Source organism: Lewinella sp., assembly GCF_050633125.1.
Lineage (GTDB): Bacteria > Bacteroidota > Bacteroidia > Chitinophagales > Saprospiraceae > Lewinella.
The window spans coordinates 1-50591 of sequence record NZ_JBOEFX010000107.1 but is presented as its reverse complement, the minus strand read 5'-3'; the positions used below and the strand labels follow the sequence as shown (position 1 = coordinate 50591).

At 43.6% G+C, this 50591-nt stretch carries 34 protein-coding genes; 11 read left to right on the top strand and 23 right to left on the bottom strand.

Features of this window, described 5'->3' with window-relative positions; genetic code table 11:
• The 3 genes from ACRBG0_RS21695 to ACRBG0_RS21685 all read left to right on the top strand — a co-directional run.
• A partial coding sequence (locus tag ACRBG0_RS21695; protein ID WP_431488943.1) for a COR domain-containing protein occupies nt 1-2238 on the top strand: 2238 nt, incomplete at its 5' end.
• A 3-nt stretch (nt 2239-2241) separates the two neighbouring features.
• Nucleotides 2242-2844 (top strand): hypothetical protein, encoded by a 603-nt coding sequence (locus ACRBG0_RS21690; protein ID WP_431488942.1) that lies wholly within the window; start codon nt 2242-2244, stop codon nt 2842-2844.
• A 45-nt stretch (nt 2845-2889) separates the two neighbouring features.
• Nucleotides 2890-3780 (top strand): putative phage abortive infection protein, encoded by an 891-nt coding sequence (locus ACRBG0_RS21685; RefSeq protein WP_431488941.1) that lies wholly within the window; start codon nt 2890-2892, stop codon nt 3778-3780.
• A gap of 35 nt (nt 3781-3815) precedes the next feature.
• On the opposite strand, the gene ACRBG0_RS21680 is transcribed toward ACRBG0_RS21685, so the two are convergent.
• The 12 genes from ACRBG0_RS21680 to ACRBG0_RS21625 all read right to left on the bottom strand — a co-directional run bounded on the left by ACRBG0_RS21680 (nt 3816) and on the right by ACRBG0_RS21625 (nt 20398).
• The gene (locus ACRBG0_RS21680) at nt 3816-5450 is read right to left on the bottom strand and encodes a response regulator receiver domain (protein ID WP_431488940.1); all 1635 of its coding nucleotides are present in this window, start codon (nt 5448-5450) and stop codon (nt 3816-3818) included.
• Nucleotides 5451-5458: 8 nt separating this feature from the next.
• Nucleotides 5459-8383 carry an ATP-binding protein gene (locus ACRBG0_RS21675; protein ID WP_431488939.1) on the bottom strand — a complete coding sequence of 975 codons (2925 nt, stop codon included), beginning with the start codon at nt 8381-8383 and terminating at the stop codon, nt 5459-5461.
• A gap of 17 nt (nt 8384-8400) precedes the next feature.
• Nucleotides 8401-9438 carry a DNA cytosine methyltransferase gene (locus tag ACRBG0_RS21670; protein ID WP_431488938.1) on the bottom strand — a complete coding sequence of 346 codons (1038 nt, stop codon included), beginning with the start codon at nt 9436-9438 and terminating at the stop codon, nt 8401-8403.
• Between the two features lie 165 nt (nt 9439-9603).
• Nucleotides 9604-10443 (bottom strand): DUF3883 domain-containing protein, encoded by an 840-nt coding sequence (locus tag ACRBG0_RS21665; protein ID WP_431488937.1) that lies wholly within the window; start codon nt 10441-10443, stop codon nt 9604-9606.
• Between the two features lie 314 nt (nt 10444-10757).
• Nucleotides 10758-12014, bottom strand: coding sequence for a hypothetical protein (locus ACRBG0_RS21660; protein WP_431488936.1), 1257 nt, complete (start codon nt 12012-12014; stop codon nt 10758-10760).
• 10 nt (nt 12015-12024) lie between these two features.
• A complete protein-coding gene (locus ACRBG0_RS21655) occupies nt 12025-13725 on the bottom strand; it encodes a hypothetical protein (RefSeq protein ID WP_431488935.1) in 1701 nt (566 codons plus the stop codon).
• Between the two features lie 115 nt (nt 13726-13840).
• Nucleotides 13841-14467, bottom strand: coding sequence for a hypothetical protein (locus ACRBG0_RS21650; protein ID WP_431488934.1), 627 nt, complete (start codon nt 14465-14467; stop codon nt 13841-13843).
• A 125-nt stretch (nt 14468-14592) separates the two neighbouring features.
• Nucleotides 14593-15282, bottom strand: coding sequence for a hypothetical protein (locus ACRBG0_RS21645; RefSeq protein WP_431488933.1), 690 nt, complete (start codon nt 15280-15282; stop codon nt 14593-14595).
• A gap of 11 nt (nt 15283-15293) precedes the next feature.
• Complete coding sequence (locus tag ACRBG0_RS21640) at nt 15294-16031, bottom strand: hypothetical protein (protein ID WP_431488932.1); 738 nt, start codon at nt 16029-16031, stop codon at nt 15294-15296.
• An 11-nt stretch (nt 16032-16042) separates the two neighbouring features.
• Complete coding sequence (locus ACRBG0_RS21635; RefSeq protein WP_431488931.1) at nt 16043-16546, bottom strand: beta/gamma crystallin-related protein; 504 nt, start codon at nt 16544-16546, stop codon at nt 16043-16045.
• A gap of 451 nt (nt 16547-16997) precedes the next feature.
• Nucleotides 16998-19589, bottom strand: a complete 2592-nt coding sequence (locus ACRBG0_RS21630; protein ID WP_431488930.1) for a hypothetical protein — start codon at nt 19587-19589, stop codon at nt 16998-17000.
• A gap of 8 nt (nt 19590-19597) precedes the next feature.
• Entirely contained in the window at nt 19598-20398 is an 801-nt protein-coding gene (locus tag ACRBG0_RS21625) for a GLPGLI family protein (protein WP_431488929.1), read from the bottom strand.
• A gap of 390 nt (nt 20399-20788) precedes the next feature.
• On the opposite strand from ACRBG0_RS21625, the gene ACRBG0_RS21620 reads away from it, so the two are divergent.
• Nucleotides 20789-24721 carry a T9SS type A sorting domain-containing protein gene (locus ACRBG0_RS21620; protein ID WP_431488928.1) on the top strand — a complete coding sequence of 1311 codons (3933 nt, stop codon included), beginning with the start codon at nt 20789-20791 and terminating at the stop codon, nt 24719-24721.
• 5 nt (nt 24722-24726) lie between these two features.
• On the opposite strand, the gene dinB is transcribed toward ACRBG0_RS21620, so the two are convergent.
• From dinB to ACRBG0_RS21605, 3 genes are all read right to left on the bottom strand, one after another.
• Nucleotides 24727-25821 (bottom strand): DNA polymerase IV, encoded by a 1095-nt coding sequence (gene dinB / locus ACRBG0_RS21615; protein ID WP_431488927.1) that lies wholly within the window; start codon nt 25819-25821, stop codon nt 24727-24729.
• A 218-nt stretch (nt 25822-26039) separates the two neighbouring features.
• Entirely contained in the window at nt 26040-26978 is a 939-nt protein-coding gene (locus ACRBG0_RS21610; RefSeq protein ID WP_431488926.1) for a ribonuclease Z, read from the bottom strand.
• An 8-nt stretch (nt 26979-26986) separates the two neighbouring features.
• Nucleotides 26987-27385, bottom strand: coding sequence for an STAS domain-containing protein (locus ACRBG0_RS21605; RefSeq protein ID WP_020534175.1), 399 nt, complete (start codon nt 27383-27385; stop codon nt 26987-26989).
• 345 nt (nt 27386-27730) lie between these two features.
• On the opposite strand from ACRBG0_RS21605, the gene ACRBG0_RS21600 reads away from it, so the two are divergent.
• The 4 genes from ACRBG0_RS21600 to rplT all read left to right on the top strand — a co-directional run bounded on the left by ACRBG0_RS21600 (nt 27731) and on the right by rplT (nt 31676).
• Nucleotides 27731-30301, top strand: coding sequence for an ATP-dependent Clp protease ATP-binding subunit (locus tag ACRBG0_RS21600; protein ID WP_431488925.1), 2571 nt, complete (start codon nt 27731-27733; stop codon nt 30299-30301).
• Between the two features lie 86 nt (nt 30302-30387).
• Nucleotides 30388-30984, top strand: coding sequence for a translation initiation factor IF-3 (gene infC / locus ACRBG0_RS21595; protein ID WP_020534177.1), 597 nt, complete (start codon nt 30388-30390; stop codon nt 30982-30984).
• A 68-nt stretch (nt 30985-31052) separates the two neighbouring features.
• The gene (gene rpmI / locus ACRBG0_RS21590; protein WP_020534178.1) at nt 31053-31247 is read left to right on the top strand and encodes a 50S ribosomal protein L35; all 195 of its coding nucleotides are present in this window, start codon (nt 31053-31055) and stop codon (nt 31245-31247) included.
• Between the two features lie 81 nt (nt 31248-31328).
• Nucleotides 31329-31676 (top strand): 50S ribosomal protein L20, encoded by a 348-nt coding sequence (gene rplT / locus ACRBG0_RS21585; protein ID WP_020534179.1) that lies wholly within the window; start codon nt 31329-31331, stop codon nt 31674-31676.
• 212 nt (nt 31677-31888) lie between these two features.
• Here rplT and ACRBG0_RS21580 read toward each other — a convergent pair whose 3' ends face one another.
• From ACRBG0_RS21580 to ACRBG0_RS21565, 4 genes are all read right to left on the bottom strand, one after another.
• The gene (locus ACRBG0_RS21580; protein WP_431488924.1) at nt 31889-32644 is read right to left on the bottom strand and encodes a M23 family metallopeptidase; all 756 of its coding nucleotides are present in this window, start codon (nt 32642-32644) and stop codon (nt 31889-31891) included.
• 2 nt (nt 32645-32646) lie between these two features.
• Nucleotides 32647-32979 carry a PadR family transcriptional regulator gene (locus ACRBG0_RS21575; protein WP_044085300.1) on the bottom strand — a complete coding sequence of 111 codons (333 nt, stop codon included), beginning with the start codon at nt 32977-32979 and terminating at the stop codon, nt 32647-32649.
• Between the two features lie 917 nt (nt 32980-33896).
• The gene (locus tag ACRBG0_RS21570) at nt 33897-34655 is read right to left on the bottom strand and encodes a hypothetical protein (RefSeq protein ID WP_431488923.1); all 759 of its coding nucleotides are present in this window, start codon (nt 34653-34655) and stop codon (nt 33897-33899) included.
• Nucleotides 34652-35941, bottom strand: coding sequence for an LVIVD repeat-containing protein (locus tag ACRBG0_RS21565; RefSeq protein ID WP_431488922.1), 1290 nt, complete (start codon nt 35939-35941; stop codon nt 34652-34654). The genes ACRBG0_RS21570 and ACRBG0_RS21565 overlap by 4 nt, the downstream gene beginning before the upstream one ends.
• Before the next feature lie 400 nt (nt 35942-36341).
• Between ACRBG0_RS21565 and ACRBG0_RS21560 the strand changes: the two genes are divergently transcribed.
• The gene (locus ACRBG0_RS21560) at nt 36342-38174 is read left to right on the top strand and encodes a UbiD family decarboxylase (RefSeq protein WP_431488921.1); all 1833 of its coding nucleotides are present in this window, start codon (nt 36342-36344) and stop codon (nt 38172-38174) included.
• A 69-nt stretch (nt 38175-38243) separates the two neighbouring features.
• Here ACRBG0_RS21560 and ACRBG0_RS21555 read toward each other — a convergent pair whose 3' ends face one another.
• Complete coding sequence (locus ACRBG0_RS21555; RefSeq protein WP_431488920.1) at nt 38244-40511, bottom strand: right-handed parallel beta-helix repeat-containing protein; 2268 nt, start codon at nt 40509-40511, stop codon at nt 38244-38246.
• 130 nt (nt 40512-40641) lie between these two features.
• Here ACRBG0_RS21555 and ACRBG0_RS21550 point away from each other — a divergent pair, with 130 nt between their 5' ends.
• Complete coding sequence (locus ACRBG0_RS21550) at nt 40642-42987, top strand: TonB-dependent receptor (RefSeq protein WP_431488919.1); 2346 nt, start codon at nt 40642-40644, stop codon at nt 42985-42987.
• 240 nt (nt 42988-43227) lie between these two features.
• Here the strand turns inward: ACRBG0_RS21550 and ACRBG0_RS21545 are convergent, their stop codons facing one another.
• From ACRBG0_RS21545 to ACRBG0_RS21535, 3 genes are all read right to left on the bottom strand, one after another.
• Nucleotides 43228-45147, bottom strand: a complete 1920-nt coding sequence (locus tag ACRBG0_RS21545; protein ID WP_431488918.1) for a serine hydrolase domain-containing protein — start codon at nt 45145-45147, stop codon at nt 43228-43230.
• A 258-nt stretch (nt 45148-45405) separates the two neighbouring features.
• Nucleotides 45406-48990, bottom strand: a complete 3585-nt coding sequence (locus tag ACRBG0_RS21540; protein ID WP_431488917.1) for a hypothetical protein — start codon at nt 48988-48990, stop codon at nt 45406-45408.
• Between the two features lie 374 nt (nt 48991-49364).
• Entirely contained in the window at nt 49365-49976 is a 612-nt protein-coding gene (locus ACRBG0_RS21535) for a toxin-antitoxin system YwqK family antitoxin (RefSeq protein WP_431488916.1), read from the bottom strand.
• Nucleotides 49977-50143: 167 nt separating this feature from the next.
• Between ACRBG0_RS21535 and ACRBG0_RS21530 the strand changes: the two genes are divergently transcribed.
• A partial coding sequence (locus ACRBG0_RS21530) for a hypothetical protein (protein ID WP_431488915.1) occupies nt 50144-50591 on the top strand: 448 nt, incomplete at its 3' end.

The following is a 50591-nucleotide window of genomic DNA, read 5'->3' as shown; positions in this document are numbered from 1 at the left end:
TTGGTTGCCTTGGAGCATTTGGACCTAAGCTCGAATCAAATCAGGGAGATAGTCGGTTTGGAGCATTTGGTTGCCTTGGAGCATTTGGACCTGAGTCGGAATCAAATCAGGGAGATAGTCGGTTTGGATCAGTTGGTTGCCTTGGAGCATTTGGACCTAAGCTCGAATCAAATCAGCGAGATCAGTGGTTTGGATAGTCTGAAAGGGCTAAAGATTTTGAAATTGGGTTCAGAATTATGGTCTTCCCAAAAGAATCAAATCATCGAGATAGTCGGTTTGGATCAGTTGGTTGCCTTGGAGCATTTAGACCTGAGCGAGAATCAAATCAGCGAGATCAGTGGCTTGGATCAGTTGGTAGGCTTGAGACAGTTGAATCTCTGCTCTAACAAAATAAAGACCCCAAGTATTTCAGTGCTAGACCGAGCAAGCCTACAAGTGCTAGTCTTTAATAACTACGTCTCTGATCTACCTCCGGAATTATTGTCGAAGAGAGCCAATTATCTAGCAGAACACAATAATTGCCTTCCGGCCGTTCGAGCCTGGTACGCTGCCTTGGAGGCTGAACCTCCCGCCAAAAATCGCCTGTTTAAGGTGGTTGTCTGTGGTAATGGTACGGTAGGTAAGACCCAAATTATCAATCGTTTGCTGGGGCGGCCTTTTCAGGAAAAAACGGATAGCACGCACGGCATCCAAATTGAGCAGAGCCTGCCTTTACAGCTGGTAGAGGAGGCCAAAGATGCCGTACAACTACACCTGTGGGATTTTGGGGGGCAAGAGATTTATCACCAAACGCACCGCTTGTTCCTGGCCTATCGTGCGGTATACCTGGTCGTTTTTGATGCCGATACCTACGATGTGGCTACCCAGCAAGACCCGAAAACAGCGCATAGTGAAGCTAGCCGAAGCCTGGCTTTCTGGCTGAGTGAAATTAAAGCTCGTGATAATGGTAGTCCCGCGATCGTCGCACAAAACAAGGTCGATAACCATAGCGTTGCTCCAATTAACTTTCAATTAGATTTACCAAAGGACTTGCTACCCGATGAAAACCTGGCCATCAGTGCCAAAACGGAGCGCAACTTTGATGATTTACGAGAAGCACTCTACCGACGCCTCTATGATAGTAGAGAGTATAATATGCCACTGCCCGCCAGCTGGCACCGAGCACGTGAGGCTACCCTGGATTTGGTGGATAAGGCCAAAAAGGGAGGAGCGCCTAAGCTGTCCTTAGACAAGTACCTCCAAGAAGTATGTACTCCGGCCGGAGTAGTGGAGCAAAGCCACCAGGAAGCGCTCCTTCAGTACTTCCACGCTACGGGGGTATTATTCCACGATGCCAACTACCTCCCTGATGACATTATTTTGAACCAGCAATGGGCACTGGATGCTATCTACGCCGTCTTGGAGCGGACTCCGGCTCCGGGCTCGGCGGTAGCCCAGTTTCGTGAGCGATGTGAATTGACTAAAGGCCGCTTTAGGGTTTATGACCTTCCACTGTCTGCAAAAGAATACGCTGAGGCAGATCGTCAGTTGTTTCTGGGATTTATGGAGAGTGCCCGTATCTGCTTCAAATTACCTTCTCCAAAGCAGGATGAAGAACCGGTATATCAGTTGGTCCGTGAACTAAGTCTGGCCCCCACCCAGGAAATAACGGCTATTTGGCAATCCCAGCAAGCAGGTGCGGTACATTTCCGATATCATCATCGTTACCATTTACATGCCGGTATTATAGAAGCTTTCATTGTCAGGATGGCTACCCATTGTCAGCTTCACCAATTGTGGCGCAACGGAGCATTTGTCAACTGGCGGGAAAGCTGGGCCTGGATCAACGTCAACTACTATGATAAAGAAATCGTCATTTCCGTAACTGGCCCGCAGCGAGATTATCTCTTACACGCAATACGAAACATGTTTGATCAAATCCAGGGCGAAAACAGCACCATTGATGAGCAGGTGAGCCTGGACGCTGGGCAGTGGGTGCAGCTTACCACGCTACAAGATGCCATTGATAATCAAGCCGTCACGGTTTACACTACTGATAAGCAAGCTAAAATTGAATCCAAGTCGCTACGCTGGGCTTTACAGCGGGATAAGGAGGCGAAGTTCAATATAAAAGGAGAAGTACCCCCCACAGTGGTACAACGAGAACTAAAGGAGGAGCCTTTAGGGGCTAAACAGCGGCCGGCTAAAGAAATTGGGGGGCTTATTGCAGAGGGTCGGATTAAACAGGCGCTGGAATAGTTAGTGATTTATTTCCCCCTGGCTAAGGCCATCCAAGGAGAATTCAACCGAGTGAATCGCCAATACGATATGGGTGTACTAACTGCCCAAGACTGGCAGGCGAAGCACAACGAGATCAGTCACCGTATTCTTCGCCTGGCCCAAGATCTGGACAAGACCGGTGACCAGCAGCAACGCGAACAGATCGTATCCCAGGCCCAAACCGATATCAAAGATCAACTGGACCGCATCGAAGCCCAGGTTGCCGACAATAACCAACGGCTACAATCACTACAAGCTGATATACCGGTCATTCTAGCTCACCTGGATGATTTCACGTTCACCAAAGACAGTCTGGAAGCACTCATTGCTCATACCATGCCACTGCTCCAAAAGCTCAGTGTTTTGGAGGCTGCTCCCACAACTACTAAGCAAAAGGCCTACGAGGCGCTTAACCCTAGTATACCCGTAAGTCAAAAGGTAAAACTGGTCATTCCGCTCATCCCCGGCATCCTCCAATACGAGACGGAGCTAGCTGGTAAGCCACTGGATATTCTCCGCGCTGCCTGGGCAGATTTGAAGGCGGGGAAAGAGGAAGGGGTGAGGAGGTTGTTTTTGGAGGGGTAGGGGGACTAAGGTTTTGGTTGATTGGTTTCCTGATTTTATAATGCGATGAATAAAGATAATATGAAGGCTGAAAAGAAAGAACAAGAAGATGAAAAAGGAAGTAAGATAACCTCTATCGCGCGTTGGACTTTCTTAGGCATTTGCGTGCTTTGGCTATTAAATCTCATTGTACCTTACCTCTCCGGTACATCACCAGAAAACGCTCCTGGTTTTGGTGATATGTTTGGAGCTGTGAATTCCCTTTTTTCGGGTTTTGCCTTAGCTGGTATTATCATCACAATCCTCATGCAACGGGAAGAGCTCCAGCTTCAAAGAAAGGAGTTGGCGCTAACCAGGAAGGAATTCGCGCAGCAGAACGAAACGATGAGGTTGCAGCGGTTTGAGAATACTTTCTTTAATCTATTGCAGTTGCACCATCAAATTGTGCAGGGGATAGATTATCGTTACGAGAAAGTTCCCAGAAAAAAGGCTATGTCGTCGGTGTTAATACCAAAAGAGCCTAAAGAAGTGCTAATACTTACAGGAAGGGATGTGTTTCAATTTCTCTACCGCAATTTAGCAGCTAGATTAAGTAAAAGCCCAGCGTCTTCCTGGGAAGAATTGTACTTTAAAGAATACTTATTGGCACAAACAGATTTCGGTCATTATTTTAGAAATCTCTACCGCATTGTTAAGCTGGTAGACGAGGCTACGTTTTCTGATGTAGAAAGAGAGGACTATCTAATAAAATATAGGTATACCAGTATTTTACGTGCTCAGCTATCGGACTTTGAAACTCTATGGTTGTTCTATAATGGGGTCTCACGTAATGGAGCTCATAAATTTAAAGGATTAATTGAGAAATATTCCTTACTCAAGACTATTCCTATTAATCTATTAGCGCATAGCGAACACTTTCACTTATATGAAAGTAGCGCAATGAAACCGAAAAATTAATCCTTGGAGGTTTATTGTGTTGATGGATATAAATACTAACTAGGGAGTTTCTTATCTGCAAAGTAAATTCCCACTCGCATAGGAAATGAGAAAGCTCTATTTGCTATTCGTTGTGTATAATTTTCTTTAATTGAACAAAGATATTTTAACTCTCTTGCTTCTCCGGCAATACAAGCAAGGAAATTATCTTTCAATACACAATTGTCAGCCATATGAATTGTAAAAGGCTTATCTGACCATCTAACACAACAGTGATTATCCTCGATTTTAACAAATGAATTAAAGCCTGTATCACCTTCTCTAATCCCTGATTTTAATTTCATACCCTCTCCAGATACAAAATAGAACAAATGATTTAATTTCTCAGGATATAGGCAATCGCAATGGGCAGTAATACACAAATAGAATTTTGCAGGGCTAATTTCTCCTTCAATTACTTCAAAAAAAACGTCACCAAACCTTAGAAAGTCATTTTCATCTCTTTCACTTAATTTATTATAGTAATAGTTAAGTTTAGAAAGTTCTAAGTCAGAGTTCTGATCTTGAGCATATTCATCTATCCTTTGTTGAAGTTCATTATTTGCAATATAGTCCTGAAGCACTTCTGGTGCAAACAGTTTAAGTATAGGTTTTTGGTGATAAATTACATCGGTAACTTCGCTTTTCCACAAACCTATCAAGAATTCAAAAAACGATGCCTCTGGTTTCAATTGATTCTTGTGATAGAAAAAAGCTCGTTCATCAATACCATCAATATTCTTATTCATCAAAGCTGAAGACCTCTTGAATCGATTGTTAATTTCAAGGCTCATTAATGAAAGGAAATTCCCCGAAGCGTGTGTAAACGCATTGGTAAAATAAGTATAAAGATCAGGTGGAGATTGTTCAACCTTATTTGTTAATAAAACTATTGTGTGATTAAGATATAAAAATTTTTGTTCGGAAAATATTCTTACATCACTATCATCAATTGGTTCCCCTAAGAAAATGCCATTAACATGATATGCTAAAAGCTCTAGGTATCCATCAGTATTAGGTAAATTAAAGGTTTCTGAAATAGTGTCTTTTATTACTTTGTTACTCTCTTCAAAATACTCATTTAGTATTGCAAGAAGTGTCTTCTTAATAGTTCGACGCTTATCAGGATACATTATAAATTCTTTGAATATTCCTGAGTGGTTGTCAATGAATTCTTTGGTAAAAACATCACCGATTTGTTCTTCTAAAATATTGTTTATATCATCAGTATGAGCAGTTGAATATTGACTGAAAAATCCTGCAATATCAATAAGTACATCTATTTGCTCACGTCCCTCTAGGGCTGAATAAATACATACAAAATGAAGACTATCAGTATTAACAGCTTGTTTTAAAATACTAAGGGTGGATAATTCTTTACCATCATTTTCTAATTGCCAATCTAAAATCACCAAATCTCTACTCTCAAATAGGAATGACTGCGAATTTTCCCAGTTATTGCCTACCTGGAACTTATAGAAATCGATAGAAATATTCTTGCTTACAAAGGCTCTATATAAGTCTTTAGACAAGTCTTGTATTTTTTCATCAGGATTAGGGTCCTCAAAAGGAGGTGTTAATTCATCATCAATATAAACAACTGATTGAATTGCATCTTTCACGATTTCGGTAGCGACTTCATTATATGTCATTAGGGGTGTTAGTTTTCGATTTGGTCAATCATAGGTGCAATAACAAAACAAGCACCTCCAAGTATATTCAATTTTTCCGAATTTGTTGCATAAATGTCAATTCCAATTCCATTTAAACTCTTTTTAGCAAGATAAAGACCAATTCCACGCCCATTTGGACGAGCAGAGTAGAACATTTTAAAGATATCCTCAATTAAATGATTTTCAATTTCCTTACCAGAGTTCAACACAAACAAATTCACGCCATCAGTATCTATCCTAATAATACGCTTCTCTACAAATCCAAGCCAGTATATCGCATTATTAATAACATTAATTATTACTGGCTTGAGTATAGATTCGAAAGAAAAAACAGACCACTTCTTGGCTTCGGGGGTGATTTCAAAAGTGATATTACTATCCTTTAATCTTTTTTCAAAGAAGTCATTTGCATATTCGTACAATTCGAATCCAGTAACATCTTTTCTTATTCTACCGGTTGTCCGGTACAAAGGTTGCAGAAGTTTGTAGTTATCTTCCAAATGATCAAAAGCTGTGACCAATGTTTTATACCTGCGCGTAGATTTGCTATCTTGGATAATATAAGACTCTAAGGTTTTAATACTTTCTTTCAATTGTGCATAAAGGGTATTAAACTGGTGGTCAATGATTTCTACAGCAATACCTAATTGAGCCAATTCATGGGTCTTTTTCCATTCCTCCATCATTTCCTCATATTGGATCTTGTAATATCCAATAAGGTGGTCTTCATTAATATCAAAAGTCAATCTCTCTATATGTTCTATAAATGGGTTTATTCTTTCTTCTGCTCGGGAATTTATTTCTTCAAAAATAGAAGTAAGCATGCCTATGCTATTTTCAATCGCATTTTCGTTTGCTTCTTCAGGTATAATAGCATTATATTTTTCTTCGTACTCCTCTAAAAACGAAGACCGTTCTACTGTGAAATTGTTTTGAATAGATACACTGGCAAGTTTTATCCTATTTTGATATTGATTGAATGATGCCATTATTTTATTCCTATAATACTTTCCTCTCGCCTCAAACTCCTTATACCTCTCGTGAATATCAAGTTTCAATCTGGCTTCTTTTAAAGCTGGCTCTGCCAAACTTATTCTCTTCTCTGCTTCCTGGTACTTTTTTAAATACTTATCGTATCTCCCCCTTTGATTATCTGAGGGTTTAAAACGTACAGGCTTTACTATCTTAAGTTTAGCCAATTTATCCTTGCATTCTGAAATTGCGCGAATAGTTTCATCGATATCTTCGTAGGCCACATTGACCTGGCTGACCTTATGTTTTAAAACATCAACTAATTTCAAGTAATTTTCCTCTAGTTCTTCTATTTCTTTAGGGTATTCTTTTAATTTTCTCGCGAATTTTCTTTTAGCTTCCTTCTCTCTTCGTTTTTCGTCTTTTTCTGATGCTGCTAGTTTTCTTAATTGCTGAACTTGTTTATCCTTGTAATCGTATTCAGCATCAGTAGCGAAATATTTTTTGGCAAGGTCTATAAAAAATTCTATTAATAGGGTACGGAATTCCCGATAAGCAGCATTATTGATGAACCCTTCCCTACTAGATTTCTCTCTTAATTTCTTATTATTTTCTCTTGTTATTTCAATGTAACCAAACATTCTTCTTTTCGCAAAAAAGTAATGACCTGCCCTTTTACCTCTTCTTTCTTCAAATTGGAGAAAGTCATAGTCTGATCGTCCGTAAGGTAATATCCTGAAATCATCCCTGTATACGTATAATCCGCCAAACAAATCAAGTTTTGATTTAAAATAACGAAACCTCTCATCCGTTAAGCTGGTATCTTGCGGGCCAGGAATAACACCAAGCTTAAGCTTAAAAGCTCCATATCCACTATCACGATCAGTTCGGAGAGAAGAAAACTCATGGTGCACAGTCTCTCTGTATATTCTTACATCACCTTTAAAGTTACCCTCACCATCAAATTCGCCATCAATCAAGTGATCGCATTCCTCAAAATCTGTAGGTTCAAAAAAAGCATTGTAAGTGAGAAGATCATAAATCCCAGTGACTTCATTTATATTAAAAGATATATCACAAATAGAATCTTCATTGGCATACTTAAATAAATTAAACAAACCCGCAAGTGAAGAAATAGTATACTCAGCAGCATTGGTCGTCTCATTTGTTTTATCACTATCAGACTTAACGTAATTTTTTAAATCTAAAATTTGATCAACGGGCTCAAAAACAACAAACTTTGTTCCTGACGACTTCAGAGGATCCGCTAATAAATCCTGAATATAATCTTCAGTGATATAAGATGGAAGCTTTAATTTTTTAGTTTCTTCTATAATTATTTTAGCCTCATTCATTTGATCTTTCCATGGATTTGGCACAAGGTTTTTTACTCTTCTGAAGTTATCTAAAAATTCATTTCGTAGTACTTCAAAGACTTCATTCACATCTTCTGTATGATCTATTTGTTTTATAGGAATAATAATGTCTTCAAGGAATAAATTGTAGTTTTCTAAAATTCGCCAGTCAAAATAAATTGCATAAAGAACATCTTCTTGCTTTTTCGTAAGCATAAGCATCTGTGGCCCTAGATAGGCTACAGCAAGACGGCCTATTCCCTTTTCTCCCATTTTTATTCGGGGTTCTTTAAACAAGGTTTTAGGACCTTTTACATCTTTTTCTCCACGCGTTTTAGAGTCTGTGCCTAAAACAAACCACTTAGAATTGATTTCATCATAATTCATTCCTACACCATCGTCTGACATCACAAAAACTGGCGATCCGTAATTTTCATAATCTGGCATATACAGGTCCGCCCTCAAGTCACTGGCATAAGCATCATAACCATTTTTCCAAAGCTCGGAGATAGCCGTTGGTAAATCGGCAATCTGGCCCTTCCCTAATAAATCTACTGCTCTTGCTTTTGCCCTGAATTGTGCCATTGTTATATCTTGTTATACTAAAGAAATTGTAGCGCTAAACGTTTAGCAAATTCTGGAGGTACGGCATTGCCAATCATTTTGGCAATGACACCCATATTACTTGAATAAAATTTATAATCAATCGGGAAGCTTTGCAAGACTGCTCCTTCCCTAATTGAAATGGCACGATCTTGATTTGGATGACCATAGCGCCCATTGGAATAACCATTAAAACGGGTTGTTATAGTAGGTGCAGGTTTATTCCAACTCATCCTTCCATAAACGTCAAAATGGCCTATGTGGTTCTTGTAACAATCTGGCTGAAGTTCTTCGGGCCAAGAACGGCGATCGCCTCCATTATGAGGAGTAGCTTGTATTCTTTTAATATTAATTTCTTCTAAACCTGAGGCGGTATGCATAAAATCCGTTTCATCTCTATGTCCAGCAGGTATTGGAGGGAATAGAATAGAATTTCCAATTACGTCCTCAACATTAATAATCTCATTTTCAATTGGAACCGGAAGTCGAATTTTCTTATTTATTCTACTAGCTAATAGGACATAACGTTTTCGACTTTGAGCTACTCCATAGTTTTTAGCATTTAGCACCTTATCATCATAAGCATAACCATACCTATCAAGAAATTCTTTAAATCTATTAATAGGGCTTCCCTCTTTTTTTTCAAAACCTGGTACATTTTCAATAAAAACATGACCAGGTCTATAATAGGCTACAAAATCCTGAAAATCTTCTAGTAATAATCTAGTCTTTTTCGACTTAGTCTTATTTGTATTGATTGTAGAGTAATACTGACATGGACTACAACCTATAAATATTAAGTTTCGCTGATTTAGTCGAATGTTAAACTTTTTTTTAAGAGATGCAATTTCTAAGTTGGAAACATCTGCTGTGAGAAATTTAGCGTCATTATTCTTTTCGTATGTCTCCTTACACTTCTCATCAATATCAATTCCACCTAAAACATCGATGCCTGCCTGTTTAAAACCACAAGTAACGCCTCCTGCTGAACAGAAAAAATCAACAGCTTGCAAGACGTTTTTTGATTTATTCTTCACCTAAATGTTTGTTTTTTTTGATTCGATATTTTAATTCTCCAAATTATATTTTGGAGTCTAAAAATTATCATATCACAAGATACACTATGTAGCACAACTGACCAAGTAAACAAAATGTTTCACAAAGAAAGGTTGAACGTTGATATTTGTTGGTTTATGCAATGCCTACTTGAAATGTCCCATGAAGCTTATAGCCTCGGTGTTGCACATCTTATCTAAACTTCCCTGCAAATCAAAAAATTTAACGCGAGAACCGTATTCAAAAACACGATACAAATGATAATTATTCTTGTTCGCCTGAGAATACTGTAATTCATTCTTAGTGAAATAAATGGGTGTCAGTTTACCCAGCTTAGTAGTTTTGACTTCAATGTACCGATCAGAGCCATCACGGTTTTTTGACAGGATATCGTATCCAGCACCATCTCCCATATCTTTTGCTACCCAGGCAATATCTTTTGCTAATCCAGGAGAACCTTCTTTTGCTAATCGCCATTTTTCATAGTTTATGATCAATTCTTCTCCTAAGTCACCTAAGCACTTATTTGCCTGTTCTCTGGCCAAATAGTCTACTTTAACAAATTTTCGATTATATATGATTTCTGGCTCTTCAAAGGTCAAAGGCATTGTAAAATCTGTTTTCCATTTATTGAAATCAATAGCCTCCAAGGATATTTTTTTTGTTTCTTGGGAGAAAAATTCAAAATCATCAATTATAGATAAGTTGTCTTCTATATGTTGTAACACGACATCCTCCAGGATTAATTGATAATTCATCCTTGGCTTATATCCCGATATATATGGTTTTCTGTATTTGATTAAAACAGCACTAATGTTTTGATGCTTGAACTCAATTGCACCTTCACTCCTCTGATTAAGTTTTGCCTGTAGCAATCTCCTATGGTCAGATTTTCGGTACGGAATACCTTTGATCTGCATTGAAAGCATGGCAAAATAATCCTTTACAGTTTCTATTACCTCTAGATTTGACCAGCTACTACTCATTGTTTGATATTTGCAAGAGAGGGGCAATTATACTTAATAAGTAAATATAAATAATATTCCATGGTCTTCCTTTACTCGGAGTTGTTAATGTTTAAAATAAAAACAACAAAACACAAAATGTTTTATATATTACCGCCCGATAACATACTATTTGAAGTTAGTCATGAAAAAACACGTTTCCAAGCTCCGCGAAACGGTAGGTACCCCTGTGCTACCCCCGAAGAAGCGGCTGAATATATTACTACGCTTGCTCCAGTTTCTCGGGAAGGAAAAGGAGCAGGCTAAGCAGAAAAAGGACGATAAGTAAGGGAAAGCTAAAGAGGGATTGTCTTGCCTGTTCGTATTACGTCAATAATATTCCCATATTGCCCCGTAAATACTCTCTCTTCTCCGTCAGAAATACCTAAAATAATCTGCGTACCCTGGCCAGTGTTGGCATACACCTTCTTGAGGTGTGCTAAATTAACAATACAGTATTGATGACACGAAAGCCCTGATGCGGAATAAAATGTCCGCATTGCTTCTATTTTATCAGTTAGATCGCTTATTGTCAAATTGGCTACTGGTAATTCCTTTATTAACTTCCCATCTTTTAGGTAGAGTTGTAAATAGTACCAGGGGGTAACTCTTACCCGCCAGAAGAGGACTTCCTGTTTAATCGTATCAATAATAATGGCTGTCTGATTAATAGTGCCTAGCATATCAGCAATAACAGGATCACTGTAGCTTCCATCTTCATTTTCTAGAGGACAATAATCCTTCGCCTCATTAGAATAATCAGCACTAATAAATAATTGGTGTTCAATTAATTGCTCAATATCTTTACGAGTGAATTGATCACGAGAACAAAGTTTTCCAAGCTCTGTAATAAAATTTGATATATCCTGCTTAGTAGTATCTCCATCTAAATTCATCTGATACAATTCGCAAAGTTCTTCACCATCTTGGAGCAAGATAATACTACCTCCATGCGCCCATTGGCGGGTGTCTTGGATTTTCTTCCAGGACTGCTCCTTTCCCACATCAACTACGGGTTGGCCTGGTTTAGGAATAAAATATACCCCAAACTGCTTGGCAACTCGTTCCACGAAGAGGATATCGCGGATATGAAAAAAGAAAGTGGTCCCATCTCTTTCATAAGAGAAAAGTCCTGCCTCAAGTGCAGGTACACGTGGTGGGAGTGTTGGTATTTGTTCAAGAATACTCTGTCGAAGCTTCTGTAGGTCTTCTTTATAAACGATCCCATAAGGGCCTTCGATTAACCTATTTTCACCTTCTACTCTTCCTAAACCAGTGTAGAAAACGATTGGTATAGACGGATTTTTACTACGTATCGCTCTAGCAATTCTAATTCCGGCAGTCTGGGCATCACGACCAGTTAGCGCGTCATCCTTAATATCCAATACCGCCACGTACAGGTTATCCAGTTCTTGTTTTTGCTCAATAAATGCCAAGGCATCTTGTGAAGATACAAAAGAGAGGTGATCTGGAGTATTAATACCAAAACCTTGGCATACTAGTTCAATATCAATTCTAGTCAAAGTCTCATCTTCAAAAATAAGTGCTTCCATTGATTAAGTTTTAATCTAGTGCAGGGAAGGAAATTATCATTTTAGTACCCCTTGGGGCTTCTTCATAATGGTAGTCGTAGCTTAGTTGACCTTTCAGTTTTTTGACATTGTCAACGATAATTTTACTACCATACGAAACCGATTTCTTCTGATATCCTCCTGTAAATCCTGGCCCCTGGTCAATAATGGTCAGCGTAACAAGTTCTTTATCATTTTCGCCTTTTAAATGTACAACTCGCTGCCCTAAATCATGTGGTACATCCTTGTAGGCATGTTCAGTTATATTGAAAAGTATTTCTAAAATCAACTGGGCTAACATTCTAACTTTCAGCTTTCGCATTGTTAGCTTCACATCGAAGTTAGCCATATCTATAGTCAATTCTGTTTCATGATGCCCGAAGCTTCTTATCCAGGCTAATCTCATCAGTTCACTCACATAGGAACTTATACTTACCCTATCGACGTCACTTTCTAACTCCATATAGTTGTACAGCATTAAGGAAGCATCAATCAAAGCAACCGCCTTCCCTAAGGCTTCAGTAGCCAAAGGCTCATTTACATAACGCTCATTTCTAGCAAACGCGTTGACACGTCTTGAGGTCACTAGGTAGTCGTTTTTAAGGCGATGTGACAGTTCACCTTGGGCTGCCTCTAAAGCTTGGTTCTGCTCATCCAACTTATCTCTCTGCACAAGCACTTTATCTGCGGTAACACGCTGAATCATAGCAAAAAAGGTAATGGAAAGCATAAGGACTAAAGGAACAAAAATAAACTTGTAGGATGATCCAATACCACCTGAAATTTCCAATAGGTTTATTTTGCTTAAAGTCTCATTATTGCTCCACTTCAACGGATAACTCTGAAATATATCATACGACATAAACCCTTTGGTGATTGTCGCAAATAGTACAAAGGGAAGTACTAACGATACCAACCAGGATAGAATAGAATAACCGCGTTCAAGGAATGCTGCAAAGAAGATCACCGTGAGAAAAACTGTAAGAAAAATAGCGAATATAGAATCAAATAAATACGTCCAGTTATAGGTAATTTTAGTATCAGTATAGTGACCATATCCCCAAAGAAAAATGGTCGGGGTTATTATGGTAATAAAAAGAACCGCAGCTAGGTATCGAGGAGAGGATTCTGCGATCTTCTTCTTTATCCATAGCATTCGATTGTAGATGCCTAGTTTCATGATCGGGCCAGTAAACCACCGCAGACCAGAAACGGATGGTAGCGTAGTGCTTTTCAAGTGAATATTAGCTGCCGCTAATAAAAAGAAAATACTATTTAAAATACTGAGTAGTGCATCAACCAAATAGGGCGTAGTGTACTTTCCCTCTACCTGTTGAGTCAGTTCATAATCAGGTAAAAGGGTAAAGATGAAAAGCTTGAAAGCCCAAATAAATATAGCCATAGCAAAAAAAAGAGCAGACCAGTCTGCTTTCGTATTTGCTGGAACATTTACAATCGTAACACCTGCCTCCGTGGCCTTCTGTATAGTCTTAGCTACCTTTTCGCTAACCAAAACCATCAGTAAGATGGTCAGGCAAAGAAATAGAATTACGGATAAGTAATTTTCAGCCTTTGCGGTAAAAAAATATGCCAGTATTGCACTTCCGAAAAGCAGGAACGGTAGATATTTCCCCCACAGGTGTACCTGTTTTAATCGATGATCAGTTTGGGAGGTATTAAGTTCAGCTTCCATGTGTCAGAATACTTAAGGTGTGAATTAAGAGAATTAAGATAACAAATAAAATATGAGCTGCCGACATTTACAACCGACAACTCATCCGCAAAGTGGTTGTAAAGGATTCTGTAGATCAAATCCAGCGTACCTGCAGGCGAAGGCTATACCGGCAGTCGCTAACAGAAGTAAGTAATATCGAGTGTGGCGTCCCATCTATGTAGTCGAGAGGTGTGAACTGAATGCTAGTCATTAGGATATTGATCGCACCGCCACCGAACAAACCAAAGTAATCTTGATCCAGAACTTCCAAAAAGCCCTGAAAACTTACAGGAACATAGAAAGGGAGGTCTCCTTCCGATAGCAATGCACCCGTTAATTGTGAATAACAGGTACCAGCAGGAGTATTCGCTTGGTAGTCATCATATTCTTCGTTAGATGAGTTAATCAGTATCTCAGAAATGCCAATAATATCCTCACCAACAGGGCGAAGCTGAATAGTAAGATCCGGGCCATCGCCTGAACTACCAAATATATCCCAGTGGTTTCCACTAGGGTTTCGACTCGGTATTTCCAATATTTCAATACTTTCAATAACAACATGATGAATGGGGGGATCAACAAAAACAGTTGTCTCTGGAACCACGCTGCCCAGATCATCGCCTAGCACGGTATCGTTACAGCTCGTAAAAAAAATACTTGCCAGCATCGCGACAATTGCGACAGCAGGGATACTTACTTTGAAAATTTTGAGAGGTGTCATTCTTAATGTTTTTTTGTACGTAAATACCTACCTTGGATTTACGTGAATATGATAGGTGGCCCAGCTGAACCTATGTCGGCTAGGCCACTAAAAATCAAGTTTACCAGAAACTCGACTATTGAGAACTAGTTCCGCACCAGGTACTCTCCGAGCACGCGGAGGTTGCGAGAGTCGACAATTTCAATACTATTAGCCCCGGTCAGTACATTACTGTAGAAAAGATCCGTAATGTCTACCCGGATTTCATTATTACCGGGGTAGGTAATCAAGTTGTCGTAAGATGTCGGTACACCGTACCGATCTACAACATTCAAGTGCAGACTCGGACGAGAACCTGTTGGTCCCCAATAGCCGATAATGGACCAGCGGAGTTCTTCTTCTCCTCCTTCCAAATTCACCTCATTATTGAAGCTATGGCATAGGATCAAGCGCTCGCTCACCGGCACTTCGTCAACCAAACTAGGTTCAATGCTACCGGTGATCTCATTGCGGATTTGCTCAAGCTCAAAGATCATCGACTCAATGAAGTACTGCGACACGCAAGTAGAGGTATTCAGCGCCATGCGCTCTGCCTCTTCTACCATGCCTTCTATTTGGTCGATGTAGCGGGAGAAGTCACTGTCAAGCTCTTCCTGTAGTTCAAGCAGAACATCGCGCCAGTTTATGCTTTCATCGATTATACCTTTACTGATATCATCCAGCCTTTCGATCGCTACATTAATCGACTTTGCTGTTTCCTTGATGTCTTTTCCAATGCTACAGCTAAACATTAGAAAGCAGATTGCTACGGCAATCACGGTTGCGAAAATTTTCATATACATTAATTTTATAAGGTAAAACGAATAAGAATTATTGGCCCATCAAACAGATTAAGCTCAGAGTTGAGGCCTGTTTTACGATCGATCGAACTCAAGCCTTGGATCAACTTCAGGCCCTTTGAAGGTTGCGAATCCAACGCCTGCGGAGAATCCACTGTAGGGACGGAAACTAACGCGATATCTGCTCGTAAAGAAAGAGGAGCAACAAAAAGGTTGATACCCTTGTAAAGTGGAATCTTGTACCCGATCGCACCAGTGAGTGACGCATGATATACCGCGTAAGTCGCTTTGGAATACGCGATGTATACGTCTTGGTGTTGAACCCAGTTATTCCGAGCACGATATTGCTCGTAGGTCACTGCCCCTACGACCTCCACGTAGAGCCTGAGTTTTTTTTGGCGATGGAAGAGATATTTTTGGACCCCACCTCCAACGGCTACGTACCAATCGTTTGTCCAACCGTTCTCACGGCCAAAGGCAAAACGAGTCTGGCCAAGAGCAGAACCGATTGATTCTTCCACAAAGGACTTAAGGCTCAGTGCGTGAATAGAAAGTTGGACAAAATGCTCTCTCCCATCTTGTGCCGTGGAGAAGTACTTCCGTACTGACACGGCCATATCAAAAGGGTTCTCAGGGCCTGGACCCAAGCCTACTCCCCAGGGGTCATCTAGTCCTTGGCCGGCGGCAGGTGTGCAGATCACAGTCAGTAAAGTCAGTACGGTCATAATAATCTTGAGGTTGTTCATAGATAATTAGTTTAGTAGTTGGAAAAATAGCGACCAGTACCGTTGCAGAGATTGCATGGTATTGGGCCCCAGTCTTTTGTTTCGTAACGTTCACCGTCCCCCTGGCAGCGGGGGCACTTGTTGTCAGTGCAGCTGAATGCCGCACCTTGTATACGTCCGTTGTAGTAGACTTTTACTGATGAGACACGATCATTCCAATCGCGGTAGTGTGAAAAATCCGGTTCATTGCTGGTGACTGTAAAAGTAGCACCACAAAAGTCCTTGTGTTCATAGAAGACCAACTTCCAGCCTGGTGGTACCGAACAGGAACTGATCTCATCACCCAATTGGTAGAAGTGTAAATTTTGGTGTGATTGGGAGATCGTACGTGATCGGCCCTGAAAGTAGTTGTCTTGGAAAACTCGAGGGTAAATTCCTGATTCTTCCTCCACCGTAAATTGCGACGATGGCAAAACTGAGTGCCCCATTATAATACTAAGGAGCGCCAGCTTTAATGCTTTTAATATATAAATCATGACGTAGAATTGATGTTAAAAATTCGTTTGCCATGAGTAAGATATTACGGTAAAATATACCTGAATCCCTATATTAGGTGTGATTCAAGCAATCATTCTTTGATAGTCTCGATATATTCTCTGAATGATGTGAATTATTCTTCTATATTTCTGAGTCCTCCTAGGTATTTGGTAGATCGCTAAACTGTTTCTTCCAACAAATTGCATCAAAAACACCCCCAAATCTGTCAAAACAGCTGAGTTTTTTCTAAGATTTATTTCCACTGGGCGTTAATTACTGATTATCAGCCCCTTAAAAAACAAGTTGTAACCCCAGCCGAGCCACAAGAAAAAAAGTCAATATTCGAAAGAGTGTTGGCTTTTTTCTGTTTAGGGAACTTGTGCTTTGGGGCGAGAAATTTATCCCTCACCTAATGAAGTCCAGTTGAGATACAGTGAGTAGACCCTAAAATCAAAAACTCCCCTTCACACCAACCATCAAACTTCCTTCTAAACGCCGGTATTCTGCCTGTTCTACAAAAGAGGGTGCTGTAGTGAGCCTTAGCATCTGCGAGCTATTTAGGTTGAATAGATCCTGTCCGAAGAGGCTAAGCGTGAGCCAGGTGTCCAGGTTATAATCTAACCGAAAATCTAATACCTGAAGATGGATGGAAGCACTAGCGATTCGATTGAGTTGCCAGTCATAATTAATAGAGCCATTCCACTTTTTGGATTTATGGCGTAGACCAACTCCCACTACCCAGGTATGCCAAACTTGGTTAATCGTTCCTTGTTTTTGTTCGGACCAATTATAAGAGCCTTGCAAATCGGCGTTCCATTGGCCTTTCCATAAGGAAGAAAAATGAGTACCAAGGCTCAAATTACGGCCATCAACATTTGAGAGGGCGCCGCGCTCTATGGAGGTAAGCATTGTTCTTAATCTCGTTTTCAATTGGTACTTTTTATTCCCAAAAGGCTGTGAATAGGACATGGCAATGGTACTGCTTTGCAACTTAGGAGCAAGGAAGATTTCACTCACCACAAAGTCGTTCTCAAAGCTATTGAACCGTGAAAGGGCATTGGTCTTCTCCTGGTAGTTGAATGTGCAGTTGATCGAAGACTTTTTATCTTTTTGCAAATTAAAGAAATAGAAATCCACTTGTCTAGTGCGGGAACTTTGCCCTGCTTCTAAGGCCGAAGAAACGACTTGTAAGTTGTCCTGGAGCTGGTAAAAATTGAAAGCGTTTCGCTGGTCGACGAACGCTTGCGTCTGTCGTAGAGAGACCCCGATAAACTTCACCAAACTCCAGCTGTGTTTGAAGCGAAAAAGGGGGTTTAACCAGGTACGCTGAAAAGTCTGATCAGATAGATCAAGGTTATTGTGCGCCAATTCCAGTTGCAGGTGCGTCAGCCAATGGTCTGTTTTGATGCCATACCGAATGCTTGGCTGCCAGTTTCTCCAGTTGGACGCGTAACTAGACGCGTTGTCGAAGCCAGGCAGTTGATCAAATTGGATGCTCCTACGAAGGTGGCCAAACTCAAGGTAGTTCTTGATTTCAAGCAGGAAGATATTGTGCTTATTTTCTAAAAACGAGGACAAAAAAACATTTACGCGTTGATCATCCAACCTTTGACCATAAACAGGCTCGCTACCGTTATCTTCAATAAAAGCAAGGTCAAGATGCTGGTCTTTTATATCTACCCCCGTACGGTGCCCCGAAGACCAGTTGGACGGATGCCGCATGTTCACGGATACTACTGGCGAGTAGTGCGAAGAACGGTCGGTACTGGTAAACTCAGAAAAGTAGGATGCTTCCCTAAAAATGCCGGCACGGGTATCCGCCGCTTGCTGTTCGTTGAACCGGGCGGTCATATCAAAGGCTAGTAGTAAATTTTTGGAGGGCTCGTATTTGGTCTGTAAGGTAAAAAAAAGCATAGGGAAGCGGGTCTGCCCCCTACCTTGCCCCGTGAAGGTGGCATTTTCGTCGAAGAATTGAGTGGCTATATTCGCCTGCTCTCTGGCTGTTTTCCAGACGCCAAGAATTGTTGCGGTCACCCTGGTCTTTTCGCCAATGTCGTTGTCTATACCGGCAGAGAAAAGGTGTTGGGTTTCTTCAAAAGCATTTACGTCTGGGAGTAGCGCCTTGGGGACCACCTCTACTTCTCCACTTTTTCCTCCGCCAATCGAACTCAAGTCTGGCAACATCCCCAGATATTCCAAAGGCTGAATAACGGCTGCTCCTATATTGTTGGAGCGAATGAAAGCCGACTCCCCGCTTTTCTCCCTTGCTCTCAATGCCTCTGCGCCTAATTGATATTTTTGGTTTGCTCCGCCCAGCGCTTCGGCTTTGCCGTTGACTTTACCCCGAGTCGCTCTTTTGAGTCCGATGTTCATGGCTACATCCGCAGAATGCCCTTGCGAGAAGCGCAAATGAAAGGGTTTGTACTCGTGGACAATTTGGATCTTTTCGATATCCTCTGCTCGTAAGCTCTCTATAGCCAAACTGTGCTGGTTGTTTAGGATATCTCGGCCTTCCACCCAGATCTGTTTGACCCGCTTGCCCTGGTACAGTATCTGATTGCTGGCACTGATTTCTATGCCTGGCATCCGGCTTAGCAGGTCACCTAGGGTAAGGTCTGTTTTGGTTCTGAAACCTTCTACGTCAAATGTCAATGTATCACCGCTCTCCCTAATAAAACTTTGCTCGGCCGACACGATCACTTCATCAAGTTGTTGGGTGCAATTTTCCAGTTTTACGGCTAAAAAAACCGTTTTATTTTCAGAGAAATCGACCTTTTGAAGAAAAGGCGAACAACCCAAAACCGAAACGATAAGATGAACGATGCTATAGGAAGTGTCGACTTCAATTTCAAAGAAATTTTCCCCCTCTAAAATGAGATAGTCTATCCGTTTGAAAGAAGCATCTGCTAATTCAACTTCTATGAATGACTTCTCCATTTCATCATCGCTTGAGACGATACCTCGCAGGGTATGCTGGCTATAGCCAAAGACACTAAAGCCTAAAATGGAAGCGAGAAAGATTAAATATCTGGCTGCATACATCTATATGCCTAGTTTTTCAACCACCCACTGTGTCCTTCCGCAGTATAGCTTAAAGGCATCCAGATTCGTGTCGGAAATTCATTATTGAGGAGCATGAACCATGCTGAATCAGGGTCCTCAGGCGGATAGCTCGGCTTTGGTGTTTTTTCCCATGGTTGAATTTGCCTCACTTTGTTTTCCAATGCTGCAAAAGGAGCTATGAATTTGATATCAACAGCTTTCGTAGTGTTTCCATCTCCCATGATGTGTTCTAAAACCAAACCGGGCAAATTACAGTGGTATTTTTTCCTGGAATGAATAGGACCATCTTTGTAAGGCAAGTCATTGGTAAACCAAATCTGATGAGTTTCTTTATTGATCACTACCGAAGCATAATGACATTCCAACCCCAATATTTTCTTGGTTTTAGTTTTGTCAATTTCCCAGTTTACTGCTTCATCACAACTTTCAAAATAAGCAAAATTGGCAGGTAGATTAGGGTAAATAGAGAGCTTTTGACCAGCAGCATAACCCCGTATGCTGATGATGGAGTATCGCCAGGCTTTGGCTTTATTGCCAGGAGATTCCACATAGACGGAATCAGTCGTAAAGATGCCAGCATGTTCATACAAACGCAAGGTGCTTCTTTCTTTTCCTTGTATGAATTCGATCCCATCTTTTTGACTGAAATAGGAAGAGAGGTGAGGCGAGCGCTGCAAGGGGTTATACGCATCAATATTTTCGTACACTATACATACCGGAGGAGTGCTTTGCTGACCTAATAATAAGCTGGTAAATAGTAGTAATAAAAAAGAGAGAATGTGTTGCATCGTTTATGGGGGTACTAAGAACTTGAAGATAGGCTTAATTTTAGCTTTCGCCTAATCTCTTTCCTCCACCATTCCCGTCAAGCAACGCGCCCTCGACCTTCTCGAAAAGCATGGCTTTGACTTTAGCTGGGGCAGCAACCCGCAGGCCAACAGAAACATCAAAACCGCTGTCTCCCTCGCTGGCCTGAATGAAGTCGTGCAGGAAGGTAATCCTGCTCCGCTCCGACACGAACTTATAATAGGGCGAGAATTTATACGATAATCAAAAAGCCCTCTCCAGCTTTTGTCAGGCTTATTACACTACACCTGTACAAGATTTAACCAAGACTAATATAAGTTCATTACATTTGATAGCGTTCGTCTTCAAAAACGCTCTCTAAACCTTGTTTTATGCCCCCCTACATCTCAAAGTATTTCTATTTATTCGTACTCTGTTTTCCAACTACTTTACTCAATGCTCAATACCTAGAGCAATACGAACAAGCAGACGAAATTTCTACGGGAGATACTTACGGTACCTTAGATTGGTCGATCAACTCGGAGGATGAATACATTTATACTGCCGGAAAAACAACATTTCGAGGATTTAAAGACACTTATGTCATCCGAAAACTAGACACCCTAGGTAATATCTGCTGGTCTTCCGCAGAGAGAGGATACTTCATTCCGACTTCTAATTTCTTGAGAGACTTCAACCTCTTCGACGACAACTACCTATATCTAGTAACCTCTGAAACAACCAATTCAGGGCCTAAGTATTTATGGAAGATTGATGCACTTGATGGCTCGTTAGCTTACAAGCAAGTTTTACCTGCTCAATTAGATCCTTCTGCAAATCGCAAGGTTATCCCTTTCAATGCGGATACACTCCTTTTTTCTTTTCGCCCGGCATCTTCTCCTAGCACTGGCTCCAAAGGAATTGCCTGGATCGACCGGACTACTGGCGTCACGCTGTCTATACAGGATATTCTTGCTCCACAAATAGAGAGTGATGTTCCAATCGTTGTGATTGATAATGATCGGCATCTGATTTTCAGCTCTGCTGATACCTTGTATAAGATGAACCCTTTTATTTCCGACAGTATCATCTGGAAGACTCCTTTACTTTCTCCTTACAGTAATAGTACCGTTTCTCCTCAATCACTCCATTATGCAGACGGAGAGAATGCCCTATACGTGGCGGGAATTATTGATAATTATTCCGAGGGGTTCGCAAGTCGCCTAAATACACTGACAGGTGAAATAGAATGGATGACATTCATCGAAAGTAACGATGATATTGATTTCAGTAATTACCTATTTGATCAAGCGCACTATTACGTTAACTGGCGACCATCTACTACTGGTAACTCCAAGGTTCTTGTAAACAAATTTGACAGAATTACAGGAGAGATCGTTTGGGAATCGGCCTCCAATTACGAGGTCGGTAATAACCGAGAACAAGCTGGCTTAGAGATGATACAGGATGATAATGCGCTATATCTAACAGGCTACTTCACCACTAGCCAGGGATACACCAACTGGGGCATGCTAAAATTGCAAAAATCAGATGGGGGATTGGTTTACTCGACGTTGATCACCAACATCCAACAAAGCATTGGCAGTCTAGGTATCGGCTTAAAGGTTCTGAATGACAGGGTAGCTTGTTTAGGAACAAAAAGGCTTGAGCAAAACCTTGGTCTTGCCACCGAGCAATGGGTGGAAATTGATAATGAAAATGGAGACATTCTACTTGAAAAAATCATCCCCGATACGATCCCATTCCCTTCAGCTATAGTAAATATCGAACAAGCTGGCCCCGGAATCTTAGCCATTCTACAACAACATGGCACCAAAGCCAAATTGAGCCTAAAAACCACCAATGGAGAAACCCAGTGGGATACGGTCTTCACCAGCCCTAACTATGCCAATTTCCAGCCCCAATACCTCGAAACCATTAATGATTCAATTCTATTCATTGGTGGAATTGGAAGCAATGACATTGAACTACTATTCGCCCCAGATCCCTACGATACTTATGAGCAGGAGATGAGGTTCTACATTTTCAACACCAATCAGCGAACCTTCATCAACTACGGACAAAACCTCCTAGGTAATTCAATCAGGCCGCTTAAAATTGTAGATATTCTTTGCGATCCTGGTACAAACAACTTGTTTATCTGTGGAGCACAATCGGATAATCTTAACTTATATCGCTTTGACTACGGGATAAACGTTCCTGCTATGTTATTAGCAGACCGAACCGCAGATAATGGAACAGAAACCAGTGAATGGATGACACATGCTCAACTTATGGTTGACGTTTCTCCTGATCATTTTCTCTTCATTTCGAAAAACAAATGGTACCGCGTTCCCAAAACGAACCTTTCCTTGTTGACGAGCTACCCTGGCACTGGTGCAGCTCGCCTACATCATATCGACACTTTTCCTGATGGGCGCTTTTTTGTCAATGGACGTATTGGCTATTCACCGATATCTTATATTATTGACCCATTAGATTGGGAGGAGATTCAATATGTACAAATATGCCAAGGCAGCTATGCTGCTAAAAAATGGGTACAAGGAGAGTCTGACAATTATATTTATTCCCTCTGTGCCGGAGAAAACAGTATGGCTGTCGCCAAGTACGATATCACAGCCAATTCAATTGTTTGGCAACAAGAAGTCTCTTCGTCTGATCCTTTATACACATTAGCAACGGTAACAGATATTACGTTTAATACCGCTGGCCAATACATAGCTATCACCGGTCACCGAAGATCAACAACAGGTGGAAAAGAGCAATTGTATTTTGCAACCCTAAATACAGATGGTAATATTACTTCTGCCATTAGCCACGAAGCCGTCGGTATTTTACAAAATGCCCGTGGTCTTGTTTTGCATAGTGATGCCAGCAGCACCGCAACGGTAATGGGAGGAACACTCAAACGGGCTCCTGGCCCAAGCGAAGCCGCTCTATTTTACATCAACGAGCTATCGTTGGAAAACCGGATCATTGCTAAGGTGTTTTTGGACTACAACCAAGATGGCTTACAGCAAACAGACGAACCTACCATTCCCGTTGGGGATTTCCTAATTGACAACCAACAACAACTATTTCCTAATCAGTTAGGATATATTCATCACCTAACGATACCCGGACTACATGAAGTCAGTTACCAACTCCCTGACCAATGGCAACTGACATCCGAATTTTTAACTTATGAAGTTGACCCTTACGACATTACACAGGAAACAGACACACTCTGTTTCGGCATTTCGCCTACGGAAGATAACGCGAACATCAGACCTTTCCTTAATGCAGAACAATTCATCTGTAATGAAGAAAATCAGGTTCATCTTCAATTCAAAAATATAGGTACTACAGCTACAGATGTACAAATTAGCCTTACTTACATTGGTGAATTTATTAACGCTGACACTCCTCCTGAAAATCAGCAAGCAGATACACTGTTCTGGTTGTATTCTGATATTCTACCTGGTACCACACAAACCAATACGATCACCCTACTTTCCCCCACTGCCCAGCAATTAGGAGAATTATTGACCTTAGAATTAACAGCCACCTGGTACGATACGGATGGCGTTACACTAATCGATACAACATTCAGGTACCAAGATATACTACTTTGTAGTTACGATCCTAATGATAAACAGGTTTCTCCAAAGGGAGAAGGACCAGCCAGCGAAATACTCAAAAATGAAGCGTTGTTCTACACCATTCGCTTCCAAAATACAGGTAATTTTCCCGCTCAGGATATTGAGATCATTGACGATCTGCACGAAGGCTTTGACTTACCGACTTTCGAATTCATTAATGCCAGTCATCCAATTACAGAAATAAAACGTGTAGACAGTCGTCTATTCTTTGTTTTTGAAGACATTTGGCTACCCGATTCCGTCAACAATGAACCCGAAAGCCATGGCTTCGTAAGCTTCAAGATTTCCCCTCAACCAAATCTGCCGGACAACTACGTAATCAACAATACGGCAAGCATATATTTCGACCAAAACCCAGCCATTGTTACAAATACCGTTACTAATACATTGGTAAATATTATTTCTAGTAATGAAGAAATCCCCCCTCCTACAAAGTCTAATTTTCTGGTTGCACCAAACCCTGTTACCAACGCTTTCTTTATTCGAAAATTGGCCGATGATGGAATCTCTTATCCATTAGTTCTCCATGATGCTAGAGGAAGAGTCGTACAGAGATGTACCCTCGTTGACAACGAAAAAGAAATAACAACCTCTACCTTGGCTGCAGGACTCTATTTGTTACGAATAGGTCATTTAGAAGTAATAAAGATCATCATAAAATAGTCCCCCTACTCTTCCTCCTCCGGAAACTCAAGCAGCAGCTGTATCCCTACCCCATCTCCCTCCTGCTCGCGTTCCAGGTTGGAGATCGACATGCCGAGGAGGCGCACCTCCCCTACTTCGGTGATGTTTTCTTCCAGTAGGGCAAAGACAACTTTGCGCAATTCATCCAGTTGGCGGACTTCACTATTAAATGAGCGGGAACGAGTAAAAACCTGAAACTCCGGCGTCTTCATTTTGATGGTAACGGTACGACCAAAATTTCGGGTCTTTTTCATGTAATCGAAGACCTTTTCCGTGAGGTAGGCCAGCTTTTCTTTCATGATCGGCAGCTCGCGGAGGTTATCCGAATAGGTACGCTCCGCCCCGATAGATTTCCGTATCCGGTTGGGATTCACGGGGCGTTCGTCTTGGCCGCGCACAATCCGGTAGTAGTGGCGGCCTGCTTTCCCAAAGCGTTTCACCAACTGTATTTCCGTTAGCTCCCGTAAGTGCTCTCCGGTACGGATGCCCATCCGTTGGAGCTTACTCGCCGTCACTTTGCCGATGCCGTGGAATTTCTCAATGGGTAGTCCACCCAAAAACGCCAACGCCTCGTCCGGCAAAATGACCTTCATCCCGTCGGGCTTATTGATATCAGAAGCGACCTTGGCTAAAAATTTACAGTAAGAGATGCCTGCCGATGCCGTCAGTTGCGTGCGTTCCAATATCTTGGCTCGTATCGCTTGCGCAATTAAGGTGGCAGAATGAGGCCCTAACTTCGGCTCAGTTACATCCAAATAGGCTTCATCCAACGAAAGCGGCTCTACCAAGTCTGTATATTCATGAAAGATTTCCCGAATCTGGCTCGACACCTCTTTATATACATCAAAACGATGGCGAACGAAAATCAGCGACGGGCACAACCGCTGCGCCGTCACACTAGGCATCGCCGAACGCACCCCATAGCGACGAGCTTCGTAGCTGGCCGCTGCAACTACCCCCCGCAAACCACCACCACCTACCGCAATAGGTTTACCCCGCAACGAAGGGTCATCCCGCTGCTCCACCGATGCATAAAAAGCATCCATGTCAATGTGTATTATTTTACGCGAGGTATCCAATCTGGAAAATTAGTATGAAGGGCTTTATCAACCTTAAATTGAACCATATAAGGGATTAGAAGGTCATCTAAGTCCTTTCAAAGGCGCTTATATGTTCTTTTATGAACTTATATGGTTCAAAATAAAACATAAAGTTAGCTATTTCGAGGTAAACTTCACTTATGCAAGAAAACCGGACCAGGTTAATAAGACCTTGTTTAGCTTCTCAAAATACTTAACTACTCCGATATTCTCTCGCCATAAGGCACGTCAAAAACCTTCCCTTCTTTGGCTAATGAGGTCTTAGGGAAAATCGCCTGTGCTTCGGTCAGCAAAGGGCTCAGGTCACCATAGCGGGGCGAGAAATGCCCTAGCACCAATTTTTTTACTTCACCTGCCAGGGCGACCTCCGCTGCTTGAGCAGCTGTTGAATGTCCTGATATTTTCGCTTGTTCTTTGAGCTCGTTCAGAAAAGTGGCTTCGTGGAATAAAATATCCACTCCTTTTATATAAGGTAGCAGCTCCAAATTTGGACAGGTATCACTTGCGTAAGCAAAAGAACGTGCACGTGGAGGATCGACGGTCAGCTCTGCATTGGGTATAAGCTTACCGTTAGCTTCTTGATAATCACCTCCTGCCTTGATGGCTGGAATATCCTTGTAAGGAATTTCGTACGCTTGAATAGCAGAGCTTAAAATAGTGCGAGGTCGTGGTTTTTCCTGGATAAGATAACCAACGGTAGGCACCCGATGGGAAAGTGGCAGCGTTTTTACAGTGACCACTTTGTCTTCAAAAACCAATTCCGGTGTTTGCTCAGGGTCAACAACAGTGTATTTTACTGGATAAGGCAAACCAGTATGGCTATGTTCGAAAACCGCTGCGAGGTAAGGTGCTAAACCAGGAGGACCAGCAATAGTTAAAGGAGTATTGCGCTGATTCAGGCCCCAAGACGTCAACAATCCCGGTAAGCCATAAATATGGTCACCATGAAGGTGAGAGATGAGAATAACATCAATACTACCCCACCCCAAGCCATTTCGCTGGAGAGCAATTTGAAGCCCCTCACCACAATCAATCAGGAATCCGGTTTTACCGGTTTTAAGATATTGCCCACTAGGCCAACGCCCCGGCACTGGGCCAGCAGCAGAAGTGCCCAGCGTCGTTAGCTTGAAATCCATCCTTTTTACTAATGATCGGCAGGAGCCTGATCACCGTCTTCCGCATTGATTTCTCGCTCCAATTCCTCCATAAAAACGAACTCAATCGACTCTTCAACCGTCGGAATAATCGACAAGACAGAATCAAGGCGAGAAATTTCAATCAATTTCTTCACACTAGGATGAGTTACACCCGTCAGAATGAACGACCCAAGTGGTTTCCACAAGCGGTTTGCTGTCAAGATGGCACTGAGGCCAGAAGAGTCAACATACTGAACTTGCGAAAGATCGAAAATAAGGTTACGCACTCCTTCGTTGGCGAAAATAACCAATTCCGACTTCAACTTCGGTGCCAATATAGAGTTTAGGTTCTCCTCTGAGAGTTGAAAAACCGCGTACTTGTCTTTTTTGTCTATGCTGTACTTCATTAATGCTGAACTTTGCTGATACGGTATCTTGGTGAAACCGCAAGACGCAAATGTAAGCAAGAAAAAGCTGCCGGCCAATAGGCAAAGTAAATTAAGTTTATGTTAATCTGTCAACCAGCCGCCCTTTTTACCGCCTAATTGGCAGTTATTAGTGTAATTTTTAAACGTGGCACCATTTTTTCTGTTAAGTAGATATTAATTGATTTTTTTCGTCATACAGGCATCGGAAAAAAAGGCAAGGAAGGATGAAACTTCATCAAGACAAACTTTGTTTTCTTGCAGAAGTACCCTATTATTGTTCACCATAATCCTTGAACAGCCTAAAAGATAAAGCGAGTAAAAAACATGAATAATAACCGCAGATTTTCACCACAGGTCAAGCAAGTCATCTCCCGCAGCCGCAGCGAAGCGGTTCGTCTCGGGCACGGCTTCATTGGCACCGAGCATTTACTGCTAGGCCTACTGACCGACAATGACAACTTAGCACTGCGGGTACTAGAATCGCTCGAGGTGGACCCCGGCGAATTGCGCAGTTCCGTCGTAGAAAGCATTCATCGTATTCCCAGTTCAGGTAATACGGGCCTAAATGTGGGCAACTTGCCGCTTAACAAGCAGGCAGAAAAAGTACTTAAAGTGACTTTCCTCGAAGCAAAAATGCTCAAGAGCGAAGAAATTAGCCCTGAGCATTTACTTCTTTCTATCCTTAAGGACAAAGACAATCCCGCTTCGAAGATTATGCGTCAATACGACGTCGATTACGATTTATTCAAAGCAGAATTAGAATACGTGAAGCAAGAACAAGATTTCACCAGTGGTACCGACCCTTATACGCGTGCTTCCGGTGATCAGGATGAGCCCTACGAAGAGGAAGAAGGTGGTACCCGTGGCGGTTCTTACCAGCAACGCGGTAAAGGAGCTACGAAATCTCGTACGCCGGTCCTCGACAATTTTGGGCGCGATATCACAAAACTCGCCGATGAGGGTAAATTAGACCCTATCATTGGTCGTGAAAACGAGATCGAGCGTGTCAGCCAGATTCTTAGCCGCAGAAAAAAGAACAATCCTATCCTCATCGGTGAACCTGGTGTTGGTAAAACTGCAATAGTGGAAGGCCTTGCCTTGCGCATTCAGCAAAAGAAAGTATCACGTACGCTCTTCAACAAGCGCATCGTAATGCTTGACCTTGCAGCCCTTGTTGCAGGTACCAAATACCGTGGTCAGTTTGAAGAACGGATGAAAGCCATCATGACTGAGCTTGAAAAGAGCCGTGATGTCATTCTGTTTATCGACGAGATTCACACCATCGTAGGTGCAGGTGGAGCTACCGGGTCCCTGGATGCTTCAAATATTTTCAAGCCAGCTCTAGCTCGAGGTGAGTTACAATGTATTGGTGCTTCTACCCTTGATGAGTACCGCCAGCACATTGAAAAAGATGGTGCCCTGGATCGTCGTTTCCAAAAAGTAATGGTTGACCCGCCAAGTGCGGAGGAAGCCATCCATATTTTGGAAAACATCAAAGCTAAATACGAAGAGTTCCATAACGTTGTTTACTCCGACGATGCCATCAAGGCTTGCGTTAAATTGAGTGACCGTTATATTACCGATCGCTTCCTTCCGGATAAAGCTATCGACGTTCTGGATGAAGTAGGTGCTCGCACACACTTGAAAAACATCCATGTGCCTAAGCACATCGAAGAACTGGAAGCCAAGATTGAAAAGGTCAAGGAACAGAAAAACCAGGCCGTTCGTAATCAGCAGTATGAAAAAGCTGCCGATTTGCGCGATCAGGAATCCAAACTGGGCCGCAACCTTGAACAGGCGAAAGTAACCTGGGAAGAAGAAGCCAAGACCAAACGTTATCCCGTAGAGGAAGAAGATATTGCTGAAGTAGTTTCTATGATGACCGGTATCCCCGTACGGCGGGTAGCACAATCGGAAAGTAAGAAACTGGTAGGCATGACCAATGACCTACGCAGTGTCATTATCGGCCAGGATGAAGCCCTTGCGAAAGTGACCAAAGCCATCCAGCGGAATCGTGTCGGATTGAAAGACCCGAAGAAGCCCATTGGAACCTTTATCTTCCTCGGCCCTACCGGAGTCGGTAAAACAGAATTGGCAAAATCGCTGGCGCGTTACATTTTTGATAGCGATGATGCGCTTGTTCGTATCGATATGAGTGAATATATGGAGAAATTCTCCGTTAGCCGATTGATTGGAGCACCTCCGGGATACGTCGGTTACGAAGAAGGTGGTCAGCTTACCGAACGAGTACGCCGTAAGCCATACTCTGTGATCTTGCTCGATGAAATCGAAAAAGCACACCCTGACGTTTACAATATCCTACTCCAAGTACTGGATGACGGACAGTTAACGGACGGCCTTGGACGTAAAGTAGACTTTAAGAATACGTTGATCATCATGACGTCCAACATTGGTGTACGTCAGTTGAAGGATTTCGGTCAAGGTGTTGGTTTTAAAACCGCCGCTCGGGAAGAAGCAGCAGAGACCCATAGTAAGAGTGTTATTCAAAATGCGCTGAAACGTACCTTCTCTCCTGAGTTTCTTAACCGTATCGACGATGTAGTCATATTCAATAGCCTGGACCAGGAAGAAATCTTCCAGATCATCAATATTACGTTGAAAGATTTGTTTGAACGCTTGGCTGGCATGGAATACACGCTGCAGTTATCTGATGAAGCAAAGAAATTTGTTGCAGAGAAAGGATTTGACCCACAATTTGGTGCTCGCCCGCTACAACGAGCTATTCAAAAGTATCTTGAAGATCCATTGGCTGAGTTTATTCTTACCAACAACCCAGCGGCAGGCACTGTCCTTGAGGCAGTTATGAACGAAAACGAGGATGGTTTAGATATTACTCTAGCTACCGAAGAAGTAAATTCTGACGTAGAAGAATAAAATTTGTCCTATCTTGTAAGCACGCTTTCGGGAACCCGTCCGGAAAGCGTGCTTTCATTTATATTTTTAACTAAATTTTATATCATTTGGCAAAGAGAAGAGGTTCAAAAAACAGAAACCAACGAAGAGAAGACCCAAAAGACCAGTTTCGTGTTAATGATCAAATCCGGATTCCGGAAGTTCGATTAGTAGGAGATAACCTAGAGGAGGTCAGTGAAATAGCTGGCAGAAAAGTAGATCCCGGTATTTATAATACCCGTCAGGCCATCGACTGGGCACGTCGCTTGGAACTTGATCTGGTGGAAATTTCCCCTAATGCCGCACCGCCCGTAGTCAAAATCATTGATTACAATAAATTCTTGTACGAGAAGAAAAAGCGGGAGAAAGAAATCAAATCAAAGGCTGTTAAGACAGTAGTGAAGGAAATTCGCTTCGGTCCAAATACAGACGAGCACGATTTCGAGTTCAAGTTACGTCATGCTCAACGATTTCTAGAGGAAGGCGCTAAAGTTAAAGCCTACGTACATTTCCGTGGACGTACAATTGTTTTCAAAGATCGCGGAGAGCTCCTACTTCTTCGCTTCCTTAAAGAATTGGAAGAATTTGGAGCAGCAGAAGCACTACCAAAGATGGAAGGACGCCGGATGACGGTAATTGTCCAGCCAAAAAAAGGTAAAAAGTAAAGTATCTCTTGGTTTCTTTCTAAAGGATCACTACATTTGCCGACCGTTTAAAGAAAACAAATTTTGTTATGCCAAAAATGAAGACCCATTCCAGCGCGAAGAAACGCTTCAAGTTGACTGGATCAGGGAAAATCAAGCGTTTTCAGGCTTACACTTCGCACATGATGCGGAACAAAAGTAAGAAAGCCAAGCTTAATCTACGTGATTCAGCGCTGGTAAGTACTGCCGACAGTCCTCGCATCCGTCGTATGCTTTGTAAGTAATTTCATCATTAATTCAGTGATTTTTCACGAGAGTGTAGGTATAAGTGCAAAAAGCCTCTACACTGAACAAAAAATCGAACTATGCCACGTTCAGTAAATGCCGTCGCTTCACGTCGCCGGCGCAAAAAAATTCTCAAGGCTGCCAAAGGTTATTTTGGTGCCCGTAAAAATGTTTATACCGTTGCTAAGAATGCCGTGGAGAAAGCCATGCAGTATTCTTACCGTGACCGTAGAAACAAGAAGCGCGCCTTCCGCCGTCTGTGGATCGCTCGTATCAATGCGGGTGCGCGTATGCACGGTCTAACTTACAGCCGTTTAATCCACGGCCTGAAAGAGAGTAATATTGATCTAAATCGTAAAGTACTAGCCGACTTGGCAATGAACCACCCTGATGTATTCAAGGAGGTTGTTGCTAAAGCTCAGAAGTAATTTACTTTCTGATTGGAAAGATAAAACGCCACTGTGGTTCAACCGCAGTGGCGTTTTTCGTTTGGCTCTCTCGATACATCCTAGACATGGCGACTAGGTACGTCTAGCGCCTCACAAAGAAGGAGTCAAGTTGAGAAAAAAAGAAGGGGATTTGACGATACAAATCCCCCTGCGAATGAAAATGAAGTAATTTTTTAAAGGCAAAGATTACATTAAGGCAAATAATCAGCAGGATTAACCGGTACACCATTCTTTATCACCTCATAATGAAGGTGGGTACCTAAGGATAAGCCTGAATTACCCACCGAACCGATCTGCTGCCCGGCAGTGATCTCCTCTCCTACTGCTACATCGATATTTTCCAAATGAGCGTACAAGGTTTGGTAGATTTCATCGTGAACGATAATAATACAATTGCCGTATTTTTCCTTGTTGCCCGCTTCGAGAACAATGCCTTTTCCGGCTGCTAATACGGGTGTTCCGAGCGGAGCCTTCCAGTCGATACCACGATGCAAAACCTCTTTCTTGGAAATGGGGTGGATGCGATGCCCATAGTCCGAGGTCAGCTCATAGTTATCAGTGAGGGGACAAAAAGACGGTGGTTCTAAATACTCAGCCGGAGTCAAAGCGTCCATTTCCCTACTTGTTTTGTCGGGAAGTTGCTCAGATGACGTCCCAGCTATTGGGGAGAAAAAAGTAATTGTGCTCAATCCTATGAGCAAAATGCCAATCAGTTTTACCATGGTAAATCTTTTTTGGGTGGATGAATGAATTTTCTTTACTTCACTTTCATTCCATCGTTCCCGGCAGCGAAGGAAGGCTTCGTCAAAGCCCACACCTGCTCCCATGGTTTTTTCAATATCACAACAAAGGTGATCCAACAACTCGTCTTTTTGAGGTGCTGTCAATTTTCGGTACTGCCGCAAAAAGGCATCTACTTGCCCGGTTTGATCCCTATCCAATATCATGCTTAGTCGAGATTTAACTTAAAGATGCGGTTCATCGTCAGTACGAAATCCCGAAACTCATCCAAATAATCAGTAGCACTTACAGTGCCAATATCACTGAGTAGGTAGTATTTACGCACACGCCCTCCTACCCTTTCCTTTTCGGAAATGATCAGACCAGCTTTTTCCAATTTGTGCAATGTTGGATACAATGCCCCCTCGGTGAGTTCCAGTTCACCATCAGTAAGTTCTCTCACCCGTTGGGTAATTTGATAGCCGTACATCCTACCTTCTGCTTGCAACAAGTGCAAAATCAGTGTTTTCAGGGTGCCTTTAAAGAGTTCTTTTGAATGCATAACACAAAGATGCATAATATTCTTATGTATTAAAAGTATTAGCTGAAGTTTTAACATTTTTTACTAAAAAACATCCTGTGAAGACCCTATGAAGGTTCTCATGAGGCCTGCCAGCAGCAGCATTGCGATGCAAACGTCTCTACGGCACAGGCTGTCTGCCCTTTACATCATTATATTTTTGCCAATAGGCTGTGATATTTGCTGGTCGGGGGCCAGCAGGATATAGTCCTCCCAAGAAAAAGAGGTTGGGATAGTCTGGGGACTAAGATGAGCAGTGCGCGTTTAGTCTTGGCCTCAGAGGACATGCCGCTGCCGGAGGTGTGCCTACTGCAAAACGGAGTTTGCATACATCTCGACGGAGGCTAAACCTACGCCTAACAAGGGGGGGGCTATTCGTATAAATACATTCATGCATTCACACTACTCGGTGCCAGGATGGCGCAAGATAAAAGGATGGCAGAGGTACCGCAGGTGAGAGCGAACAGCTTGGTGCCGTAGGGGCGTTTGCACCGCAATGCACACTGGCATGAGCCCAGGTTTTCTTAGTAAAACGCGCTCCCCTTTCTAGGCTACGCGTTTGTATACAACATTTATTACCAAATAGTAGAGGCCATTTGTATAAATACATTTATGCATTTACACAATCCTGTTTGATGATGAAGCTTTATCGCTCGCTGGCTAGGGGACCAGCAGTCCTGACCAAAAAGGTCGAGATAATCTGGGGACTATAAAGATGTGCGGGCATCTAATTCAGCGCGCAGGCCGTTAGGCCGAAGCGCGGTGCCAGGATGGCACCAGGACAAAGGGTGGCAGCGGTATGCAATGCGCAGCACTGCATGAGAGCGAACGACCTGGTGCCGTAGGGGCGTTTGCACAGCAACGCCCATACCGGCATGGCCCCAGATAAGCGTAAAAACCTAAAAAGTAAATCCAACACGCATGACTACCCGCTTGTAGGTGATGCGCTCGACTTCTCTGATGGTCCACCAATCGTCGGGGTATTGATAATCGGTGGTAAAGCGTTGGAATTTGTAGCCGAGCTCAGCCGATAGGTTTTGGCTGCGCCTTGAGGCCAACCGGATACCTATTGTCGGTTGCCACATCCACCCGGCGTACGACTTGTCGAAATCTTCTCTATTGAACATCCGTTCTACGGCGATGCCTTTTCCAAATTGCAAGCGCAAGAAGGGAGTGTTAGCCCAGCGTGTCAATAATACTTTGGACTGGGCGTATACCGGCATGATAAATTCATCATAATAATCAAAAGCCACGCCAGCACCTACGGTCAGCCAGGGCCTGACATAATAGCCTACCTCTAAATCCAGGGACAAAGACTGCCGCTTGGTTTCGCCATAGCTGAGGTACGAATGCCCGCTAAGGAAACTCAGGCTTACGCCGCCATACCAGCCACGGGCAGGGATGATGCTCCCATTGACAAGCATTCGTTTCCCTTTGTCATCCACCTCGATTTTTTCAATCAACCCGACCGGAATCAGGATAGTGCTATCGCTTTCCAGTAAGCTGAGGTGTACAAATGTCGTATCCGGGGTATCTATGATCGTCCCTTCCAGCAGGTTACCGCCGGGGAGGAAGATTCGGTCTATAAAAACCTGTTTTTGCCCCGCCAGGGCAAGCCCAAGCAGTAAGCAAAAACAGGTAAAGATGCCACGTATCATTTAACCGGTATTAAGCTCAGCAATTCAAATCCGGTAGTAGAATTTAACTGAAATTGGTAAAAACCTTCTTCTCCAATAACGACTGTAATGGGTGCATTACCCGGCAAGCTGATGGCATCAACCGCGTGTACATTGGCATAGGTATCAATCGGATGTTCATCGAGGATTTTAGGATCAGTGATATCAAAAGCCTTCAAGCCGTGGGTGCCTTCACAAAGAATGAGGCTGTTGCCGCGGATGGTCAATCCATGGGGGTTAGCCATGGGGAAACTTTTCTCCAATTGGGGGTTGGTCAGATCAGATATATCAATCAGGTCCATTTGGTTGACAAAACCTTCACAAGTACTTCCGTCGCGGAGGGTCACGTAGGCATAGTTGTCTTTTACAAAAACGGGGTCACAAGCGCGGGCGTGGGCAAAGGCCGACAGCTGGGTAGGCGCTGCGGGGTTGCTGTTGTCAAAAATGAACATTCCACTATTGGAGCCAATAAACAACTTATCTTGATAAGGAAAGATGGTCTCAATTCCCCATCCCAAATTGACAGTATTAACCCGCTCGGGCTGATCAGCTTGCAATAGGCTGATCACATCCAAATCCGTATCACTGACGGAATAAAGGTAGTCGCCAATGATACTAAAACGCGCCAAAGAGCCGCCGATACCTACACCTCCATTACTGAAGTCTCCACCAGGAGCGACATTACTTGATTCAAAAGTATTAAAAGTAGCGTTGTCTACAAGGATACCGCCCCAGCTACGTAGACTGCTAAAGCTGGCACAATCCATTTTCTCCGTTACCTCATTGATATCGTAGCGCACGAGCACTTGCCCGTTGTTGACGTCTTCCCATATTGGTGGAAAAACATCTTGAGTTCTGCCGATCAAGCTGGCCTCTTCGATGTTGCTGATGTCAATGGCGAGTAAGTCAATAAAATTGTTGACATAAAGGATGTTGTCTTTAACCGCCATGTTATCCGCGCCGGGAATATTCAAAAAAGCCACGATGTTGGGCGTCTGCGGATCGCGGTTATCGATGATATGAATACCTTCTCCTTTTTCGGCGATAAGGATGTACTGGTTGTAGTAGTAAAACTGCCCCGGCTGCTCCAGCGAGCGAGCGGCTTCTACTACAGGTGTACCTTGCCGTATGACTTCCTTGGTCATAAAAACGGGCGTACTTTGCAGGTAGGTGACCTCGCGTTCGCATTCATCCTTAACGCAGGAACTCAGCCCTAAGAAGAGCAGCAAAGAAAGGCTGTAAAGCAATAGGTTATTGGACTGTTTCATGGTTCCGTTTTTTATTTAATATGCTTAGACCACGGGTATAGTCGTAAAGGTTGGGTGGCGTCTTTTTTTGCATGCAGGTTTGCGGCACTAATGCCGCTAGTTTTCTTGCCTTCATAGAAACACTGAAGCGACACGGTTGGGCCACATCTCGGCCAAAATCAAGAATGGGGTCGTTTTAACTCCTAAATAAATATAGTTCTACCAATATACCAAATAGATGGCCTCTCCCAGGTCAAGACACATAAATGTGTTCCAACCATAGTGCTGAAGCATAATGAACCGAGCACATTTGTGCTCTAATTTTCAAAAAACGTTGAAAGTTTCACAACCCTTCCCCATCTTTAAGGTTTCTTAGAGTACCTGACTTTGCTTTTTTTGATCATTCAGATTTTCAATAGCCATGAGTTACAAAAGCCTGCGGGAAGCCGCCAATGATTTAGAGCGACACGGCAAATTAGTTCGTGTGAAAGAGGAAGTTGACCCCAATCTGGAGATGGCGGAGGTGCATCGGCGTATTTTTGACCAAGGTGGGCCTGCTATTCTTTTTGAGCGGGTGAAGGGCAGTCCATTTCAGGCTTTGTCTAACCTCTATGGCACCTTTGAACGTACTGAATGGTTATTTAGGCACACCATGGAAAGGGTACAAAAGGTGATTGAACTCAAGGCTGACCCCACGCGACTGCTCCAAAAACCGGGGCGCTACCTCTCTGCGCCTTTTACTGCGCTGAACGCGCTCCCTATGAAAAAATGGTTGGGCAAAGCGCCTATCCAGTATGGCACCACGACCATTGATCAACTGCCACTCGTAAAAAGCTGGCCGATGGATGGTGGTGCTTTTGTGACCTTACCGCAAGTATTGACGCTACCTCCAGGAAGTAAGAAGGCCATGCAAAGCAACATTGGGATGTACCGCATACAGCTGAGTGGCAACGAGTATGAACTGAATAAAGAAGTGGGACTACACTACCAGTTGCACCGTGGTATTGGCGTTCACCATACACAATACAATGAAAGCGATGAGCCATTTCGTTGCTCTATTTTTGTGGGCGGTGCACCGTCTCATGCCTTTTCGGCCATCATGCCGCTGCCGGAGGGATTGAGTGAGCTGACCTTTGCAGGTTTGCTGGGCGGACGCCGTTTTCGCTATCTTTTTGAAGACGACTATTTCCTTTCCGGTGATGCCGATTTCGTGATTACGGGGACTATCCGTAAAGGAGATAAGAAACCCGAGGGGCCTTTTGGTGACCACCTGGGGTATTACAGCCTGGAACATGATTTTCCCGTAATGGATGTTCATAAAGTACACCATAGGAAAGATGCTATTTGGCACTTTTCAGTGGTGGGCCGGCCTCCGCAGGAGGATTCTAGCTTTGGGCACCTCATTCATCAGCTGGTGAAGCTGCTCACACCACAGGAGTTTCCGGGTATCAAAGAAATTAAAGCCGTAGATGCTGCCGGGGTACATCCGCTTTTACTAGCGGTAGGTTCAGAGCGTTATATGCCATTCCGGGAAAGAAGACCGGAAGAAATTCTAGCACAAGCCAATCGTATTATTGGCTCTGGGCAGACCTCACTTTCCAAGTACCTCATTATTGCCGCTACGGGTGACGGCCCGGTGACGACCCACGACATTTCAAGCTTTTTCCGTCATGTGCTAGAGCGCATAAACTGGACGCGCGACCTGCATTTTCAAACCAAGACTACCATTGATACTTTGGATTATTCCGGTACCGACTGGAATGCGGGCTCTAAGGTAGTGATGGCGTGTTGTGGGCCAAAGTTACGGGAGTTGGCTACGGAGTTGCCCACGGGAATAACGTTGCCAGCAGGGTTTAGCAATCCACAGCTAGCCCAGGCGGGTATTGTGGCCATCGAAGGACCTGATTTTACGGGCAAGGAGAGTTACGCGCAGGCCCAGCAGCTAGCCGATCACTTGACGGCCGAGCAGTGGAAGAACGTTCCTTTGATTGTCTTGTGCAACGATGCAAGCTTTGTACAAGCAACCCTCAATAACTTCCTCTGGGTGACCTTCACGCGCTCGAACCCTAGCCATGACATCTATGGTGTGGATGCCTTTACGGAATTCAAGCACTGGGGGTGTCGTGGGCCGCTGATCATTGATGCCCGTACGAAACCGCATCATGCACCGGAGTTGGTGACGGATGCAGCAGTGAGTGCCAAGGTGGATCGGTTATTTGCGAAGAGTGGGAGTTTGTATGGGCTTAAGGGTTGAGCGTCTTTGTAATAAGATTAGTCTCGGATGCTTAGCTATTTTCATGATTATGCTTTGTTTTAACTTTTTTTAATCAACAAGGATCGTTAAGGCCGAGCGATTACCATTGTGAACCACTTGCACCCAGTAAATCCCCGGTACCCATTGGTTGGTATTAATATCTTGCGTCCCGCTCAAAGATTGAATGGGTTTACCTGCGGCATTGTAGATCAATAATTCCACCGCTGACCAGTCTTGAATATCCGCATTTTGTACTTGCCAATGATTTGGGCCTAGCCTATGTGAGGTGTACTTTGTTGCAAGCGGATAATTCAAATACTGGACCTCAGAGAAACTAAAGGCTCCATCCCAATCCAGCTGACGAATACGATAGTAACTGCTAGTGCTTATTTCACGATCCAGGAAGTGATAAAAACGAGCCTCGTTTTTGGCGGGCAACTCCTCTACTGCCGCCCAATTTCGGGCATCGGTACTTCTTTCTACTACAAAGGAGCGAAGGTTCATTGAGGCCACAATCTCCCAACGGACTAAGGCTTCTTTCTCAGGGGTCAGTTGTACGCTCACCGCTCCCCAGGTCACGGGTAAAGGAACCAATACGGTGGTTTCCAATGGCCCAATATCAGGCGCGGCACCGTAAACTCGGTCGTTGCCAGCCAGATCAAAGGCCAAACCTACATCTATAGCGGCATTGATGAGCGGAGAGCTTTCGGTGGGTAAATAAGCGCTACTACTTACGTTGGTTAATAATGGGTCACTGTCCAGATTATTACTGATGGTATTCCCTTCCTGGCCATTGAGGTTATTAAAATCTGCTGCATTATAATAACTGCCAGTATAATGCAAATAGACGGCCTCTGCCCCCGGCTCATTACTGTAGAAGGCGTTGTTCTGAATCGTATTCCCACTCACCCCACCTGCTGTATCATCAAAAATCACCAGGGATGTGCCTACATCGTAGGAATAATATTCCACATTGGGATTTTTGCCCGTATTGATAACCACATTATTACGAATGCTATTCCCGGTAAGCTGTATGGGATAACCGTAATTCCGGATTAAAAAACCAGCTTCATCTGTGTCGTAGATCAAGTTATAATCGTAGCGATTATCCTCGCAAACTAAGCCTGGCTGATAGATGCCAAGGACAAAGCCGTGAGCTGTTGCGTCATTCTTAGCGGGTGACTGCCGCATGTTTCTCATGACATTGTGGTGTATCCAATTGTTGTTGCCATTGATCTGGCTAGCGGTGCGGCAATTGCTGGCGATGTTATTGTAAAACTCGTTGTACTGGCACTTTCCGTATATGCCGTCAGCACCCAGTGGGTGAGCATAGGGAATATCTGGTGCTGAAATGCTATTGTTATAAATCAGGTTGTTATTTACGCCAGCTGCTGCGGGATCATCGCCTAGTAATTCGATGGCATTGTGTGCCCAATTTTTGAAGATATTGTCCCTGACAATGCAGTTACTCGCACCATTGCGAAGTCGCACTCCATCCTCGCAACCGCGCTCACTGCCCTCGCCGTGCATGAAAGTAAAGTTGGAGTCAAAGTTGTTATCGATAAACGATATATCAATACATGTTCGCCTAGATCCTTGATTATGATATTCTATAACAAGTGCTCCACTTACACTAGAGTGGCCAAGCGAACAATTGCTGACCTCAATGTGCTGTCCACCAATAACACAGAAAGAGGCTCCGCTTCCTCCTCTAAAATCAATATTTTCAAATTCCAGGTAATCCGCCCGATCAATAAGTGTGGCGTAGTATTCAAGACTACCCTTAATGGTACTGTATAACAAGGCCGGGTTGCTGGGTGCATAAAGGTGTAAAAGATAGGTGGGTTCATCTTCGTAAAACCAATATCCGGTGGCTCCTTCCTGGTCGGTATCACCTACTTTATCTAAGGAGTTAGCTCTTAAAATTTCATTGCCATCAATGAAAAGACGGCCGGGTGGTTCAGGTGTACTGAGTGTCCAGATGTTGGGAGAAGTCTCTGTCCATAGCATTGGATCACTGGCATTGACTACATCATCAATATTAGTAATTATCGGCAATGGATCACCTGGATTGCCGTAGGCATCAAAACGAATGGGTTGTGCACTTGTCCCAGAAGTGGTAAGGTAAAGCTTTGACACCGTCCAAACCTCGCCCCGTTTCAGCAAAAAAACATCTCCGGGGCTATTGACTTCCCGAATCTTGAAAAGATCTTTCCAGGGTGTCTCGCTGCTCAAGCCATCATTGCCGTTGTCACCACCAGAGGCATCTAGATAGTAGGTTGTTGCCGACGAATAACAACTACAAAAAACAAACATTACAAATAAGAGAGGTCGCATCAAATAAAGTTTGATTAAAACGAATAGAACAAATCAAAAAGAATTAGCGCTCTTTGAACCTCTTTTCCCAAAGGTTCGTTCTATTGCTTTGCGTTACTCCTAAATGACTTCTCCAAGATACCAAAAAAAAATGCGTAGAGTCCTATTCTTAATCGTTGGTCTTATTGCCTTGTTTCCACTGCTTTCTAGTGCCCAGACCAACCATACCATTAGTGGTTACATCACTGATGCTGCCAGTGGAGAGACCCTCATTGGAGCTAATATCTATGTAGCTGATAATCCTGAAAAAGGGACCGTAAGTAATGTTTACGGCTTCTACTCCCTGACTTTACCAGAAGGCGACTACAATCTAATTATCAGCTATTTAGGATTCAGCAACCAAACAATCCCTTTAAGCTTAAGCGCTAAAAAAACACTGGACATTGCCATGAACGAAGGCGTAGCTTTAGAAGAAGTCGTCGTCGTTGGTCAGCAGGAGGATAAAAACGTACAGGACACCAAGATGGGGACGCTGGAAGTCTCTACCGATCAGATCAAAAAATTGCCGGCCTTACTGGGGGAAGTAGATGTTTTAAAGGCTATTCAATTACTCCCTGGGGTACTGTCTGCGGGCGAGGGCAGTTCTGGCTTTTATGTGCGGGGCGGCGGCCCCGACCAAAACCTGGTCTTACTAGATGAGGCTACTGTCTACAACTCTGGTCATTTGTTGGGCTTCTTTTCTGTTTTTAACCCTGACGCGATTAAAAACACGACTCTTATCAAAGGGGGAATGCCTGCCAATTATGGTTCTCGCCTCTCTTCTGTCGTCGACATTCAGATGAAGGAAGGGAACAAACAACGCTATGAGGTAGATGGAGGAGTAGGAATCGTCGCTAGTCGGCTTACGGTGCAAGGGCCAATTGCCAAAAACCAGTCTTCTTTTATCCTCTCGGGGCGAAGAACGTACGCGCTGGATTTGGCGCAGCCCATTATCAACAACACCAATTTTGCGGGGACCAACTACTATTTCTACGATCTGAACACCAAGGTTAATTACCGCATATCAGATCGGGACAGGATATTCCTCAGTGGTTATTTTGGCCGTGATGTGCTGAAATATCGCAGTAGTGTTCGTGACTTTTTTTTTAACTTGCCTTATGGGAATTCTACAGCCACCCTGCGCTGGAATCACCTGTTTAATGATAAGCTCTTCTTCAATCTGTCTGCTGTTTACAATGACTATGATTTTGGATTTGAAGGCGGACAGGCGGATTTTTCTGTTGATGTAGCCAGTGGTGTTCGTGATGCCAACCTGAAGCTTGACTTCGACTTTTTTCCTAACCCAAAGCATAGCGTCAAGTTTGGCGTCCACTACACTTATCATAAGCTTACGCCCAATATTGCCAATGCCACCAACGGCGAGGAGACCTTCTCCAACAATCTGGAGCCTAAATATGCGCATGAAACCGGTAGCTATGTGCTTGATGATTGGAAAATAAGCTCGCGCCTGAGTATCAACTACGGAGTACGCTTCTCTACTTTTACGCAGCTAGGCCCCTATGTTTCCCCCTTTGATGGCGCCATTTACACCAAGAACGAACCTGTGACTACCTATACCGGATTCGAGCCCCGCCTAAGTGGGCGCTATAAACTGGGAGCGGCAGCGAGTTTGAAAGCGGGCATAACCGTCACAAATCAGTATATCCACCTGGTCAGTAACTCTACCTCTACCCTACCCGCCGATATTTGGGTACCCAGCACTGAAAAAATCAAACCACAGCGAGGCATTCAATACGCCCTTGGCTATTTCCAAAACTTCCAGGACAACACCTACGAAACAAGTGTAGAAATCTACTACAAAGACCTGGACAATCAAATTGATTACCGCGAAAACTACGTCAACAACGCCGCTGACGACCTGGAAGACGAGTTTGTCTTTGGCCAGGGCGAAGCCTATGGTGCAGAGTTTTTCATCAACAAACGCAAAGGAGCACTTACTGGGTGGATTGGCTATACCTTATCCAAAACCGAGCGGCAATTTCCAGACATCAACGACGGCAATCCATTCCCTGCTGTTTATGACAGGAGGCACGATATTTCTGTCGTTGCCAATTACCAGCTGGCTCCGAAATGGGAGGTCGGTGGCGCTTTCGTTTATGGCACCGGACAGGCGTATACGCCTTTGCAGAGTCTTTATTTTATTGAGCAAAATTTGGTACAGGAGTATGGTGTTCGCAATAGTGCCCGCATCCAGCCTTATCATCGCCTGGACCTTTCTGCCACTTTCACCAACCGGCCAGACACCAAGGACAAGCGTTTTCATTCCAGCTGGGTTTTCTCTGTTTATAACATTTACAACCGTCGGAACCCTTTCTTCATCTACTACGACTTGAGTACTGACACTGCGGCGGGTACTGCGCAGGCTAAAGCAGTTCGCGTGTCGTTGTTTCCGGTAATTCCAAGTATCACTTGGAATTTCTCATGGAAGGGGAAGTAAAAATCTCAGCGTAGTAGAAGTTTTCCCTTCTTGGTGACAACCTGACTACTATAAGTAATACGCTATCGTTTGTGGAGCTTGCCGATTGGAGACAAGCAAGGAGACATTTTCGAAAGCCGCCAATAGGTAAGCTAGTTCAGGTTTAGTAAAAAGTCTATAGTTATTCATTTCTATAAATCTAGGGGATATCTAGGAAACAACCTTTGCACCCTTACACTTTTCCAACCATTACACCCTGCGTTAAACCTCCTCTTGAAAAGTATCTAAACTCTTATACACCACCTTGTGAATACGCTCACGCAAGCCCATTTTTTGCAATCTATTATTGTACTTATCCGGGTGAATACGGTTGGAAAGAAAGATGAAAACCAAGTCATTATCGGGGTCAGCCCAAACGCAAGTGCCTGTGAATCCGGTATGGCCAAAAGTTTCTTTAGAAGCCCCATAAGGTTGTAGTGATTTGGAGTGACCAGCCAAGCGATCAAAACCAAAGGCACGATAGTTATAGCCGTTGCGGCTGGTGAACTTTTCTACCGTAGCAGGCTGTAGGTACTCTTCTCCGGCGTAGCTTCCTCTATTCAGCAGCATCTGGAATACCACGGCCAAATCTCGGGCGTTACTAAACAATCCTGCATGCCCTGCAACTCCGCCCAACAGCAAAGCACTTTCGTCATGCACCTCGCCACGTACCAACTGATGTCGCCATTTTTTGTCTTTCTCTGTAGGAACGATCTCTTCCTCGGGGATTCTTAATCCAGGGCGATACTGAAGGCGACGCAAGCCCAATGACTCATAAAAATGCTGGTTGAGAAACTCATCAAGGGGTGCTCCACCTACCTCTTCCGCAACTTGTTGCAACAAAAGGAAATTGACATCACTGTACCGATAAAAAGGACGGCGCGCAGTACGTACTTTTCCAAGTTCTTCCAGCAGTCCCTCTCGTACACCATTCTTGATGTATAGGTCTTTACCAATGGCGGTTAGGTACTCGGAATTCTTCTCTACCGTAAAAAGGTCATCCTGGCGCAACCATTTTGCAATCGGAAGGTTGGCCTGCAAGCCTGTGTGATGAGCTAATAAGTGCCGTACCCGTAGGTATTTGAGTCCACTCCTATTGTAAATTGGTAAATAAGACTGTAGCCGTTGCGACAAATCAATTTTCTCTTTGTCGTAAAGCTCCATCAATGCGAGTGTTGTACCTGCCGCTTTTGTCAACGAAGCGAGATCGTAAACATCTTGCGGATCAACAGGCTGTACTTTGTCGTAAGTGTGATAACCAAAGGTTTTATCATAAACGATTTGCCCCCCTTTAGCTACCAATACCTGACAGCCCGGGATGGCTTTTTTGCGAATAGCTCGTTGCACATAACTATCAATGCTTTCCAATTTTGCACGGTCGATACCCGCAACTTCGGGCGGTGCATGCCCCAGGCGAGAAGCAGCTAACATTCCTCCTGATGATAAAGTCAAGTTTTGTGCACCAAACAACAACTGAGCAGCCATGGCCTGCGCCGTGGGGGTGGCATCAGGCAAGAAGAGAACAGGAACAGGCAGCTTGGATAGAAAATCGTCAGGCGCTGAGCCAAAGAACATCACGACCATAGGGTGCGCGGTATACAGTTTCATGAAGCCTTCAAAATCCGTTCTTAGCTCGACCAGGGAAGCATTGTCCAACAGCAATACAACCGTCTCTTGTACTTCGCAATCTTGAGAAAGCGTTGGCAAAATATTCTCCCAGCTAAATTCTCTGAAATTCGTCCTTTCTCCTAAATCTTTGCTAAAAACAGGAAAAACGGTATTAAACGGACGAATGAGTTTGATGTTTTGCGCTGGGTCCAGCGGCAATGTGTTTCCAAAGTTATGGTTCAAGGAAATCTGTCTGGCATTTTGCTGCCAGTCTGCAAAGGAAATGGTGTCTAGTAAATGGCCAGCCACAGCTACACTGCTTTTTCCACCAACTTCGATTTCCGGCAACCAGTGATCATCAAATAACTCAGAGTCCTCCTCCAGGCGATCCAGACCATAATTATCGGCAATCATAGAGGTATCTACCCCGCTAGCTTCTACACCATCAAGAGGAAACGGCAGATAGGTACGAAAAGCAAAAAAGCAAAAGAGGCCAGCGCTCAGCGCTACGACTACCCGAGAAGTTGTATTCATAATCAGTTTGGGGCTCGCGAGAAGACCAAATCCAAGTGGATAAGCGAAAACGCCAAAGGCATACTTACACCTAAGTATTGGTAATCTCCCCGTTTTATGTTTGAAGTCAGTATCCAAGTAAACTATGAAACCTGTCTAAAGTATTTCCAATACAAGCTCTGAGTAAGAAAAACTTCAGACCGTTTCTATCCCTATCAACGGAGGATTGCCCAAAAGGATAGTTAAAACTTTGTTAAAACTTCAGGTTTGACACAAAGATTATTCCTCTTCCTCTCCCCTTGTTGCCAAACCTGCCAATTGTCCGGCCAACCGATGACAAGTCAACCCTGGGTTTTTCCAAAGCTCTTCTGAGCTAAAGCTTAGCAACTGATAGCCCGAAAGGTGCAACCGATCTTTCTGCCAGTTTTCCCAATCGAGTGTCGTCACATTCCCCTGGGCCAAGAAACCATCCGTAAGGAGAATTATTTCATTACCACCGGGAGCTCTTGCTAAAAGTACTTTTTCTTGTACTCCTCTCACATTGGTAAAGTTCCATTTCCAGTCTGGCAACTGTGCCTGTAATCGATGGATAAGCTCCCGAGGAAGGGAATCAGAAGCTGCCTTTCTTGGTGTAGAGAGTGGCCAAATCTGTCTTATTCTATCTATCTCCGCATAGTCGTTCTCACTTACCGCATGCGCCAAGCCAATCATTAGTGTCTGCAATTGCTCGCCAGGGCGATCAGACCAGGATTGCCGAACGCTTATTTCATCAAGGGGCAACGAATTCAGAATATGAACCGTTTGAGCACGAGAGAGAACTTGCTGTAACACCTCCAAACTAGCTCTTTCACTCGCTTGATTCAAGCGAGGCAAAAGTGAGGACAGGTGCCCCTTATGATCGACAGGACCATAAACCGGGCTATAGATAACAACCTCGAACTGCTGCGACAAGGCATCTGCTGCATGCAAGATGGTCAATCCATTTCGTTCTAATTGTTGTACCAGTTCTGCTCCGGCGCTTCTTTCCTTCTTTATTCGGAACAACAACTGCTGGATGAGGTCACGCTGAGCAGAAGTGAGGGTAATTATCCCTACTCGTGGGAAGGTTTTCAAACCTTGTTTCTCAATGTCATTGAGTAATTTCAGCAGCTCTTGGACTTCTACCTCATTGATTTGTTCTTGCTCTGAAAAGCGGCCATCGACTTGATGGAAAAACACCTGAGGTTGATTGCTACTCCACCGTTCTGCCAAACTAGGTACTTGCTCATCAGTACATACTACCGTTGGGATATTTCCTTTCTTCAAGTAAGCAACGACTCCATCATCGCTAAGTGCCAATTGATTCGTATCTGCTACTACGGCCAGCTGTTTGGCTTGGCTAATAACATTTGCGACTTCCGACCGGTTTAAATCCTGTGCTTTCTCTAAAACCACCAGATCATAATAAGGAACGAGGTCTGCAGCGACTTCTGGGTTAGCAAAACTAATCGGGAAGCAATTTACCAGCTGTTCCCCATGTTCCACCATTAATTGCTCCATGCTTTCAGGCCAGGATCTCAGTGCCGACTTGATTTGTTGGTGGCCTTTATTTCTGCGGCTGACCCATTCGTTCTGAATAAACCCGGGTAGCTGCGACCGCAATTGCTCTACTTCCTCAATATACTGTTCCCGTACTGCCGAATTTAACGGAGAAAATGGCGTGTAATTCTTTTGCAAGCATTCATGGAAATACCAACTTGAAAAAGCCGCCTCCCAATCATTGGGCCGGGAACGAAGAATGGCCTGGATGGTTTTGCGACTGATTTCAGACAGCGAGAACCAATTTCGTTGCCAGTTATAAAAAGCTTCGTATTGCAAAAGACCCTCCTGGCTACGCTCCAGTTGATCAATAATCTCTTCCAGGTACTTCTGCTGCCTGGTCAGCGTCAACGTTTTTGACTGCAACGGAAGTTGGTAAAGTCCGCTAGCGTTAACTTCATCAATATAAACTTCCAGGTCTCTTTCCAGAACTTCAATCCCTGATGCGACATCCAACTCAGAGATGGCTGTCTTGAAATTCAGGCGTACCATTTCTTCCTGCACGCCCTGAAAAAGTTGATTCCTCCAATTATCCAGGGTCTCCCGAAACGCGATCAACAAAGCTCCTATTTTATCAAAGAGCTGCCGAGGTTTCTGCTTGGGCCAGGCAAAGGGGAAAGGATCTAATTCTGTATGTAGATCTCGCAAGGCCTGATAATCAGCTTGCAAGGCATTCTTTTCGTCAAGTGCCTTTTCGTATTTTTTCGAAAAGCGGCTATAAATTTTCAAAGTACGGTCACCAGAACGCAGTGTGTCCGCCCCGTAAGCATTTTGGCTGTCTTCCAACCGTTGCTCCAGGCGCTCCAACAAATTCCTTAATTGCAAATATCGGTGCTCATGAAAACTAGCCAACTGATCAGCATACTGGCTTTGGGTCCGTACATAACGCTGATGAAGTTTTCGGGCCAGTGCGAGTAATCGCTGGCTTGTTGTTTCTATAAACTGCTGGCTTTCTGCCAAATCCTGGTGAATAAATATCGCCGCACTGAGGTTGCTTAAAGGATGGTGTAAGGTACCCAGTTTTTGGTGCAGCGGCTTGGTTGTCAGAAGCGCTGTACTGATCTCCTGGTATTCTTTAGGAAGAAACGTGTACTGAGCGGCATTAAGTTGGCTTGCCAAAAGCTCTTTGCCCTCCACGCGAGCATAGTACAAATAAAACCCGAGAAGATCGGACCACGATTTGTCGCCAAAAATTTTCTTCCGCGATGCATCGTACCATGCATCATATTGTCGCTGCAAGCGATTACACCGGCTCAAGGTGGTTCTCCATCGTAATGGGTCATAAGTTGCCGTAGCTGCTTTGTTTTTATCAAAGGTGGACAACAAGCCTTTTACAATAGGTAAATCTGTAACCGGATCTTGCCAAAGCAAGCTAAAGCCGTTTAGTGCCGATACTTTATTGAGCTGTTGGTGCAATGTTTCCAGACTTGTTTTCTTCCGCGAAATGACTAAACAAGACTTCCCTTCCACCAGCGAAAGTTTAAACAACTCGGAGCTGATCGCACTTAACCCAGATTCGGGGTTTCCTTCTGCCAGCGTATATCTTTGTCCGTAAACCTGCTTGAAAAAATGATATTGAGAAGGTGCCAAACGAGATAAAGACAGGTTCCCAATGGCCGATTCTTCGTGCGTAAAGGGCTCATGCCAATGTACTGGCAAACTGCTATCCGAGCTTCGCCAATGCGTATCATCAAGGGTTAACCTAGCCGACCACCACAGCTCTCCTTCTCCTGCTGGTTCGATTTCCAACGTCGGCATTTGAGCCAATGCTGGCTGCCAGCTAGAAGAAACGAATTCCGTTTTCTCGGAAAGCTCCTGAGCAAATAAACTGAGTTTTTGCAAGGAATCAGGAGAAGGCTTCAGCGCCGCCTCCAACACTCCTTTCCAATCATTGGACGCTGTCTCTTCTAATTCTCCGACCAAGCTTCCCTGCACTTCTCCAGCAAAACGCTCTACTGTCTTTAACAACCAATGTGGGCGGCTACTCACGGGTGGTTCAAGCAAACAAGCCCAACGAAGGAGCGGTATTTGGGTCAGCTGCCCCATTTCTTTACGCAACAGATAGGGATAAGTAAAATAGAGTACATGCCGCCCTTCAAGACGACGAGCAGACCTTTGCTCATTAAAAAAGTGCCAAAGTTTTTTCTCCTGATCAGAACGTGGTCGAAGCGTGATTTCTGCAGTGCCTGTAGTAAGTAAAGACTTTAACCAACCGTAGGCTAAATCTGTTTCCTCTACCAACATCATCCAATCCAAGAAATTATTTGCCCTTATCGTTTCGATCATAGTACTAACATGGAAAGCGGTGAGTGGCCAAAACCGGCCGACCGTCAAAAATAGCTAGGGTAACTTAATTGCACAACTATTCCTTTGCATTTGTCTGAGATTGGCTATCGGAAAAAAACTTTGATGAATGCCAGTATCAAACAATCTAATACTGGCACCCAAAGATCCAAGTAAGCGACGGTAAGAGCGTGTTTGGAACTTGTTCCTACTGCGAATCAAGGACTTACAAACCTGACTTTACATCAAATTCTCATTTACCTGAGGTGATCGTCGTACCTCCTCGAAGTTGACCCGCCAAACTCGAATTTAGGCGCTTCACCAGAACTCTAATCCCTTGATTCTCGTGACGAAACCGTCTCAAACAAGCTCTAAGCTTACTCTACCATACCGCCGCTGATTTTTTCGCCATCGCGATACATGTATTCTACCATCACATTTCCTTCAGGATCATAGTCTCGTACCAAACCATCTAGCTGACCAGCTTTGTAGGAAGCTTCTTTTTTGAGCTTGCCATCACGGTAGTCGTATTCTCGCAGCACACCGTCCAGCTCTCCGTCCTTATAGTTGGCGGTTAGCTCCTCACGGCCAAAGCGGTATTTTCCCCAAGGGCCATGTAGTTTATTGTTTTTGTAAGTAGCCATCAACTCCGCCTGGCCACGTTCGTTAAACTCCATGTATACTCCGGTGTACATGTCTTCAACAAAGCTGATCACCTTCACGGGAAAACTGCCCTTTGCACCGTAATACGCCCAGCTACCATTCTTTTTGCCATTGACCATGGGACCAGCCTCCATTATTTTACCTTCTGGTGAATAAAGTGTTGCCATGTTTGCACTTGTACCCGAAACAGGTGTTATTTCATAATCACTTGCCGAAGAAGATGCTTCGGTGCCAGCAGGAGAAGCAGTAACAGGCTCTGGTGAAGTGTTGTTTTCACAACTAAACAACATCGCCAACACCAGCACTAAAGAAAAAAACGTTTTCATCGTAGTAATTTTTGATATTAAAAAAAGTCATTAGCTATTCCGCAAAAATAACGCTATAAATGTAAGGGTCTTCTTATTCAATTTGCTAATTTTCCCAATAAGGTCTATTTTTGATCCTCGGCAATACTTTGCAACTTTCGCAATAGTGCCTTCGTACAACAGCAGGAATGAACGCAGAAAATTTCATGGAATACCTGGCCCAGCCAGCTAAACTGTACCAACTACCGTATCAGGAAATAAAAAACCTGGTTCAGGAATACCCTTATTCTGCCAACCTCCGCCAGCTACTTCTGCTCAAAAGCAGGATCGAAAAAGACCCAAAGTTTGAGCAATACCTCCACAATTTAGCGGCACACACTTTCGACAGGGAACATCTTTACTCCTTTATCCACAATAAGCTCCCACAGTTACTCGAATTAAATACAGCGCCAGAAGAACGACTGGAACTCAAGGATCTTGCCCAGCTTGACCTTGAAGAGAAAGTGCCTGTTTTGTTGGATGAGTTTGAAGCTAAAATTCCAGAAGCCCCTTTCGAAGTCGGAAATCTTGAAAGCGGAAGTGGGGAATCGGAAGTCGGAAGTAGCGAGATACACGAAGAGCCAACAGAGCACGTGC

Coding starts and splice junctions, on each gene's coding strand:
- ACRBG0_RS21605 (WP_020534175.1), bottom strand. CDS start 27,385: ATGAAGTACAGCATAGACAAAAAAGACAAGTACGCGGTTTTTCAACTC.
- ACRBG0_RS21640 (WP_431488932.1), bottom strand. CDS start 16,031: ATGAACAACCTCAAGATTATTATGACCGTACTGACTTTACTGACTGTG.
- ACRBG0_RS21645 (WP_431488933.1), bottom strand. CDS start 15,282: ATGAAAATTTTCGCAACCGTGATTGCCGTAGCAATCTGCTTTCTAATG.
- ACRBG0_RS21550 (WP_431488919.1), top strand. CDS start 40,642: ATGCGTAGAGTCCTATTCTTAATCGTTGGTCTTATTGCCTTGTTTCCA.
- ACRBG0_RS21560 (WP_431488921.1), top strand. CDS start 36,342: ATGAGTTACAAAAGCCTGCGGGAAGCCGCCAATGATTTAGAGCGACAC.
- ACRBG0_RS21580 (WP_431488924.1), bottom strand. CDS start 32,644: ATGATATTGGATAGGGATCAAACCGGGCAAGTAGATGCCTTTTTGCGG.
- ACRBG0_RS21620 (WP_431488928.1), top strand. CDS start 20,789: ATGCCCCCCTACATCTCAAAGTATTTCTATTTATTCGTACTCTGTTTT.
- ACRBG0_RS21610 (WP_431488926.1), bottom strand. CDS start 26,978: ATGGATTTCAAGCTAACGACGCTGGGCACTTCTGCTGCTGGCCCAGTG.
- rplT (WP_020534179.1), top strand. CDS start 31,329: ATGCCACGTTCAGTAAATGCCGTCGCTTCACGTCGCCGGCGCAAAAAA.
- ACRBG0_RS21635 (WP_431488931.1), bottom strand. CDS start 16,546: ATGATTTATATATTAAAAGCATTAAAGCTGGCGCTCCTTAGTATTATA.
- ACRBG0_RS21565 (WP_431488922.1), bottom strand. CDS start 35,941: ATGAAACAGTCCAATAACCTATTGCTTTACAGCCTTTCTTTGCTGCTC.
- ACRBG0_RS21680 (WP_431488940.1), bottom strand. CDS start 5,450: ATGACATATAATGAAGTCGCTACCGAAATCGTGAAAGATGCAATTCAA.
- ACRBG0_RS21545 (WP_431488918.1), bottom strand. CDS start 45,147: ATGAATACAACTTCTCGGGTAGTCGTAGCGCTGAGCGCTGGCCTCTTT.
- rpmI (WP_020534178.1), top strand. CDS start 31,053: ATGCCAAAAATGAAGACCCATTCCAGCGCGAAGAAACGCTTCAAGTTG.
- ACRBG0_RS21600 (WP_431488925.1), top strand. CDS start 27,731: ATGAATAATAACCGCAGATTTTCACCACAGGTCAAGCAAGTCATCTCC.
- ACRBG0_RS21575 (WP_044085300.1), bottom strand. CDS start 32,979: ATGCATTCAAAAGAACTCTTTAAAGGCACCCTGAAAACACTGATTTTG.
- ACRBG0_RS21675 (WP_431488939.1), bottom strand. CDS start 8,383: ATGGCACAATTCAGGGCAAAAGCAAGAGCAGTAGATTTATTAGGGAAG.
- ACRBG0_RS21685 (WP_431488941.1), top strand. CDS start 2,890: ATGAATAAAGATAATATGAAGGCTGAAAAGAAAGAACAAGAAGATGAA.
- ACRBG0_RS21650 (WP_431488934.1), bottom strand. CDS start 14,467: ATGACACCTCTCAAAATTTTCAAAGTAAGTATCCCTGCTGTCGCAATT.
- ACRBG0_RS21660 (WP_431488936.1), bottom strand. CDS start 12,014: ATGGAAGCACTTATTTTTGAAGATGAGACTTTGACTAGAATTGATATT.
- ACRBG0_RS21665 (WP_431488937.1), bottom strand. CDS start 10,443: ATGAGTAGTAGCTGGTCAAATCTAGAGGTAATAGAAACTGTAAAGGAT.
- ACRBG0_RS21625 (WP_431488929.1), bottom strand. CDS start 20,398: ATGCAACACATTCTCTCTTTTTTATTACTACTATTTACCAGCTTATTA.
- ACRBG0_RS21630 (WP_431488930.1), bottom strand. CDS start 19,589: ATGTATGCAGCCAGATATTTAATCTTTCTCGCTTCCATTTTAGGCTTT.
- ACRBG0_RS21540 (WP_431488917.1), bottom strand. CDS start 48,990: ATGATCGAAACGATAAGGGCAAATAATTTCTTGGATTGGATGATGTTG.
- ACRBG0_RS21555 (WP_431488920.1), bottom strand. CDS start 40,511: ATGCGACCTCTCTTATTTGTAATGTTTGTTTTTTGTAGTTGTTATTCG.
- ACRBG0_RS21655 (WP_431488935.1), bottom strand. CDS start 13,725: ATGGAAGCTGAACTTAATACCTCCCAAACTGATCATCGATTAAAACAG.
- ACRBG0_RS21535 (WP_431488916.1), bottom strand. CDS start 49,976: ATGAAAACGTTTTTTTCTTTAGTGCTGGTGTTGGCGATGTTGTTTAGT.
- ACRBG0_RS21570 (WP_431488923.1), bottom strand. CDS start 34,655: ATGATACGTGGCATCTTTACCTGTTTTTGCTTACTGCTTGGGCTTGCC.